This window comes from Pseudoalteromonas sp. S3260, assembly GCF_005886925.1.
Taxonomy (GTDB): domain Bacteria; phylum Pseudomonadota; class Gammaproteobacteria; order Enterobacterales; family Alteromonadaceae; genus Pseudoalteromonas; species Pseudoalteromonas tetraodonis.
This window is the reverse complement of record NZ_PNCV01000044.1, coordinates 1-57,671: the sequence shown is the minus strand read 5'-3', so window position 1 is coordinate 57,671 and position 57,671 is coordinate 1. Positions and strand designations below refer to the sequence as shown.

Genomic DNA, 57,671 nt, shown 5'->3' with positions numbered 1-57,671 from the left:
GAAAGTTGAACACTATGTGAACCACTGCTTTCTGACTTATAACGATGTTTTATACGCAATAACGCATCTTGTAAGCGAGGTGATAATTGCTCTAGTCCGGCATTATCGTTATCAGCAATAAAGCTTTTCCACATTAACGGGTAAGTCGTTACCGGGGCTAAAATAACACCTGCATCGGCGAGTTGCTGGATATCCGCTCTTAACCCAAAATCATCAGGTTTAACCCAGGGTTCAGCATAAACAGGGGCACTCATTGCACAAAAAAGCGAAGAGAGTATAAAAAATTTGTTTCGCAAAGCTCAGATCCTTGTGATTGAAATTGCCGGTAAGTTTAGCAATCTACGCTCTTTATTGCAGTAATTAAATCAAGCCATTAAAGAGAGTGTAATTATAAAATTCATTATGAAACAGATTAAAACACAGGGGCTCTATCGTAAAAAAGATGTCGTTGATATACTAGTGACAAAGAAGAAACTGAGATAGTAATGAGCAACAAACGACTTTTATTTATTCCTGTATCATCGCCAGAAGGTATTGGTGAATATATGCGCTCATTACAGCTGGCTCAAACCTTAAAAGCTGAATATGACAAGCAGTTAGATATTCATTTTATTTTAAATAAACATACGGCTTATGCTAAAAGCTGCCCGTTTTCTACCTTACTTTTAAACCAATCGGCAACTAAAGAAAATATGGCTGTTTGTCAGTATTGAACACTATAAACCAGATGTTGTGCTGTTTGATTGCGCAGGGCGCGCTGAGCAAATGAAAGCGGCAAAAAAAGTGGGTGCTAAAGTTGTTTTTATTTCGCAGCATGCAAAAAAGCGGGCAAAAGGTTTAAAGCTTAATAGGACTGGTCTTATTGATACACATTGGGTGGTCCAGCCTGGTTACTGTATTGAGTCTCTTTCGTGGTATGAAAAGCTAAAATTGAGCATGTTGCCTTTGGCCTATCCTGCTAATGTTGGGCCATTTACAGTTTTTGCATCAGCGCAACAAAAATGCGATGCGCTAAACCGTTATCACTTGAAAGAGAAAAAATTCTTTATTGTTAACGCGGGCTCTGGTGGTCATACAGTTAATGGCGTGAATTGCGCAGATATATATTTTCAAGCAGGGCTTGTTATTGCTAAACAAACAGGCTTGAAAGGTGTGGTGGTATTTGGCCCTAACTACACTAAGCTGTTACCTAAAACCGATGAGTTAATTTGTTTGCCAAGCCAAGAGGGAACTGAATTTTTAGCCTTACTCAGTCAGGCTAAAATTGCATTATTGAGCGCGGGTGATACTTTACTACAAGCTATTGCTTTGCAAACCCCAACCATTGCTTGTGCTATTTCAAAAGATCAGAGTGCACGGCTAACTCACTGTACAAGCACTGAAGTGGTTTATGATGCACAATTTGACATTGTTGATATCAGTGAAAAAATGCAAAAGGTACTTACTGAGCCGCATTATAAAAATATTCTTGATAATTATTCGACTCTAAAAACAATCCACAGTTTTGATGTCATAACCCATGGGGTAAAGGCTATGCTGTTTAATAATAAGCTGTAGCAACTTTACCGATAGTTTTCTTTCAAGTAGTTCAAAACTCGAAGTAAGTTTTAATAAATATTATTAGCCTGCAAGCTCTTGGCTATAGTCATTACTTAAACTTTGCCAATCGTTTTCTTGCCAATGAAAGCTGCTATTGCGGCTTTGCTCTTTTAAAAATGAGCGCTGTAGGCGAGACATGTTGCTTTGTTGCCATTTTTTAGCGGGTGTTTTTATTTCGCCGCGGTCAAAATCGATAATAAAAACGTTGCCACTGTCATCAAATAAAATATTATTAATATTTAAATCAGCGTGATACACCCCTTTATTATGAAATAACGCAATTGTGCTAGCTATTTTTTTTATTTCAATATCATTCAATGCGCGTTCAATCAGTATATCTAATACGCTTTTAGCGCCGCTAACCGCTTCAGTAATAATATCACCTCGGTAAATAAAACCATGGCGGCTCACTTTAGCGGCAATAGGTTTTGGTACATTTAAACCTAGCTCTATTAATTGTGTCATCAAGCTAAACTCTTTATAAACACGGGTATGCTCAAGCCCCCAGTACAAATACTGATCACTGAGTAGCTTTCCTATCAGGCCGCCACGCCAATAATGGCGCAACACAGCCGTTAAATCTGCGTGTTTAAAAAACCATGCGGTTGCACGTCCCTTTTTAGCGCCAACAATTTTTTGCTGTTGCTGCCAAAAGTCGGGGCTAAACCAATCTAACTCTATCTGGCTGCTATATTGAGGATGGCTCAAAATGACATGGTTATTTTTGACGTGTTGATTAAACATAGCTCATAGGGTTCGCGTTAATATGTGCACATATTAACGTGTTTTAACGCTAAGGATAAGTACTTGCAATGACGCGATTATAATTTAAGATCAGGTTTTATTATTTTACCTCCAAGGAAACGTGTGACTTCAGCGCCTACTTACACTTCAATTTGTATTTTACGTCTTTCTGCTATTGGTGATGTATGCCATGCAGTAAGTGCGGTACAAGCTATTCAAAAAGCACACCCAAATGCCAAAATTACATGGGTTATAGGTAAGGTCGAGGCGATGCTGTTAGCTGACTTACCAGGCGTTGAGCTTGTTGTATTTGATAAAAAACAAGGTAAAGCGGCACTGAAACAGTTAAAGCAAACCTTTAAAGGGCAGTGTTTTGACGTACTGCTTAATATGCAAGTGGCTTTAAGAGCAGGTTTTGTTGCTCGCTGTATTCCTGCCAAAGTTAAAATTGGTTTTGACTGGGCTCGTTCAAAAGAGCTACACAGTTTATTTATTAATAAACGCATTAAAGCCCAATCTCAGGCGCATGTTTTAGAGGGATTTAAAGGCTTTGCCCAAGCGATTGGTGTTGATGATTATGTCCCTGTATGGAATATGCCCTTTACCAACAAAGATCAAGCTAAAGCTGATGAGCTGTTAGGTGACGATTATTTATCAAATAAGCTATTTGTTATTTCGCCAGCAGCAAGTAAAGCACAGCGTAACTGGTTAGCCGATCGCTATGCTGCGCTTGCGGATTATGCACATACACAGGGGTTTAAAATAGTATTAACTGGTGGACCGACTGAACTGGAAATTAATTTAGCAAATAACATCATTAAACACTCTGATTCACCCATTCTGAACTTGGTGGGTAAAACAAAACTCAAAGAATTATTGTGCTTACTTAAACGGGCAAGCTTAGTACTTGCGCCCGATACAGGCCCAGCTCATATGGCGGTGACTGTGGGCACACCGGTTATTGGCTTATATGCGCATTCAAACCCAGCGCGAACGGGGCCTTATTTATACCAAGACTACGTGGTTGAGGTTTACCATCAAAACTTAGTAAAGCAAACAGGTAAAATCGCCGAGCAATTGCCTTGGGGTACTCGTGTTAAAGGCGATGATTTAATGAGTCAAATAACCACCGATGCAGTAAAACAAATGTTTGATCATGTTGTTAAAAAAGAGTCGCTGTTATGAATCAAGAAAACACTAACAAGGCGCTTTTTTTAGATCGTGATGGCGTAGTAAATGTTGATCATGGTTATGTGTTTAAAAGCGAAGAGTTTGAATTTATAGACGGTGTGTTTTCAACATGCAAAGCGTTTTATGATGCGGGCTATAAAATAATTATAGTGACTAATCAGTCAGGCATTGGCCGTGGTTATTATTCTGAGAGCGAATTTTTAGCGCTTAGCGAGTGGATGAAAGCGCAGTTTAGCGCTCATCAAATTGAAATTACGGACGTTTATTTTTGTCCTCATCATCCTAAAAACGCATTACCAGATTATTTAAAAGAGTGCGATTGCAGAAAACCAGCGCCTGGCATGTTACTTCAAGGAATAGAAGATCATCATATCAACCCTGCACTTAGTGTGATGGTGGGTGACAAATTAGGTGACATGCACGCTGCCATTAGCGCTAATGTACGTACCAAAGTACTGGTACGTTCAGGGCAAAAATTTGATGACAAAGCTGTAAATTTTGCTGACTATGTTTGTGACTCAATCAACGACCTTCCGGCTTTATTTGCTGATCTAACGTAGTACACATCTCAAGCCTGTAAACTGGCAGCTTTTCCTGCCAGTTAGGCAATTTGCGACGAATGACAAACAGTGCAATTTGGCGCTTAAACTTTTACAATACCCGCATTATAAATAGCAGCAACACGTCTGCTGTTTAACCCGTTCAACCAAATGGAGATCACAGATGAGAGCATCTGCTTTTTTTAGCCAATTACAACAGCAAATCGAAGACGTTAAAGCGGAAGGTTTGTACAAGAATGAACGTGTTATCACTTCGCAGCAGCAAGCTCAAATTGAAGTGGCATCAGGCGAAAAAGTTATTAATTTTTGTGCTAACAACTACTTAGGTTTAGCTAACAGTCCAGAGCTTATTAAAGCAGCGCAACAAGGCTTAGATGACCATGGGTTTGGTGTGGCGTCTGTGCGTTTCATTTGTGGTACACAAGATATTCATAAAACGCTCGAGAAAAAAATCAGTCAATTTTTAGAAACTGAAGACACCATTTTGTACTCATCATGTTTTGATGCCAATACGGGGTTGTTTGAAACCATATTAGGTGCAGACGATGCGATTATTTCTGATTCATTAAACCATGCTTCTATTATTGATGGCGTACGTTTATGTAAAGCAAAACGTTTCCGTTATGCAAATAACGATATGGCTGATTTAGAAAAGCAATTAATTGCAGCCGATGAAGCCGGTGCTAAAACTAAATTAATTGCAACCGATGGCGTATTCTCAATGGATGGCGTTATTTGTAACTTAGAAGCCGTATGCGACTTAGCTGATAAATACGATGCACTTGTTATGGTTGATGACTCACATGCCGTTGGTTTTGTTGGCGAAAACGGTAAAGGTACGCCTGAGTACTGTAATGTACTCGACCGTGTCGATATTATTACTGGCACCTTAGGCAAAGCGCTTGGTGGAGCTTCTGGTGGTTATACCTCAGGCAAAAAAGAAATTGTTGAGTGGCTTCGTCAGCGTTCACGTCCATACTTATTCTCAAATTCATTAGCGCCTTCAATTGTAACAGCGTCAATCAAAGTGTTAGAAATGCTTGAAAATGGCGGTGAGCTTCGCGCTAAGCTATGGTCAAACGCTAAATACTTCCGCGAGCAGATGGAAGCGGTAGGTTTTACCTGTGCAGGTAAAGATCATGCGATTATTCCTGTGATGCTAGGAGACGCCAAAGTAGCGTCACTTATGGCTGATAAGTTATTGGCTGAAGGGATTTATGTAACCGGCTTTTCATTCCCTGTTGTACCAAAAGGGCAGGCGCGTATTCGTACCCAAATCTCTGCAGCGCACAGCAAAGAACAGCTTGATACAGCCATTGCAGCATTTACCCGTATTGGTAAAGAGATTGGTGTTATTTAATTTTCTTGTTAAATCGCGACTGAAGTCGCGATTTTTTAATTGAGTGTGAATTATGAAAGCATTATCAAAGTTAAAAGCAGAGCCAGGCATTTGGATGACAGATGCACCAAAGCCTGAAGTGGGTCATAACGATCTGTTAATTAAGATTCGTAAAACGGCTATTTGTGGCACCGATGTGCATATTTATAAGTGGGATGAGTGGGCACAAAACACCATACCGACGCCTATGGTGGTTGGCCACGAATACGTGGGTGAAGTAATTGACATGGGCCAAGAGGTGCGCGGTTTCGAAGTTGGCGACCGTGTATCAGGTGAAGGTCATATAACCTGTGGCCATTGTCGTAACTGTCGTGCTGGGCGCGTTCACTTATGTCGCAATACAACAGGGGTTGGTGTAAACCGCGAAGGCGCATTTGCAGAGTACTTAGTGATTCCTGCATTTAATGCGTTTAAAATCCCAGATAATATTAGCGATGAACTTGCCTCTATTTTTGACCCATTTGGCAATGCAGTACATACCGCATTATCGTTCGATTTAGTCGGTGAGGATGTCTTGATCACCGGTGCTGGCCCAATTGGTATTATGGCAGCAGCAGTGGCTAAGCATGTGGGTGCACGCCATGTGGTTATTACTGATGTAAATGAATACCGCCTAGACTTAGCACGTAAAATGGGCGCAACGCGTGCTGTAAACGTCGCGAATGAAAAGCTTGAAGATGTAGCTAAAGAGCTGGGCATGACTGAAGGCTTTGATATTGGCCTAGAGATGTCAGGTGTACCAAGTGCATTTAATGCCATGCTAAATAACATGAATCATGGCGGCAAAATTGCCATGTTGGGAATTCCACCTTCAGATATGGCGGTCGATTGGAATCAAGTTATTTTTAAAGGCTTAGTGATCAAAGGTATTTACGGTCGTGAGATGTTTGAAACTTGGTACAAAATGGCTAGTTTGATTCAATCAGGGCTTGATTTAAAACCAATTATTACTCATCAGTATTCAATAGATGACTTCCAAGCTGGCTTTGATATGATGATTTCAGGCCAATCGGGTAAAGTAATTCTTAACTGGGATTAATTACCCCTTGTTAAGAGAATTAAAGGCGGCATTTGTCGCCTTTTTTGTAATTATAAGAGAGTACTATGGCATTTAAACATATATCAATCGCACAAACCCTCGAACTACTCGATAAAGAAGATGTAGTGATTGCTGATATTCGCGATCCTAATTCGTATCAAGCGGGTCATATTCCGGGTTCAGAGGCATTATCTAATGCGAATATTGCCCAATTTATGATGGAAAAAGAGTTTGACCAGCCGATTATTATTGTCTGTTATCACGGTATGAGCTCACAAGGCGCTGCCAGCTACTTAGTAGAGCAAGGCTTTGAAGATGTTTACAGTATGGATGGCGGTTTTACTGCATGGGAAGCCGCTTACAAGGATAAAGTAGCACGATGATAGAGCTAGGCAGCCTAACTAACCCTCGCGCTGCACAGGGCTTTATAGATTACTTAAAAAGCCAAGGGTTTAGCGGGCAAATTCGTACTGAGGATGGCCATACGCTTGTCATTAGTGTGGCGCCTGAGGACTTTCATGCGGTTCAACCTTTGTGGAATGAGTTTGCTAAAAACCCTAACCATGAACGTTATCAACAAGCATCATGGCAAGTAGGCAGCACGCAATCACCATTAAAATATCAAGGCCAGTCGCTTAATTTAGTCGCGCGGTTTAAAGCCTTAAGTTGGCTTAATCAGAGCGTTAGTATTCTCAGTATTATTGTTTATATTGCCTTTTTATTGGGTGCGTTTGAACCTATTTATATGGCGTTGCAGTTTAACCCTGCGTCACCACTTACCTGGTTAACACCTGCTGTTGTGCATTTTAGCGCTATGCATATTGTGTTTAACTTAATTTGGTGGGTATCACTGGGTGACAACATTGAAAAGCAATGTGGTAAGTCGAGTTTAATTGGGCTGTTTTTAGTTACCGCTTTAATAAGTAATTGGGCACAGTACTTAATGGTCGGTCCTAACTTTGGTGGGCTTAGCGGTGTTGTATATGGGTTGTTAGGCTTTTGTTGGATTTACAGCGCACTTAACCCTAAACAGCCTGCACTGGTTACAACCGCAATTGTTGGTTTTATGCTGGTATGGTTAGTACTTGGTTTTGCAGATGTATTATTTGTTGGAATGGCTAATTGGGCACACTTAGGTGGGCTCGTTAGCGGTATGGCTTTTGCCTATACCGCTCAGCTTTTTAAAACAAAAAGCGCCTAGTGATATAAATATTTAGTAAATAACAGGTCTCGGATTATTTCTTGGCCTGTTTCTTCCTTAAGTAAGCTTTTTAGTTTTTCTGCGCTCTTAAGGCGAATTTGCTCACGCCCTGTTAAAGACTTTATTTTGTTTTCAGGCTCTTTAGATAATATCTCTACTAACGCATCACGAAGTAACGGCGTGTGGTGTTCCACGATTGCAATATCTGATTTTTTATTTAGCATTAAATCAACAGTGACACGTACATAGCCCATTTGTTTACTCGATGGGCCAATGTAATTAGTAATAATGTCTGGCTCAAACCCAAAATAACCGACAGTAGACTCAGCACGTGCCGATAAGCTAGTTAAGCTGACTAGAAGAATAAAAAGGCCTGTAAATACTGTTTTTTTCATTTCAAAAGCGTTTCCGTAAACTGGTTACAAATAGTTTATACTTATTAGTAAATAAGATACAGCAAGATGCTGTTATTTGTTGTGTTTGTAAAAGTACTCTGGATTCAAGTTTGGGATAGGCAATAGCGAGAGTCAAATGCTGATTAGCTTTTTATAATAACAGGGTGTGCTTGGTATTGAGTAAATCGCGCTTTTTCAAATTCGTTGGCAATGTTATGATCTCTTTGATTTTTTTCAAGTAGAGTTATTGTGATTACTTTTCCTCTTTCTTTATCTGCTGATTGGCAGAGTACCGCTCAAGTAACTGGCTTATCTAACGCTGAGCAAGAGTGGTTATTTGAACCGCATTCTTTAACGGCTAAATTAAAAAGTCAGTCTCAGCGTTTTGCTGTAAAAGTGTTGAGTGAGCAAAAAGTAGACCTTTCGCAATCACAGCAAACGCTATTAAGTGAGCAGGTAAGTACAGTACTTAACCGTGAAGTGTTACTGTTGTGTGATGAACAACCGATTGTTTATGCTCAAAGTTGGTTGCCAGTAACAAGCAATAATACAAACAATCAGCTGCACAATATGGGAGAACGCCCGTTAGGTGATGTTATCTTTCAAGATCCTGCGTTAAGGCGCACTGATATTGAAATTGCTCGCTTTGATGATAATCACCCATTGCAATCACTGGTGAGCGAACTTAATTTACCGAATCGCTCTTTACTGGGCAGACGCAGCGTATTTTCTTTACATAACTATCAATTTTTGGTCTGTGAGGTTTTTTTACCAGGAGCTTACTTATACTCATGAAACTAGCCGCTTTGTCTGTTAATCATATTCCCTATTACATCCAGTTAATGCGAATTGATAAGCCCATAGGCACTTTATTGCTACTTTGGCCAACTTATTGGGCACTATGGATAGCAAATGAAGGGATACCAAGCCTAACAAACTTCATTGTGTTTACCCTTGGAGTAATAGTTATGCGAAGCGCAGGATGCGTTATCAATGACTTTGCCGATAGAAAAATTGATGGCTCAGTAAAGCGTACTTGTCAGCGGCCGCTAGCGACCGGAGCGGTAAGTAGTGGCGAAGCAATTAGTTTGTTTTTATTACTCGTTGTCATCGCTTTTATATTAGTATTATTGCTTAATACCAATACTATTTTGTTATCGTTTGGTGCACTTGGATTAGCGTTTTGTTATCCCTTTATGAAACGTTACACGCAACTTCCTCAAGTTGTATTGGGCGCGGCTTTTGGTTGGGCAATCCCAATGGCTTTTATGGCATCAATAAACTCTTTACCCGTGCAGGCATGGTTGCTATTTATTGCCAATATTTGCTGGACGGTGGCTTACGACACTATGTACGCCATGGTTGATAGAGACGATGATTTAAAAATAGGAGTAAAATCAACCGCTATTTTATTCGCCAGTTATGACCGCCATATTATAGCGCTACTTAACTTTAGCTTTTTTGCGTTGATGGTTTTAATTGGGTTGATGAATCAAATAGGATTTAGTTTTTGGTTGGGATTAGCTGTTGCAGCAATGTTACTTGTGTATCAACAGCGTTTGATTCATTTACGTCAACGAGATGCCTGTTTTAAAGCGTTTTTGAATAATCATTATGTGGGACTTACTGTATTTATAGGCTTATTATTTTCTTACCCCGTTTTTTCTTAACGGGGTGGGTCGATAATACCACTAATTGACGCATTTTTTCTGAACCAACCAGCAATCGAATAGCGGTTATCAAAAGCCGGAAGTACTTCATGCACAAAGCGTTCGCTTTCAAATAATACCAAAGTGCCTGCAGTGGGTTTTATAACCACTTCTATGTCTTTACTTTTTGGCTTGTAAATAACCAGCTCTCCGCCTTTCTTAGGAGAGTTTAAATACAATATGGTGGTAAAAACACGGTTTGAACGACCTTTGAACGCATCTACATGTTTTTTGTAAAAATCACCCTGCGTGTATTTTGCATAGTGACATTCATAATCAAACAAGCCCATGAAAAAGTTACGATTAAGGGTAGTGCGAACTGCTTCCATTACTTGCTGGTAGCCAAGTTGTGCATTTGAGCTGCCATCAAACCAGTAGGTTTTATCTTTACGAACGGAATCATCAATTTGTAAATTGTTTAATCGTCCAATACCGGCAAGGCTAAAGTGAGGATTTATTCTATAGCAATCAGCCATCAACTCGGATATTAAGTCACTATCAATGGCGTTTTCAATAATGGCATAGCCATGCGTTTCAATGTGCTCTAGGTAAATTTCAGCAGCTGTAAAGTTATTCATTAACGCTAGTCATAATATAAGGGAGCGTTAGTGTAGTGAAAAAAAACTTTAATGCCACTAATTTATAGTTGTTATAAAACGCATGGAGTCATTTTTTATGCTCTTGAAACTTTCTTAATTAGCGAGAGTAGGTGGTCAACATGCTCACCTGCCTCTATCTGCTGGCTTGTTTGCACCACAAGTTGTTCATGGCTAATATCGTTATTCGTTTTAAGCTGGATTAAGTTATGGTTTTCTGCCACAGAGCTGGTGTGTTCAATACCTGCAATAGCAAAATGATCTGACTTTTCAAGTCCAGCCATTACCTGCTCAATACTACCTACTTTAATAGTTGAAACTTTATTTAACGAGTCTATTACTTCATTAAGCATTGATTGCACTTGTTTTGACTGCGAAAAACAACTGAACATTGGATAGCTTTCGAGCTCTTTTTTACTAATATCGCTTTTATTTGCTAAAGGGTGTTGTTTTGAACAAAATAAAATAAGTTGATCAGGTAATTGTATATCGCTACCAATGCTATTGACTATTTGCGAGCATACACTAATGTCAATTTCCCCTTGAAGCAGTTTTCTATGAAGCTCAGTTTTATTTTGCAGCTGCATTTCAATTTTAATATGCGGGTACTGACTCAAAAATTCGCCGCAGGTGATTGGTACTATGCTGCTGGTTGTTGTGGTGTAGCCAATCACTAATTTTTTTTCTTCTGTGCCATTAATTGATTGAAAAGCGCGATGCTTTATTTGTTCTAGCTCATTGAGCGTATTTTTAGCAAAGTCGAGGAAAAGTTCGCCTGCTTGAGTTAACTTAACCGAGCGAGTAGAGCGGGTAACTAGTTCGTAGCCAAGCTCCGTTTCAAGAGTTTGAATGCTACGGGTTAATGCAGATGTGCTAATTTGGGTTTGTTCAGCAGCTTGCCTAAAATGACGAAGTAGGCCAAGTGCTACAAACTGTTCTAATTGTTCAAATCTCACTATATAGTCCTTTTTTATAGGTAAGCTAGGGGAATTACAGATTTAATACTGACTTTATATCCCTACAGATCAGTTGAAATAAGGTTTTTAACCACTTATTAAGATTAACTTTCTTTTAATCGTATTTAAAGAGAATAGTTGCAAAATGTTGTTATACCTTTGGGTAATGTTAAGTAACTGTTGGGTTTTATCATTAGCCTAATTTGTGCAATTTTATAACAACATTACTAAAGTCTCGTTTGGTTAATTGCTGTTTTTACTTTTGGGATTAGGCTCAATAAAGTTTTTACTAACTCGGTTACTTAAAGGCTTATTTTCAATGTTTTGTAATTCAATTTCTATGGCATCACAAGAAATATGAATTTCAAATAATGAAGTAAGCAAAGATAAGCTTAAGCAGCTTAAACTAACACCAAATAAAATAATGCCCGTGGTATTAAATTCTATAAATAATGCAAACATAGATAACGTACATAATAAAAAAGAGGCCACTCCGTATACTTGCATGGTCCTTATTAGTTTTATTCGCTTTCTAAGATTAGTTATTTGCGCCACTACAACAGGACGAATAGACTCACCTTCACGGGCATTCAATTCTCGTATTAGTTGCGCAAGCACTAAAAATCGGTTTGTATAGGCGAGTAACAACAATGAGATTGCTGGAAAAAGTAAACCTGGAGTAGTTAGCGTCATAATGTGTCCTTAAATCATATTATTTGCTTTAGGTTACGCAGGCAAATAGTACACATAAAGTAAATGAGGTGAATATTGCAAAATATTAATAATAGCGATTCAAATATAACATCATTTGATTGGGTTACGCTTTATAACGCAGAAAATAGTTTAGAGGCCAATATAATAAAAGGATTGATTGTGAATGCGGGAATTGAGTGTCAAATTAAAGGCGAAATGCTGCAAGGTGCAATGGGCGAGATCCCGTTTGAGCAAACACAAGTAAGTGTGCAGGTTTATGCGATAAAAGAGCGCCATGCACGCGAAATATTGGTAAACTATCAGCAAGTAAAACAATCCGCTCCAGATTGGGTGTGCCCTAACTGTAATGAGCATAATGGATCAACATTTGATTTTTGTTGGTCATGTGGGACTTTAAAGAATGACAAAAGCGAATAATTTTCAGCGTATTAGAGAGTTAAATTACCTGCAAAAAGCGGTATTGGCCAGTGCGTTAATAGAGCGTATGTTGCCTAATTATGGACTATTTAGTGAGGCTACCGGTTTTGGCGATGAGGTTATTTTACGTAATGCTTTAAATGTATGTTGGGAAAAAATACTCCTTCCTAAAAGTAAGATTGATTTAGAAAAGCAAGTCGAAAAAATTGAACCTAATGTACCTGAACTTGCTGATTTTGATATGTTTGGCACTTACCCTGCCATTGACGCTGCAACTTCATTATTGAGCTTAATGCATGGCCTTTTAGCACAAGACGAGCAAGAATTTGTTAATGTGAGTAAAATATCGCAGGCAACTGTGGCTCGCTTTATTGAGTATCAAATGACAGTTGAAGGGGGTGTTGCTGATAATAAAGCAGTGCGTGAACACCCACTAATGCAATACGAAATAGAGGTATTAGGTGAACTAATTGATTTTGTAGAAGCTATGGGGCGTATTACTGCTGAAAATGTAAAAGCATTGAAAAAGCATGTCCTTGCTGATGGCCAAACTAACATTGGTTTAGCACTGTAAGTTATTTGTTTTAAACACCTTGTTAGGTGGCAGGAGAATTAACAATGCGAATTTTAGGCATTGAATCATCATGCGATGAAACTGGTATTGCTATTTATGATGACGAAAAAGGGCTGCTAGCCCATCAATTATATAGCCAAGTAAAAGTACATGCTGATTACGGTGGTGTAGTACCTGAACTTGCCTCGCGCGATCACGTACGTAAAACATTGCCGCTTATTGATGCGGCATTTGCGCAAGCGGGTTGTGGGCCTGAAGATTTAGATGGTATTGCTTATACGGCAGGGCCAGGTTTAGTAGGGGCTTTGTTAGTAGGTACCTCAATTGGTCGCTCTTTAGCATATGGCTGGGATATCCCAGCGGTGGCAGTGCACCATATGGAAGGGCATTTATTAGCGCCAATGCTTGAGGAAAACGTCCCCGAGTTCCCATTTATTGCCTTACTGGTTTCTGGCGGTCATACCATGATGGTAAAAGTTGCGGGCATTGGTCAATACGAAGTATTGGGTGAGTCGGTAGATGATGCTGCTGGTGAAGCATTTGATAAAACAGCCAAGTTACTTGGGCTTGATTATCCAGGTGGCCCTCGTTTGGCTAAAATGGCTGAACAAGGTGTTGCAAAGCGATTTGTTTTTCCGCGTCCAATGACAGACAAACCTGGCTTAGATTTTAGCTTTAGTGGCCTAAAAACCGCCGCTTCGATTGCTATTCGTGAAAACGACAGTGATGAGCAAACTAAAGCAGATATTGCCCATGCATTTCAAACAGCCGTTATAGATACTTTAGTGATTAAGTGTAAGCGCGCATTAAAACAAACGGGTATTAAACGTTTAGTAATAGCCGGTGGTGTAAGTGCTAATACGCAACTACGTTTGCAACTAGAGCGTGTGATGCAAGGTATGAAGGGCGAAGTGTTTTACCCTCGTACTGAGTTTTGTACTGACAATGGTGCAATGATAGCGTATGCCGGTATGCAGCGTTTAAAAGCGGGGCAGTTTGCTACGCTTGATATGAAAACTAAACCGCGCTGGCCAATCGATAGCCTAGAAGCAATATAGTTGACCAGAACCTAGGTTAGTTATTACTTCTTATCATTTGTAGGGGCTTGTTTAGTCCCTACTTTTGGTTCTTCCCCTTTAAATAAACGCACAATATTAGTGCGATGCCTAATAATGATCAGTAGCGTAATAAAGGTCACGGGTAAGGTATATAACGGCTTTATCCACCATGTATATAAAGGCGCTAGCGTAACGGCCACTAACGCGGCAAGTGATGAGTAACGAGTAATCGCGACAATCAGCAACCAAGTACCAATCAATAACCCTCCTAAAGAAAGCCCTATCGGCAGTAACGAGCCAAATGCTGTTGCGACCGCTTTACCCCCTTTAAAACTAAAAAATAATGGGTACATGTGCCCTAAACATGCTGCCACTGCAATTAAACCAAGCTCTAGCGGCTCAAGTTTTAAAAAGTAAGCGCCCCAAACAGGGATAGTGCCCTTTAAAATATCAAATATTAAAACTAAGCATGCGGGGAGAGCGCCGCCTAAACGGTAGACATTGGTTGCTCCTGGGTTATTGGAGCCATGCGTGCGTGGATCGGGGAGTTTGAATAGCCGCGACACTAAAATGGCCGATGAAATCGAGCCGAGCAAATAGGCTAATACAAACATTAAAATGACTAACACGCGCTTCCTTATTTTTTAATCATTACTTTTAAGCTATTATTGGCGTCAAAATTTACGGGCTTCTTAAATTACTCGCAATTTTGTAACTATTCTATTGTAGAAGTAATTTTAGTATATTTAAACACTGATTAAAGTATATACAGTATTAATTTGATTGATACAATATGTAATTAACTCAGTGACTTGTTACAGTCATTTGGAGTATCAATGGACAAGGTATTTATATCACAATTGCATGTCGAAACGATTATCGGGGTGTATGATTTTGAAAAGAAAAGTAAACAAAGCCTGTACTTTGATATTGAGATGCTAAGCGACATTAAGCCCGCAGCACAAAACGACGATATTAACTTGGCACTGGATTACGCTAAGGTAAGTGAGCGTGTTATCGAACACAGTACGGCTAAACCGGTAGAGCTTTTAGAAACACTGGTGGAGCAATTAGCGCAAATCATTTTAACCGAATTTAATACCCCAAAAGTGACAATAAAAGTAAGTAAGCCCGCTGCAGTTGCACAAGCGCAAACCGTCGGTGTAGAAATAACCCGCAATAAGGCTACGGCTTAAATGGCGCAAATATTTATTAGCTTAGGGTCGAATATTAATAAAGCAGAGCATATCAGGCGTGCTTTAGTGGCGTTAAATAAACATTTTAAAAATACACAACATTCTTCGGTGTTTGAAAGTGAAGCGGTGGGTTTTGCCGGTAATAACTTTTACAACTCCGTACTTGCTGCCACTACCGATATGGCGCTTGAAGATGTGTGTGCGTTATTAAAACAAATAGAGCGCGATAATGGTCGCAAAGCAAATGATAAAAAATTTAGCCCGCGCACCTTGGATCTCGATTTACTCTTTTACGATGATGTCATTTGCGAGAGCCCAGCTCAACTACCACGTGACGAAATTACCAAAAATGCCTTTGTATTACAGCCTTTAGCAGAGGTGGCTCCTGATTTTTATCACCCTGTAGCAAAAAAAACGATTGCCCAAATATGGAATGCATATAACAACCCTCAACAAAAACTATGGAAGGTGGAGTTTTCTAACCCATGAGTATTATAGAAATAATTGTTTTAGCCCTAATTCAGGGATTTACTGAATTTTTACCTATATCGAGTTCTGCACACTTAATTTTACCGTCGCAAATTTTAGGCTGGGAAGATCAAGGCTTGGCATTTGATGTTGCCGTTCATGTAGGAACGTTAATTGCTGTTGTTATTTATTTTCGTATAGAAGTGGCCGATATACTCGGTGCTTGGTTTAAATCGTTTGGTGCACAAGGTACAACAGATGACAGCAAACTAGGCTGGTGGATCATTTTAGGTACTGTGCCAGCAGCTATTTTAGGGCTATTGCTAAAAGATTTTGTTGAACTGTATTTGCGCAGTGCATGGGTGATTGCGACCACAACAATCGTATTTGGTCTATTGCTTTGGTACGCAGATGCCAAAGGTAAGCAAATAAAAACAATCTATCAGCTAAACTGGAAAACGGCCCTCATTATTGGCTTTGCACAGGCCGTTGCAATGATCCCTGGCACTTCTCGCTCAGGTATTACCATGACCGCGGGTTTAATGCTGGGTATGAATAAGCAAAGTGCAGCCCGTTTTTCGTTTTTGCTGGCTATTCCGATTATTTCAATGATGGGCCTTTATTACACAGCAGAGCTAGCGCTTGGCGATCATATTGTTGATTGGACTGCTTTATTGTTGGGTGTAGTGCTGTCGTTTTTATCAGCTTATGCTTGTATTTTTATGTTTTTAAAAGTGATTGAGCGAATGGGAATGCTACCATTTGTTATTTATCGTTTATTATTAGGTGTCGGTTTAATATTCTTTTTAATGCTATAAGCTATTAATCTTCAGGAAAGCCTCCCACTTTGGGAGGCTTTTTTATTTGCGCCAAGGGTTAATGGTAACTTAAGCTAAATTTTGGCATTATAGCGCCATTAAATTTTGCCCTAGAGCAAACTCCGCGCAGGATGAAAGGATAGTAAATGCATATACATATTTTGGGTATTTGTGGCACATTTATGGGTGGTATTGCCGCTATAGCAAAATCATTGGGTCACCACGTTACTGGGTCAGATCAAAACGTTTACCCACCAATGAGTACTCAGCTACAAGAACTGGGTATTGAACTAACACAGGGCTATGACGTATCTCAACTAGAGCCAGCTCCAGATATCGTTGTTATTGGTAATGCTATGAGCCGTGGTAACCCGTGTGTTGAATATGTACTCGATAAGAGCCTGCCTTATACTTCAGGACCTGAGTGGCTAAAACGTAACTTATTACAAGATTCATGGGTGCTGGCTGTGGCGGGAACTCATGGTAAAACAACCACCGCCAGTATGTTGGCGTGGATACTTGAATATGCGGGTTTAAAACCGGGCTTTTTAATTGGCGGAATTGTACAAAACTTTGGTCTTTCTGCGCGAGTTGGGCAAACGCCATTTTTTGTTATAGAAGCCGATGAGTACGACACGGCCTTTTTTGATAAACGCAGTAAGTTTGTTCATTATTTACCTCGAACACTTATTTTAAATAATCTTGAATTTGATCATGCTGATATTTTTGAAGATTTAAACGCAATTAAAAAACAATTTCACCATTTGATACGTACACTACCGCAAAGCGGCAAAGTGCTTTGGCCAAAAAATGATGAAGCACTGAGCGATGTGATTGCAAAAGGGCTGTGGAGCGAGAGCGAAACATTAGGCGATGATTGGGATTATCAGTTACTTAAAGCGGATGGTTCTCAATTTAATGTGTTATTAAACACGCAGTTGCAAGGTGTAGTTAACTGGCAGGCAATTGGTGAGCATAACGTTAAAAATGCCATTATGGCTATTGCAGCAGCACGCCATGTGGGAATTGCAATAGAACACAGTATTGAAGCTTTGAGTGAATTTATAAGCCCCAAAAGGCGAATGGAGCTTAAAGCAGATATTAATCATATTAAAGTGTATGACGATTTTGCCCATCACCCAACGGCAATACAAACAACACTTGCGGGGCTGCGTGCTAAAGTGGGCGATGAAAAAATTATTGCAATTTTAGAGCCGCGCTCTAACACCATGAAAATGGGAGTGCATCAATTTACACTTCTCGATTCACTTCGCGATGCAGATGATGTGCTGTTATTTGAACCAGAAAATTTAAACTGGTCACTTAAAGAGCAAGCTGACAAAGCGGGTATGCAATGCTTTGATTCTACAACCGCTATTATTGATACAGTACTTGAGAATATTGAGCCAAATCAACATGTTTTAATTATGAGTAATGGTGGTTTTAATGGTCTTCATCAGCAACTTGTTGATGGTTTGGCCGATAAATACAGCGGAGAATAATGTGCAATTTAAAGATACAATTACCTTAGCATTTAGTGGCGCATCAGGCGCTCCATATGGGTTAAGGCTGTTGGAAGTGTTACTTGAGCAACAATTTCAAGTGTATGTGCTTATTTCAAGTGCCGCGCGCGTAGTTTTTGATACCGAGTCCAATATAAAGTTATCAGGGAATGAAGACAAAGCCACAGAGCAATTAAGCCTGTTATATAACGCAAAACCTGGGCAGTTAAAGGTATTTGGTAAAGATAATTGGTTTAGTCCGGTGGCTTCGGGCTCAGCAGCGCCGAAAAAAATGATAGTATGTCCATGTAGTGCCGGGTCTGTGTCTGCGATTGCAGTCGGCGCATCAGATAATTTATTAGAGCGCGCCGCCGATGTGGTAATAAAGGAGCGAGGCCAGCTTATTTTAGTGCCACGCGAAACGCCATTTAGCGAAATTCATTTAGAAAACATGCTTAAATTATCGCGTTTAGGTGTAACAATTATGCCTGCAGCACCTGGGTTTTATCATCAACCGCAAAGCATAGAAGACTTGGTTGACTTTATGGTGGCGCGAATTTTAGATCATTTAAATATTGAACATAATCTCACAAAGCGTTGGGGTTATGGTGAGGGTAAGAAATGAATAAGCAAAATATTGCTTTAAATATTGAAGGCCTTACCAAGGTTTACAAAAATGGGGTAGAGGCAGTAAAAGGGGTTGATTTACAAGTTCACGAAGGTGACTTTTTTGCATTACTTGGCCCGAATGGGGCGGGTAAATCAACCACTATTGGGGTAATTTCTTCACTGGTTAATAAGACCAAAGGCAAAGTTGAAGTATTTGGTCACGATATTGATACCGACCTTGAGGCGGCTAAAGCGAATTTAGGCCTAGTACCACAAGAGTTTAACTTTAGTCAGTTTGAAACGCTGAGCCAAATACTCGTTAATCAAGCAGGTTACTACGGTGTACCGCGCGGCGAAGCACATAAACGTGCAGATAAATACTTAGCGCAGCTTGGATTAATCGAGAAAAAAGATAAGCAAGCGCGTACCTTATCTGGTGGTATGAAACGCCGTTTAATGATTGCACGTGCCTTAATGCATGAGCCCAAATTACTTATTTTAGATGAGCCGACAGCGGGGGTTGATATAGAGCTTCGCCGTTCAATGTGGGACTTTTTAAGGCAAATTAACGAACAAGGTGTGACCATTATTTTAACAACCCACTACCTTGAAGAAGCTGAACTGCTTTGTAAAAACATCGCCATTATTGATACCGGGCGAATTGTTGAAAACACCACGATTAAAGCCCTGCTTGCTAAATTAGACAAAGAAACCTTTGTATTGGATTTAAAACAACCGTCTAAACCCGTAACGCTAGATGGATACAAATTTACTATGGGGGATGACCACACCATTGAAGTTGAAGTGGCTAAATCTCAAGGATTAAACGCGGTGTTTACAGCATTGACTGAACAAGGTAATACCGTGCTGAGCATGCGAAACAAAGCGAATCGATTAGAAGAATTATTTGTAGGTTTATTAGAGCAAGGGCGGGGCGAATAAATGTTTAAATATGGCGTAGCCTTAAAAAGTATTTGGATTAAAGAGTGCATTCGCTTTTTGCGTATTTGGGTGCAAACCTTAGTACCGCCAGCGATCACGATGAGTTTATATTTTGTTATTTTTGGTAACCTAATTGGCTCGCGTATTGGTGACATGGGCGGTTTTAGCTATATGGAGTTTATTGTCCCTGGCCTTATTATGATGTCAGTTATAACTAACTCTTATTCAAATGTTGCTTCTAGCTTTTACTCAACTAAGTTTCAAAAAAGTATTGAAGAGTTATTAGTTGCACCTGTGCCTAATTACATCATTGTACTGGGTTATATGGGCGGAGGTATGACCCGTGGCATTATGGTTGGTTTTATCGTAACGTGCGTTTCTTTATTTTTTGTAGATATACAAATACATAATATTTTTGTGATTATAGTCACTGTTATTCTCACCTCGGCGGTGTTTGCCTTGGGTGGATTAATTAACGCTATTTATGCAAACAGCTTTGATGACATAAGTATTATTCCGACCTTTATTTTAACGCCGTTGACCTATTTAGGCGGGGTGTTTTATTCAATCACTTTACTGCCTGATTTTTGGCAAATGGTGTCGCAAATAAACCCAATTATTTATATGGTTAACGCATTTAGATATGGGTTTTTAGGTGTTTCGGATGTAGATTTATCGGTCGCAATTGGTGTGTTGTTGGTGTTTATCAGCGTCCTATTTACTTTAGCACTGACGCTAATTAAAAAAGGTGTGGGGCTAAGACACTAATGAGCGATGCAAATTCACGTAGTATTGTATCTAATCAAGCGGGACTTCATGAAAAGCTTGATGAAATAGTTAATAAACACTTACAGGCTGAGTTTAAAAAGCCAATTGCAACGCATACGCAAACCGCATTTGATGAAGTTAATGTTAAAGTGCAAGCCTTTAATGGGCCGCTTATTTTAGACTCCTGTTGTGGGGTCGGAGAGAGCACCGCTAATTTAGCAAAACGTCATCCTGAAGCGTTAGTCATAGGCATTGATAAGTCATCTCATCGACTTGATAAGCATGATGTTGAATATAAACAAAGTGAAAGTGGTCAATACATTTTAGTGCAAGCTGACTTAAATGACTTTTGGCGTTTAGCGGTGGCTGCTAATTGGCAGCCTACGCATCACTATTTGCTTTACCCTAACCCTTGGCCTAAGTCTAAACACATACAAAGGCGCTGGCATGGGGCGGCTATATTCCCGTTTATTGTAAAGTTAGGCGGTTTACTTGAGGTGCGCAGTAATTGGGATATTTATGTTAAAGAGTTTGCCAGAGCGCTTGAATTAGCGGGGCATCCATGTGAAACCGGATTGTTCGAGTCAGACGAAGCAATTACGCCTTTTGAACGTAAGTACTGGGCCAGTGGCCAGCAAAGCCACCGGCTTGTTATAAATCTTAGATAGCTACTTGCTGTTTAAAGTGGGTCACATGTGGCGTTGGTTTACCAAGGTAACTACCTTGCATCAGCGTCACATTTAGTTTATTAAGTAGCTCGGCAACCGTGTTATTTTCTACCGCTTCAACAACCAATTCAAGCTCAAGCTGCTGGGCTATATTAGCAATATAGGCGATAAATAGTGACGTATTTTCATCATTTACCAGTTGCTTGGTGATCGCACCATCGAGTTTTATACCATCAACCTCCACTTTTAAAGTATTAAGAGTATTAATAAACTCATTACCCCAACAATGCATCACTATTTTTGCCCCTTTACTTTTCACCATCGCAATAAATGATTTTATTTCATAGTAGTGTGTAATGACCTGCGACTCTAATATTGAAATAGTAATGTTTTCAGGGTTGGGGTAGCGATGAAGCTCATATGCTATGTGATCATAAATAGTGGGATCTGCAATATTTTCAGCGCACACAGTTAACCCCCAGCTGATTGCTGATTTGCGAAAGCGCGAAATGCATTGAGTAAATAAGGTACGTGTTAACATCCCATCCATACGCAGTCTATTTAGTGCATTTGCAAAGGTATCAGGGGTTAAAATCTCCCCTTGTGAAGTGACTATTCTCGGTGAGCAATCATACCTAATAACTTCATCGGTATGAGTATTTATAACCGGCTGAAAGTAAGGAACAACGCGATGGGCATCAAACGCTTCACGAATTTCTTTTGCTATTTCTACATTGTATAAATACAGAGATTTAGCGTCGTTAATCGCTTCTGAGTAGTTAACTATGGGTTGATCGCCTTGCCTTGATTGCAGCAAAGCAATGTGGGCATTCTTAAGCAGTAATGACTTATTCCCTCTTGCCACTCCAGCGTTGAGCGTAATATAAATAAATGGGTCTGTAATAAAAGGTGTATTTTTATTGTGGGATTGAATAATGCTGTAAAGCTCATCAAAAGGTGTTTCTTTACTGGTTAAAATGGCCAGCTTGTTGGTCGCAATACGATAAATACGTGATTGCAGACGGTTTTGCTGCTTAAAGTGAGTGAGTAGTTTTTTCATCACTTTATCGGCTGTTTTTGTGCCAAAAAAGCGACTGATACTATCAATTTCGTTAACCAAAATAATCGCGATTTGTAGATGATGCTCATTACTTTTTTTTAGCTGCTTTTCCAAGGCAATATGATTTTCAAACCCCGTAGCATGATCCCTCATTAGTGAGCGGCGTACCCCAAAACAATAAAGAGTATAAACCAATAACAATATGAACATTACGCAACTAAAATGAAGCAGGGCTTGATTCAAACGTGTTATTAAAGCCGTATTGATTTTATCGACGCTAATATCAGCTGCAGTTAAATAGGTTCTGCCATTTTTTGCTATATGAGGAATATACACCGTTTTAGAATGACCACGATGCGCCGTTGACACTTCAAAAATAGGGGCCGTTGATAAAAATGTCGCCATATTAATTGGCGTCGCTTCAGGGTAAAGATCTAAATACTGGGTAACTTTACCGTTATTTTGATCATCTTGGGTGTAACTGGAGGCAGTAAAATAAATATTTTCATCAATTAATATCATTGAATATAAATAATCTATATTTAAATCATTGGCTAAAGCAGAAAGCTGTTCGGCCTTATTTTGATAGCTTGCAAAGCTGATTTCTTGCGATGTTTTGTCGTGGTAATCACTACCTAAAATATACTTTACGCTGGTGGCTGCATTTATTAAGCGATTGTCAATGCTGCGCATTACATCATTTTGAATGACAGAGTAAGTGTAGTAACTATAAATGATTAAGCTGACCAAAAAAAAGACGGTCCCAAGCGCCAACCGTGTTAATTTTAGATTTCCTTTGAGCATGTATTATCCTTATTTTTGTTGATTTTATTATACTTAAAAATTATAAATGCCCAATATTTTAATTACCCTTTGTACTAAATTTAAAAAATAGTGAAATGTTATCTATTTAGTATTGTCTTTTATGGCTTAAAACGAGACATTTTTGTCATATTGCAGTAAAGTTAGCGCAATTTTTTAGAAATGCCGTTGCTTAAAAAACACCTTCTATTAGCGTGTTTTACAAACTAACAGGTGTTTTAGTCACACACTAGGTATGAAGATGGATCAAAAGCGTTGTGCCGTCGCCTCTAAAGAAAGCCTTAAACGGATATTCACCGTTCCAGAGGCGCCAGACTCAACTTTGAGCAAAATAGAGCTTGAAATTTCGAGTAATTTAGCAGGTTTCTTAAACGAAAATATCGCGGCAATTGAAAAACCACTACATGAAATAGAAAAAGATTTTCAATCGGCGGTAATCCCTGAAGAACCGACGTTTGTGTCTTGCTATGCTCAAGATATTATGGAGCAGCTGGTTGCTCATTCTGTTCATACCGCAGCGCCAAGCTTTATTGGCCATATGACATCGGCTCTGCCTCATTTTTTACTACCGTTATCGAAATTAATGGTTGGGTTAAATCAAAACCTAGTAAAAATCGAAACCTCGAAAGCGTTTACCCCATTAGAACGTCAAGTTTTAGGGATGATGCATCATTTAGCTTATAGCCAAAGTGATGGTTTTTATTCTAAATGGATGCACAGTGCAAAAACTTCGTTAGGGGCATTTTGCTCTGGCGGCACCGTGGCAAATATTACTGCACTTTGGATAGCTCGAAACCGCTTATTAAAAGCGGATGGCAATTTTAAAGGCATTGCTGCACAAGGTTTAGTTGCAGGAATGCTTCACTATGGTTACAAAGGGCTGGCAGTTTTAATTTCTGAACGAGGTCATTATTCGCTTGGTAAATCGGTTGATTTATTAGGTATTGGTCGTGAAAATTTAATTGGTATTAAAACTTCTGCCGATAATAAAGTCGATGTTAGTGCAATGCGAGAAAAAGCGTTAGAGCTTGAAGCACAAGGCATTAAAGTGATGGCAATTATTGGAGTCGCAGGAACCACTGAAACCGGTAATATTGACCCACTTGAAGATATGGCTAATTTAGCACAAGAGATTAATTGTCATTTTCATGTTGATGCAGCGTGGGGCGGAGCAACTTTACTGTCTAATACCCATAGGCATTTATTAAAAGGTATTGAGCATGCAGATTCAATCACCATTGATGCGCATAAGCAAATGTATGTGCCGATGGGGGCCGGTTTAGTCTTATTTAAAGACCCTGCTGCAACTGATGCCATCGAGCATCATGCTGAATATATTTTACGTAAAGGCTCTAAAGATTTAGGCAGCCATACGCTTGAGGGAAGTCGCCCTGGGATGGCGATGTTAGTGCATGCTTGCTTACGTGTTATTGGTCGTAAAGGCTATGAAATGCTTATCGATCGCAGTATTAAAAAGGCGCGTTATTTTGCTGATTTAATAAAAGCCGATGAAGATTTTGAGTTAATATCAGAGCCAGAACTTTGCTTACTGACCTATCGCTATGTACCAAAACAAATTAAACATGCGATAGCCCAAGCTGATGCACAAACCCGTTTAGACATTTTTGCCGCGCTTAATCGTTTTACTGCCAGCATGCAAAAACGCCAACGTGAATCGGGTCGCTCATTTGTATCGCGTACGCGTTTAACGCCAGTTCAATATGATAACCAACCAACCGTGGTATTTAGAGTGGTACTTGCGAACCCGCTTACCTCAGGTGCAATATTAAAAGAGATATTAGAAGAGCAGAAAGAACTAGCTCAAACCGACCCTGTATTTAAAAAGTATTTACGAAAATATATGTAACTAACCTGAACTCTGGTTAAGAGGTTTATTAACATATTGAATCAAAAATGATATTTATGTTTATTTTCTCTAGCCAGAGATTTTCAGTGAAAACAAGGCGAACTTACGCGTCAATAGCTAGCCTATTGCAAGTAAATTCAACGCAGTTAGCGCTAAAAATAGCTGCTTGAGATAGATTTATTATTCAGAGTTCAGGTTAAATATAAATGCTATAAAAAAGACGCTTAATAGCGTCTTTTTTGTTACTGATTAAAAGCAACTCGCCTTTATGAGGTTGCTGATAATTTGTTGCGAAGGCTTTATTTTTTCCATCGCTAAATATTCATCGGGCTGATGCGCTTGGTTAATTGAACCCGGTCCCATGACGATGGTTTCACAACCCAGTTGTTGTATAAATGGTGCCTCAGTACAGTAATTAACAGCCACTGCTTTTTGCCCTGCTATATTTTCGGCTAGTTTAACTAACGCGCTGTCTGTGCTTCCTGTAAATGCTGGAATTGGCTCATGTAAATCAATCACACTGACCGAATTAGGGTATTGCTGATTTATATCGTAGGTTGCATCAAGTACCAGTGCTTGAAGCTCTTGCACGCTTAAACCGGGGAGAGGGCGCATATCAATGTGCATTTCACAGCAACCGCAAATCCGATTTGCATTATCGCCCCCATGAATATTACCTAAATTGAGCGTTGGGTGAGGAATTTCAAAGTGATTTATTGAATATTTATTCTTAAGCTGTTCTTTTAAGATTAGCAATTTTGTAATCACTTTATGCATCACTTCGATGGCGTTAAGACCCCGTTCGGGATCTGAGCTATGTCCTGAACGGCCGACAACTCTTATTGCTGTACTCATATGACCTTTATGAGTAAATACCGGAGTCATATCAGTAGGTTCACCAATAATACAGCGACTTGGCTTTAAATTTGGGTGCTTACAGATTTGTTGTGCGCCAGCCATAGTGGTTTCTTCGTCTGCGGTGGCTAATATTAAAATTGGTTGTGTTTGTTGCTTTTCATCAAGCTCGCTAATAGCCTGCAGTACAAAAGCAAAAAAACCTTTCATATCAATACTACCTAAGCCATATAGTTTATTATCTTGCTCAGTTAATTTAAATGGGTTGTGATTCCAACGACTATCATCAAATGGCACTGTATCAGTGTGGCCTGCTAGCATTAAACCGCCGTCGCCTTGACCGCGTTTTGCTAATAAGTTGTAGCGACCTTTGTTGCCTTCTAACTCTATTATTTCACAGTTAAAACCTAAGCTTTCACACCATTGCGCTAGCAATTCAATGACACTTTTATTACTCATGCATAAATGATCTTCAATGGCACTGATAGAGGGGGCAGCAATCAATTGCTGGTACATCGAAATAAATGACGGCAGAGACATAAAAAATTCCAAAATAAGTATTCATTTTAATTGCATAACAATATAAAAGTATTTATGATGAATATCAATTCACTTTTTAAGCATAAATATATTAAAGTTACGCCATGAAAATAATACGACGATAGTTATCACTCATAAATTTAATCTGTTTGGCTGGGTTAGACCCTAGTGTAAACAAACAACATGGAATGTGGTCACTAATTTTAGATAAAGAGTAAATAATGAACGTAGTAATTATAGGTGCCAGCGGTTACAGCGGCGCAGAACTGGCTAGCTTAGTAGCAAAACATCCAACGCTTTCTCTAACTGGTTGTTATGTATCAGCGCATAGTTTAGATAAACATAAATTGCTTAGTGAATTGTATCCTGAGCATTTAGGGTTACTTGATTTACCTCTGCAGCCACTAAATGAACATGCACTTGCTGATATCACTCATTCAGCAGATTACGTTTGTCTGTGCACCGATCATAAAGTAAGTGTGGATTTAGCGCCTCAGTTTTTAGCGTTGGGCAAAAAGGTATTTGACCTTTCCGGTGGCTATCGTCTTGCAAGCAATGATGATTACCTTACTTATTATGGTTTTGAACACCAGCATCCAGAGCTCCTCAATGAAGCTGCATATGGCCTTGCAGAGTGGAATAGTGAGGCCATTGCAAAGGCGCAGTTAGTTGCTGTAGCTGGCTGCTACCCAACTGCCGCATTAAACGCATTAAAGCCTCTTCAGCAAGCTGGATTGCTAAGTGATGAGCGGATTATTATTAATGCTGTATCGGGAGTAACTGGAGCAGGTCGTAAAGCAAGTATTGGCACACATTTTTGCGAAGTATCGCTTGCTGCTTATGGTTTGTTTAACCATCGTCATGGGCCTGAAATACAACAGCACCTAGGTCATGAGGTGTTATTTACTCCTCATTTAGGTAATTTCCCGCGCGGTATTTTAGAAACTATTTATGTGCAATTAAAGCCGGGTGTGACCAGTGAGCAAGTAGCTAAAGCGTATCAAGTCTTAGCGGATGAGCCATTAATTCGTTTGCTTGGCAGCAAAATCCCTTCGATTAAAGGGGTGGCCAAACAACCTTATGTAGATATTGCGTGGCAGCAGCAAGGCTCACAGTTAATAGTAATGGCAGCAATTGACAACTTATTAAAAGGGGCAGCTGGTCAGGCTCTGCAATGTATTAATTTGTCAATGGGTTTGCCTCACACTACAGGCTTAGTAGGAGCGTTTAAATGAGCAGTAAAACGTGGGTTATTAAACTCGGTGGCGCAGTACTCAATACTGAAAATGCCGCTAAAGCGCTTTTTGAGGTTCTTAATGAGCAACATGATGCACAATTTGTCATTGTGCATGGCGGTGGCTCATTAGTTGATAGCTGGTTAAAAGAGGCTGGTTTTGCCAGTGCTAAACACCAAGGTTTACGTATTAGCCCTAAAGAACAGATGCCTTATATTGTTGGAGCCCTTGCGGGTGCGGCAAACAAACAACTCATGGCGCAAGCAATTAGTGTTGGTCATAAGCCGGTGGGGTTAAGTTTATATGAAGCAGGGATCACCGCCTCGCAAAAATTAAAAGCATTGGGTCAAGTAGGTCAATGTCACAACAATGCTGATTCTATTATTAATGATTTACTCAGTGCTGGCCGGTTACCAATCATCAGTTCTATCGGCTTTGATGAGCAGGGCTTGTTATACAACGTTAATGCCGATGAAGCAGCCGCCGCAATGGCAAGTAATTTAAATGCAGAACTTATTTTTATGACGGACGTAGAGGCGGTACTTGATGCCAATAAGCAGCCTTTACATCAACTTGACACAAAACACATTGATACTTTAATTGCAGAGGGAGTAATTGTGGGCGGGATGGAGGTCAAAGTTAAGACCAGTCTTCACGCTGCCCAACATTTACGACGCGGTGTGTACATTTCCAGCTGGCAAAAGCCAGAAAACTTAACTGCTTTGCTGCAAGGCGAGCATGTCGGAACTAAAGTAACACCATAGGTTGAACATGTTTAAAGATTTTTTAACGGGTCTAGAATTAGACCAACAAGGCGCACTAAATTTATTAAAATTAGCGCAAGATATTAAAGAAAGCCCTGCAAAGTATAGCCAAGTGCTAGCTGGTAAGTCAGTGGTTACTTTGTTTGAAAAGCAAAGTTTACGTACTCGCCTTTCATTTGATATTGGTATAAACCGTTTAGGGGGCCATGCGGTATACCTTGACCAACAAAATGGTGCAATGGGCGCCCGCGAATCAATAAAAGATTTTGCCTTAAATATTTCGACTTGGGCAGACGGGATTGTTGCGCGGGTTAATCAGCACAGTACGTTAACGACACTCGGTGAGTATTCATCCGTTCCTGTGATTAACAGTTTGTGTGATTTATATCACCCATGCCAAGCATTAGCTGATTTTTTAACGCTACAAGAAGTACATGGTGATGTTAGCCAGTTAAAGCTTGCCTACCTAGGTGAGGGCAATAATGTAACGCACTCATTAATGCTATTAGCCGCTACTTTAGGAACAGACTTTGTCGCTGTAACACCAAAAGGCAGCTCACCTGATTCGCAAGTACTTAAAAAAGCAGAGCAAATAGCAGCGATGAATGGCGCTTCTGTAATGGTAAGTGACAGGGTTGAGGCTGCAGTAGGCGCTAATGTTGTTTACGCCGATACCTGGGTATCAATGGGGGATACAACTCCTCTTGAGCAAGTAAAAGAAAAATACATGCCTTATCAATTAAACCAGGCATTGTTAGAAAAAACCGGTGCAACTACGGTATTACATTGCCAACCGGCACACCGTGAGTTTGAAATTACTTCTGAGGTAATGGATGGCCCTGCATCAAAAATTATACAGCAAGCAGAAAACCGCATGCATGCGCAAAATGCGCTATTAGTTACATTGTTAAATCCAAATTTTGTTAAGGAACACCTATGAGTTCAATTAAAAAAGTCGTTTTAGCCTATTCTGGTGGTCTTGATACATCGGCTATCGTGCCATGGTTAAAAGAGAACTACGGCTGTGAAGTTATTGCCTTTGTTGCCGATGTTGGCCAAGGAGCTGAAGAACTTGAAGGCGTAGAAGCTAAAGCTATAGCGTCTGGTGCATCTGAGTGTTACGTGGTTGATTTAAAAGATGAGATGGTAAGCGATTATATTTACCCAACGCTTAAAACGGGTTCTATATATGAAGGGACTTATTTACTTGGTACTTCTATGGCGCGTCCAATCATTGCTAAAGCGCAAGTTGAAATTGCACGTAAAGTAGGTGCCGATGCACTTTCTCATGGCTGTACGGGTAAAGGTAACGACCAAGTACGTTTTGAGTCATGTTTTGCCGCACTCGCACCTGATTTAAAAGTGATTGCGCCATGGCGTGAGTGGGATTTATCAAGCCGTGAATCATTGCTTGATTACCTAGCTGAACGTGACATTCCATGTTCTGCGTCAGCAACTAAAATTTACAGTCGTGATGCTAACGCATGGCATATCTCTCACGAAGGCGGTGAACTTGAAGACCCTTGGTGTGAGCCAAGTGAGCAAGTATGGACATGGACTAATTCACCAGAGCAAGCGCCCGATAAAGCTGAGCATGTCACTTTATCAGTTGTAGAAGGTGAAGTGGTTGCTGTAAACGGCGAACAATTAAAGCCTTACGACTGTTTAGTTAAACTAAACGACATAGCTGCCCCGCATGGTGTTGGTCGTGTTGATATTGTAGAAAACCGTTTAGTGGGCATGAAATCACGCGGTTGTTACGAAACACCAGGCGGTACAGTGATCATGGCTGCGCTTCAAGCAATTGATGAGCTCGTTCTTGATAAGTCAAGCCGTAAATGGAAAGAGGTACTCGGTGGTGAATTTTCGCATTTAGTTTACGACGGTCGTTGGTTTACGCCGCTTAAAGATTCTATTTTAGCCGGTGCAGAAGCGCTTTCTACGTTAGCAACAGGTGAAGTGGTACTTAAACTTTATAAAGGGCAAGTAACAGCGGTTCAGAAAAAATCACCTAACAGTTTATACAGCGAAGATTTTGCTACTTTCGGTGAAGACGATGTTTATGACCAATCGCACGCAGAAGGCTTTATTCGTTTATTCTCACTATCAAGCAGAATTTCAGCATTAGCTAAAAAGTAATTTTTTATGCCCCTTGAAATTAAGGGGCTATTATCGGGTTTGGAGAGATTTCATGGCATTATGGGGCGGGCGTTTTTCTACGGGTCCAGATGAAGCGTTTAAACAATTTAACGATTCACTTCCCTTCGATTATCAATTAGCAGAGCAAGATATAATTGGCTCTGTTGCATGGGCTGGTGCACTTAAACAAGTAAGTGTGTTATCTAGTGATGAGCACAAAAAGCTGGTATCGGCACTTTATGAGTTACTTGAAGAGGTAAAAGCAGATCCACACGCTGTTGCCACCTCAGGTGCTGAGGATATTCACTCGCATGTTGAAGCAGCGCTAATTGAAAAAGTGGGTGATTTAGCTAAAAAATTACACACAGGCCGAAGCCGTAACGACCAAGTTGCTACCGACTTTAGATTATGGTGTCGCGATACTGCCGATCATATCTTAAAAGCGATTGCGCAACTTAAAGCAGAGTTTATTGGCTTAGCTGAACGTGAGCTTGGCACAATATTACCAGGTTATACCCACTTACAACGTGCACAACCGGTGTTATTTAGCCATTGGTGTATGGCTTATGTAGAAATGTTAGAGCGTGATGAAAGCCGATTACAGGATGCCCAAGCAAGAATGAACTACTGCCCACTCGGCAGTGGCGCTCTTGCAGGCACTGCATACCCGATTGACCGCCATGCACTTGCACAAGGGCTAGGATTTACTGGCGCGACTAAAAACAGCCTTGATGGTGTATCTGATCGTGACTTTGTGGTTGAGCTATTAAGCTGCGCGTCTATCTCTATGATCCACTTATCGCGTATGTCTGAAGACTTAATTTTTTATAACTCAGGAGAAGCTGGGTTTATCGAACTGGCTGATAATGTTACATCGGGCTCATCTTTGATGCCGCAGAAAAAGAACCCAGATGCATTAGAGCTAATTCGTGGTAAAACTGGCCGGGTGTTTGGTGCGTTTAGCGCAATGATGATGACTCTAAAAGCACTACCGCTTGCCTACAATAAAGACATGCAAGAAGACAAAGAAGGCATTTTTGATGCCATGCCAACATGGCTTGCTTGTATTCATATGGCACAAGCGTGTATTAAAGGTATAAAAGTTAAAGCAGATAAAACCCTTGCAGCGGCAAAAGGTGGCCACGCGAATGCAACCGAACTTGCTGATTATTTAGTGGCTAAAGGTGTACCGTTCAGAGAAGGGCATCATATTGTTGGGGTGTTGGTACAATTAGCTATTAGTGAAGGTAAAACGTTAGAGGAGCTTTCACTAGAGCAGTATAAATCAGTAAATCCAGTGTTTGAAGATGACGTGTATCCGGTACTTGAAATTGATGCCTGTATTAAAGCACGCCAAGCGCTTGGCGGTACATCATTAGAGCAAGTAAGTAAAGCGGTGAAAGACGCGAAAAAAAAACAGCAAATAACGGTTCGTGATGCCAACTTAGATGACGTAGAAGCAATTGCTAAACTCGTACAGCACTGGGCAACAGTCGGCGAAAATTTACCGCGAGCTAAAAGTGATATGGTGCACTCAATTAATGAGTTTGCTGTAACCGAGATAGACGGTCAGGTATCGGGTTGTGCTTCACTTTATATTTACGACACAGGATTAGCTGAAATACGTTCATTAGGCATTGATCCTAAAAGCGCAGTAACGGGGCAGGGACGAGAACTGGTTGAACACTTATTAGTGAAAGCTAAAAAGTTGGCACTCAACCGTGTCATTGTTCTGACTCGTGTACCTGACTTTTTCGAAAATCAGCGGTTTAGTTTCTGTAACAAAGAGAGCTTACCTGAAAAAGTCATGAAAGATTGTGAGTTATGTTTACGTAAAGAAAACTGTGATGAAGTCGCAATGGAATATATGTTAAAGCCAAGTAATAGCATGGAGATCCCTTGTAAAAACGTGGCTTGAGCAATCCCTAGGATAAAAAACGCACGGTGACCCCGATGCGTTTTTTTTTGAGTAAAATAAAATAATTTTTAAATTAACATGCTATTAATTTAAAGTTGGCATATCGGTTGCACTTATAGTTCTGTAGTGTGTTGTTGAGTCAATTAACCAACGAAGGCAATACGTTACAGCAGTTATTTAGTAACTGCTCCAGATGGTGTGATTTAAATTTACGCCAATAATAAAAATTTAATACTCAAAAGGATTAATCACATGCAAATTTCAGCGAACAGCCAAGTACAAATGCAAGCATACAATAAAACGCAACAATTAAAGCCAGCAATGGAACAAACTGCTAGCCCTAAAACCCTACAATCTGATACAGTAAGTATCTCTCAAGAGGCGATGGCTGCCGCAAGTGGCGCGGATCTTCAGCGAGGCGGTGGCATTGTCGTTCCTATTAAACCAAAGTGATAATTAAGGTTTTTGATGTTTTTAACTGAGTTTTTTGGGTTGTTCTCCCTATCAGCCTTTGTGATGTGGGGTTTTTTAATGGCTTTTTTCTTTAATGTGTTTGTATACACTTTAGAAGTTAAAAGAGGTACGACCCTATTGCTCAGTTCATTTGTTATGATGATATCTTATACACTCTCCGATTATTTTCTTACATGGCTTTCTTTAAAAAATACATTGTACCTAGACTGGGCAATATATGATGTAGTAACGCTAGTAGCACTTTCGGTCGTTTGCTTTTTTATTAAAAAGACAACTCCATCATTTTTATACTTGGCTACAGGTTTATCAATAAATTCACTCTTCTTTTTTTCTATGTATTTGGATATTTACATTTATGGAAACACTGAACCTTGGATTTTCTGGGATATTTATACGTTTACGATAAATGTAGTTGATTTAATTATGATTGTCGCTTTAATAGTAGACCGTGACTTTCTTGGCTTACACACCCTTAAAAATAAACTCATTTCATTATTCAAAACGTCTGAGCTTAACCAAATCCAATAAATGTATTATGTAGACTTATTTTTAGCAGATTATATTGATGCATTTATACAATGGGGCTTTTTAATGGCTTTGTTGTACACATTTGTATCGAGTATAAATACAGCTAATAAATTACTGGTCTATTTAGCTTCAATAATGTTCTTTTCTTACCTTATTGGTGACTTCCTTTTAGTTTTCAAAAACGTTTACCTTAACTGGATTTTTTTTGATTTCGCTACAGTTTGTATTATTTTTATAATAACAAAAGCTTCAAGCTTTGAAAGCGATGTGGCTAAAAACTATATTGTTAGTGGCTTATTGATTAATGCTTGTTTAACGTATGCTATTTACATAGATCTTTATATAAACTGGAACTCAGATCCTTGGTGGTTGTGGAGCCTGTACTCTATGGGGGTTAATGTTGTTGATTTACTAATGATTATTGCTATTTTTATCAATAAAGACTTTTTAGGGCTAATGAAACTTAAAGGTCGTTTATTTAGATCACGCACTGAGTTTAAAAGCCTATAATGACGGATCTATTATGGCTGCTTGTTAAAGTTGGCGAGAATTTAGGTAATTTTATATTGTGGTTATTTTTAATCGCTTTTCTATTTAACCTTTCTTCGAGCATTAATAAACAAGATAAAAGTTTACTGCATATTTCATTAATAATGATGATATCTTATTTTCTAAGTGCATTTTTAAGTCTCGAAACTTCTACGTATAAAGATTATTTCATATTTGATCTCACAACTATTTTGATACTTTTTTTGTGGCGAAAAATAACGTTGCAAAATACACCTATTGCTTTTTATTACTTAATTCTGGGGTTGGGTGTTAATACCTGTTTATTTTTGGGGATGCATTATGATGTTCAAGTTAAAGGAAACATTGATTATTGGTGGTTTTGGGCTGCATATGGGTTTGGCGTTATTCTATTTGATCTTATAATGGCATTGGCACTATTTATCAATAAAGATTTTTTGGGCTTAGTGAGGCTTAAGAGCGTTCTGTTTCCAGCAAGAGCGAAGCTACCTAGCGTAATGTAACGATACGCTAGGTGTTGTGTTTAATGCTTAGTTTTCCCAAGCCTTGATTGCAGCGCCTTCATTACTATGGTGTCAACAAACTCACTCACATCCCCGTTATGGCGTGCTACTTCTTTTACTAGTGTTGATGATATAAAAGTATTGCGCTCGGCGGGCGTTAAAAATACGCTTTCTAAATCAGGGTTTAAACGGCGGTTCATATTCGCGAGCTGAAACTCGTAATCAAAATCAGAAACCGCTCTTATGCCTCTGATCAGTACATTAGCATTATGGTCACGGGCTAAATCGGCGAGTAGCCCTGAAAAGCCAATGACTTTTACATTATCTAAATGGCTTAAAATCTCATTTGCTAAATCAACGCGCTCTTCTAAAGTAAAACACGGTTTTTTACTTGGGTTATGAGCAATAGCCACAATAACGGTATCAAACATTTTAGCCGCACGCTGAATTAAATCAGTGTGGCCGTTGGTAAGAGGGTCAAATGTGCCTGGGTAGATTGCGGTCACTTTCATAATATTTACTGTGTTATTATTTTTAGCCGTAGTGTAGCAGTGTTTAGTGTGCAAAGCAGCCTTGTGAGTAAATTGTATATAACTGCAGCTGCGCAGTGTTACAAATGCAATGATTTGTTTATACTAGGCGGATTATTTTAATGCAGCATCGTATTTTCGAAAATTGAGTAATGAGTATATGAATACCAAGGATAAAATAATTCAAACTAGTATTTCATTGTTTAATGAACATGGTGAAAGAGCAATATCTACTAATCATATCGCATCGAGTTTAGGTATGAGTCCGGGTAATCTGTACTACCACTTTAAAAATAAAGAAGACATTATTCGCCATATATTTGCACTTTATCGTGACCATTTAAGTACTCATTTTAAGCCGGTCGATCAAGGCGACGATGCTTTTGAACACCTAGGTCCTTATTTAGATTCGCTATTTGAATTGATGTGGCGTTATCATTTTTTTTACGACAACCTTGGCGATATTCTCGCTCGCGATAGTCATTTAAAACAGGGTTACATTGATTTTCAACAGGAGTTACTTGAGCAGGTGCGTAACATCATTTTGGCTTTACGCGACAGCGAAATTATTGCCATTGATGAACAAGATGCTATCGAACTTGCTCATACGTTAAAATTAACGGTCAGCTTTTGGACACCCTATATGAAAGCAAGAAGGCTTAGTGGTGTGCTGGTTGAGCAAGATATTTACCCTGGTATTGTAAAAGTACTGACTTTATTTAAAGCCTACAGCACCGAAAAAAGCGCAAATAAAATTAATCAGTTAAGAGACAAGTACGCACTTTTAGCAAATGCTGCTCCCCAGAATCCTTAAGCCCGTTAAGTTGGTTAGTTCCTAGGCGCTAAATTTTTTGCTATAATCCGCCGCGCCCAATACCTGGGTGCGCGAATTCCCGCAGTCTAAGAGTTAAACTATGCTTAAATTTATCGTCAAACTTCACCCTGAAATAGCCATTAAAAGCCGTTCAGTCCGTAAACGCTTTACTAAAGTGTTAGAAAATAACATTAAAATTGTATTGCGCCGTGTTGACGAAAAAGTACAGGTACGTAATAACTGGGATAACATTTCAGTTGTAACAAAACTTGAAGATGATCAAACTCGCCTTGATTTTATAGACAGCTTACAACGTATTCCTGGCATCGTGCAGTTTATTGAAGTGACTGAAACAGACTTTAAAACGATTGATGACATTTATCAAAAAACTATTGAGCTAGTTGGTCACACTATTATTGGTAAAACCTTTTGTGTCCGTGCTAAGCGCATAGGTCAACATGATTTTACTTCAACTGAGCTAGAGCGTTACGTTGGTGGCGGGCTTAATCAACATGTTGAAGGGGCTCGAGTAAAGCTAAGTCGCCCAGAAGTAACGATTCGTTTAGAAATTAAAGACGAAAAAGCCTACATAGTAACGCAAACGCATTTAGGAATGGCGGGCTTTCCACTGCCAACACAAGACGATGTATTATCGCTTATGTCTGGTGGGTTTGATTCTGGCGTTGCCAGTTATCAAATGATCCGTAAAGGTGCTCGCACGCACTTTTTATTCTTTAATTTAGGTGGCGCTGCTCATGAAATTGGGGTTAAACAAGCGAGTTACTATCTATGGAAACAATATAGTTCTACTCACAAAGTTAAGTTTATTACTGTTGATTTTGAGCCAGTGGTTGCTGAAATCTTAGAAAACGTTGAGAACAGCCAAATGGGCGTTGTCCTTAAACGTATGATGATGCGAGCGGGTAGTGCCGTTGCTGAAAAACTAAATATTCAAGCATTGGTTACGGGTGAAAGTATAGGTCAGGTGTCTAGTCAAACCTTAGCTAACTTAAGTGTGATTGACCGCGTAACCGAGACGCTGATTTTACGCCCACTTATCCAACATGATAAGCAAGAAATCATCAATATAGCGCGCCAAATAGGCACTGCAGAAATGGCAGAGACGATGCCTGAATACTGTGGTGTGATCTCTAAAAAGCCGACGGTTAAGGCAAAAATTGAAGTAATTAAAGCAGAAGAAGAGAAATTTGATTTTGATGTTTTAGATACCGTAATCGATAACGCCCGTGTTATGGATGTGCGCGATATCGATGTTGAAGCTAAGCAAGAGCTTAAAGAAGCAGAATCGGTAACACAACTACCTGAAGGTGCCGTGGTTGTTGATATTCGCTCGCCTGAAGAAGAAGATGCGGCACCGCTTGAAATTGACGGTATTGACGTTATCCACTTACCGTTTTTCCGCTTAGCAACAAAGTTTGGCGATTTACCAAAAGACAAGGATTATTATTTATACTGTCAAAGAGGGGTTATGAGCCAATTACAGGCGCTTATCCTCCATGAAGCAGGTTTTACAAGGGTTAAAGTTTATCGTCCTTGAGGCATAATAGATGCGCGGATTTAATCCGCGCTTTTTTTTGCTAAAATTTCAACAAGTAAGGCATCGTTATAAGGTGTTGCAATATGGTGCAGTTTTCCTTGCTCACTTATATAGCCACAAATTGCCATGATCTCAGTTTGCCTATTATGCAAAACGTCTTGATGCATCGAAGAGTAATTTTCGGCAGTTAAACTCATTACTTTGTAAGCCCGCTCTATGGCATCTATAAGCTTAATATTGAGTTTTAGCGCGGTTGCAATGTGGCACGCCTCAGCTAATAAATTAATAATTGCACTACTGTACTGCGGTGCACGTAACTGACCATTTTTTATATTGTGGTGAGCGGTTAATGGATTTATTGCAATATTAACCAGTAGCTTTTCAAACCGTAGTTGTTCAATATTGTTACTGACAATTAACTGCGGAATAGTGTGTAATTGCGCACTAAGCTGTTGAATATTTTGAATAGCTAGTTGATTACAGCCCCCTAATACACTTTGCCCGTTTCCGGTATGTTGCACAATATTAGGGTTTGACTTAAATCCAGCCATGCTGGTGGTTAAAAAGTACAACGACTGCTGCTTTGTTAGCTGCTCATTTAATTGTTCAACATTACCCATGCCATTATGACTCAGTATAATATGGGTATTATTGCCTAGATAAGGTTTTACTTGAGCATAGGCTTGTTGCACTGCAAACGCTTTTACCGTGAATAAAACAATATCAAATTCAGGAGTTTGAGATAACTGCTCTTGTGAGATAAAAGTGGCGTTAATTTTTTCAGACGCAGCGTTACTGTGGCTGTAAAAGCGAGTATTAACTGTGCCTTTTCGAGTAAGTATATATATAGCGTGATGCTTGGCCAAAAAATGGCTAAATAACAAGCCAATAGCGCCATCACCTACAACAAGTATGTTAGCCATAATGCTTCTTTTTACGCAGTGTTAACAGGGCTTTAGCTAAAAAGTAGCTCGCTGCACCAATAAAATCGGCAACAAAATCGGCCAGTGATGCTTGTCTGTAAGGAAGGCTATCTTGCATGATTTCTATTGCTGCACCGTAACCAGCGAGTAATAGTATTTGTGCATATAATGGGAGTTTAAACGCTTTATCCATAATAATGGCAAGTAAAAAGAAGATACCAAAATGCGCTACTTTATCAACATGCGGAAATAAGTTTGCCGCGCCCTTTACCTCTTTAGCAAATAAGAAGGTAAACGCAACAATACTAATTAAAAAAATTGCTTGGTAAACACGCCTTGTCACGAAAATTCCTAAAATCGTATAAAAAAGAAGCCTCAGTATATCAAACTAATTTAGTATCGCACCTGAACAAAATGCAGAAAAATGTAAAGATTTATCATTTTAACGTTATAATTGCGGCATAAAATTAAGATTAGATAGTTAGGAGAACGCTATGCCTTCATTTGATATTGTATCTGAAGTAGAAATGAACGAAGCAAAAAATGCGGTTGATAACGCCAACCGTGAACTAGAAACGCGATTTGATTTTAGAGGCGTTGATGCATCAATAGAGCTAAACGATAAAACAATTAAATTAAAAGCTGAAGCAGATGCTCAGGTAATGCAGTTATTTGATATTTTAGCGAGTAAAATCTCTAAACGTGGGATGGATGTTGCAAGCTTAGAGCTACAAGATATTTCTCGTGCGGGCAAAAATGTTTTTCGTAACGTTGCACTTAAACAGGGTATCGAAAAAGACATGGCTAAAAAAGTAGTAAAAGCCATCAAAGACTCTAAAGTAAAAGTACAAGCGGCCATTCAAGGTGAAGAAGTTCGCGTAACAGGTAAAAAGCGTGATGACTTACAAGCGGCTATGCAAGTTGTACGCACTGCTGATTTAGGTCAACCATTTCAGTTTAAAAACTTCCGCGATTAATTTATTGCCTCGAGCTCGGCACTATAGGCGCTGAGCTCAAAGCAACATGTATTTAGCCAAACACGTTATATTGTTTGGTTTTTTATTTTTGGATCTATGATAATTATCGAACCCCGAACCCTGAATCTTTGGGTTTTTAGATGTTTAGACGTCCATTGACTTTTTTTAGTAAACAGATAACAATAGCAGCCTATTTTCAAGGTGCTTGCTAAACACTTCAATGGTGTGATTTTTTTGGTAGGATAATCGGGAAGTTGGTGCGTTTTCATTGATGAAGTCAATCCCAACACTGCCCCCGCAACGGTAAAGTTATGCTGTATTAAATTATGGTAACTGAGTCCGGAGACCGGCCTTGATTTAATCTTACTTACTAACATCTTTGCGGTGGGCAAAGATAGGGGACATGATGTTAAATAAAACTGCATTGGGTGTGGCAATTTCGGCTGCACTCTCTATTTCTGTATCTGCTGCAGAACAAACCATTGAAAAAATAACCGTTACTGCGAATAAATTTGAACAACCTATAAATGATGTATTAGCGAGCGTAAATGTTATAAACCGCAGTGATATTGAAGCCAGTAATGTTCGCGATTTACCAACCTTATTAAGCTCACAAGTTGGTTTTCAAGTAAACCCTAATGGCGGTTTTGGTCAAAATGCCGGTGTTTCACTGCGCGGTACGGGATCGGGTGATACGCTAATTTTAATTGATGGTGTTCGTACTGGCTCTGCAACGCTTGGTCAAAAAGCATTGAGTAATGTGCCTTTAAATAGTATTGAGCGTATCGAAATTATTAAAGGCTCACGCGCTGCTGTTTATGGCTCTGATGCACTTGCTGGTGTTATTAACATTATTACGCGTGAGTCAGATAACCTTTCTGTTAGTGCAACATTAGGTTCAGACGCTTACCAAGATTATCAAATGGCAGGCTCTGTAAAGTCAGGCGATATGAGGAGTGCATTTAATGCAGGTTTTGAAAAAACAGATGGTTTTGATGTATTGCAAGGTGTAGCGCCAGATGAAGATGGTTATGAGAACAAAAACCTCGGTTTTAAAGTAAATTATAATGATGCACAGTACGGTGATTTTAAGTTATTAGGTCAATACAGCGAAGGCTTTGCTGATTACGATAGTCGCTTTAGTCCTGCCGATAGCACGATTGAACGCAATGACTTTGAAAATTATCAATTGTCTGCTGGTTGGAATAAAAACTATAAAAATCAGTCTCACGGTGTTGATATTGCACTTGTAACTGATGACTCAGATAACACTTATGTTAATTTTTCCACTGGTCTGCCAGTCACAAGTACGTTTATAACTCAGCGTACTCAAATTGATTACAATGGCCAATATCGTTTAGATGATACTTTAAATATTAGTGGCGGTATTAACTGGTATAAAGACGATGTGTCGCGCAGCTCTCAAGTATTTATTGAAGATAGTCGTGACGTGCTTGCAGTATTTGTAGGTGCCTATTACGATACAGATAAGGTACTTGCTAATCTAACTGTTCGCCAAGATGATGATGAACAGTTTGGTGATGAAACAACGTATACCGCGGCAGCGGGATATCATTTATCGAGTAATGCAACATTCCGTTTAAGCCAGAGCACAGGGTTTAAAGCGCCTACCTTTAACGATTTATATTACCCTGATTTTGGTAACCCTAATTTACAACCAGAAAAGTCCGTTAACCGTGAGCTTGGCTTAAATGTAGACTTTGATATTGCGCAAGTTGATGTCGCTATTTTTAGAAACGACATTGAGGATAAAATTGATTATGATGCAAACTTTGCATTAGCTAATATTGACGAGGCTCGCTTTGAAGGGGTTGAATTTAGTCTTTCTCAGCAGGTTTTTGGTTTTGATAGTCACCTTAATTTTGCATATTTAAGTGCGCAGAACAAAGAAACAGGCGCAGAGTTGCGTAATGTTGCTAAGCGTACATTTAATTGGGAGCTTAAAAAACAGTTTGGTGACTTTGATGCGCGTATCGATATGCAGTATCGCAGCGATCGTCAAGGTGCACAAACCCACTTAGGCTCTTACACACTATGGAATTTAGCGGGTAATTATCAAGTTAATCAAAATATTGAAGTATCGCTTCGCGTAGAAAACCTGTTCGATAAACAGTACAACGCCGTTGATTCACATCTAAGTTCTACAACAGCTCAAGCGTATTACTATAATACACCAGAACGTCGCTTGTTTGCTGGTATAAGCTATGAGTTTTAATTACTGAATTAGCACATATAATAAATGCCCGAATTTAAATCGGGCTTTTTAATGTGTTATTCCGATAAAAACTCGCTAAATTCGGTTTCAAACTTATGTAATTTGGGTGCAATTAAAATACTGCAATAGCCCTGCTCAGGATTTTCATTGAAATAGTCCTGATGGTAGTGCTCTGCGGGGTAAAAAGTGGTTGCTGGGCTCACCTCAGTGACTATAGGTTCGCTAACATGACTTTGCAGCTCTGCAATAACGGCCTGTGTTTGCAATTGTTGTTGCTGATCATGGTAATACACAACGCTGCGGTATTGAGTACCTATATCGTTACCTTGGCGATTTAACTGGGTGGCATCATGCAAGGTAAAAAACATTGCGAGTAAGGTTTCAAAGCTTATCACACTAGAATCAAATTCAACCTTAACCACTTCGGCATGTCCGCTGTTGCCTGTGCAAATGGCTTTGTAGGTTGGGTTATCAGTGTGCCCGCCCGTGTAACCAGAACAAACACTGAGCACCCCTCTAACACGCCTAAATGCTGCGTCAATACACCAAAAACAGCCGCCGCCTAGTGTTGCTACCTGTGTGGTCGAACTCATAAGTACTTCCTCAATTGTTAGGGATATGTGCACTGAATAAAGCGCCGTAACAGCTAGTTACGACGCTCTAAGTGACTTAGATCTCTTTAAGCGGTTTTTCAGCGGCTTGCTTATCAAGTTTTTGTTGTAAAAACTCAGGTGATTGTGTGTTTCGCGCTAGTGCGTAATAAGCGGCTGGCACCACAAACAGAGTTAGTATGGTTGCAACCGTTACGCCAGTAAATACTACCACACCAATTACCATTCTACTTTCCGAGCCTGGACCGGAAGCCAACACCAAAGGTACGGCACTCATAACCGTTGTTAGGGAAGTCATAATAATAGGGCGCAAACGCTGTGTAGCCGCTTGTAAAATGGCTTCACTAAATTCTACGCCTTTATCACGTAACTGGTTTGTAAATTCAACAATCAGAATACCGTTTTTAGCACTTAACCCTATGAGCATAACAATACCTATTTGGCTGTATATATTAAGCGTTAACCCCATACTCCACAGCCCAAACATGGCACCCATTAAACCAAGTGGCACAGTTAACATAATAACAAATGGATGCATAAAACTTTCAAACTGAGCTGCCAGTACTAAAAAGGTCACGGTTAATGCCAGCACAAACACATAGGTCATGGCTGAGGCTCCTTCATAAAACAATTGCGACTCACCTTTATAGTCAATGGCACCATCAATGTCGTTTTCCTCTGTGGCAACCTTGTTTAAAAAGTTTAGAGCTTGTTCTAGCGTGTAACCATCAGCGAGGTTGGCACTTAAAGTAATTGCACGCATTCGGTTATAGCGGTTTAAACGCGAGGCGGTGGCTTCTTCTTTTAAGCTAATAAGGCTGTCGAGTGGCACCAATTCATTGCTGCGAGATTTAAGGTAAATATTTGAAATATCAGTAGGGTTTGCAAAGTCTTCTTTAGTTCCCTTTAAAATTACATCATATTCTTCACCGCGGTCAATAAAAGTGGTTACACGGCGTTGGCCAAGCATGGTTTCAAGTGTACGTCCCACATCCGAGACTGATACGCCTAAATCAGCGGCTTTATTTTTATCAATACTGACTAAAAATTGTGGGAAGGTTTCTTTATAATCATGATCAATGCGCACTAACCCAGGGTTTTTCTCTGCACGTTTAATAATTCTATCGCGCCAATCAGCTAGCTGAGCATAATCATTACCTTGCAAAACAAATTCAATAGGGCGAGATGAACCACCACCGCCAATACCACGGCGCATAATAGCAAATGCACGGACGTCGGTGACCTCTTGCATTTTGCCGCTTATTTCATCCATGACTTCCCATGTTGAGCGTTTGCGCTTATCCCAATCAGCCATGCCAACAATAGCCACGCCGCCACTGCCACCCCAACCTGGGACTCGAACAAGCACTCGACTTAGTTCGCCAGATTCAGAATAAGGCATCAAGCGCTCTTCAATTTTTGCCATATTGGCGGCATTATTTTCATAACTTGCCCCTTCAGGGCCATTCATAAGCACAAAGAAGGTGCCACGATCTTCTTTAGGGGTAAGTTCAGAGGGTATTTGTAAAAATAATGAATAACTAACAAACCCAGCCAAAACTAAGCTCAGCATTAAGCCCCATTTACGGGTCATGTTTGACGCTAAAGCGTTACGGTATCCATTTTCTAATTTAGTAAAAAAACGGTCCATAACTTGGCTAAACTTACTTTCTTTTTCAGAGGCCTTTAACACTTTTGAACACAGCGCCGGAGAGAGTGTTAATGCAGTAATGCTGGAGAAAAACACGGCAGCACTTACCGCCATAGCAAACTCTGTAAATAGTGCGCCAATTCGTCCTTCCATAAACACTAATGGTACAAACACGGATATAAGCACTAAGGTGGTGGCTATAATTGCAAAGCCCACCTCACGTGCGCCGCGATAAGCTGCCAATAAAGGCGGTTCACCAAGTTCAATACGGCGGTGAATATTCTCTAGCATTACAATGGCATCATCGACCACTAAGCCTATTGCTAATACTAGTGCCAGTAGAGTTAATAAGTTAATTGAATAACCCATTGCTAATAAAAACATAAAACTACCGACTAAGGCGACCGGTACGGTGACCGCAGGAATAAGAGTGGCGCGAATATTACCTAAAAATATAAAGATAATAAGCACGACTAACCCCATAGAAATTGCTAAAGTTTTATAAACCTCATTAATTGATTCTTTGATAAATACTGAAGAGTCGTAACTGTCTTCTATAGTAGTGCCTTCAGGTAAATTACGTTTTATTTTTTCCAGTTCACTGCGGGCGTTATCAACTACTGTAAGGGTATTTGCTTTGGCTTGTTTAACAATACCCATACCAATCATATTACGGCCATTTCCTCGGAATAAACTTTCATCATCGGCGGCTTCTAATTTTACGTCAGCCACTTCGCCTAGACGTACTAAATAACCATCTTCACCTCGCTTAATGACAAGGTTTTGAAAATCACGTTGGTTTTTATAGCTGCGTGCAGTGCGCACAGTAAAATCACGGTCTACCGATTCAATTTCACCGGCCGGAAGTTCTACATTTTCACTACGCAGTGTTTGCTCTATATCACTAGAGGTAATGCCACGAGCTGCCATCGCTTGGCGGTTAAGCCATACTTTCATAGCATACTTTCGCTCTCCCCCAATACGCACATTTGATACACCATCAACAACGGCCAAACGGTCGACAATAAAACGCTGTGCATAATCAGAAAGCTGCAATGAATCCATGGTTTCACTGTTAAGTACAAACCACGCGATAGGGCTTTCGTCACTATTTGATTTTGATACTTCAGGAGGGCGTACTTGCTCTGGTAGGCTGTCTAATGCCCGTGCAACACGTTCACGTACATCGTTAGAGGCATCGTCTATGTCGCGGTTAATACTAAACTCAATGGTAATGTTTGAGCGGCCATTACGACTCGATGAGTTAATACTTTTAATACCCTCAATCCCCGAAATACGGTTTTCGATAACTTGGGTTATTTTTGTTTCAATAATTTCAGCAGATGCACCGGTATATTCAGTACTAATATTTACAATCGGTGTTTCAATATCTGGATACTCTCGCAAAGGCAACATGCTAAAAGCAACTAAGCCAAATGTGAGTAACAGTAAGTTAATAACAATCGCAAAAACGGGGCGTTTGACGCTAGTATCGGTAATTTTCACGTGTTACCCCTTAACGCTTACTTTACTACCTGAGCGAATTTTAATTATTCCCTCGGTAACAATTTGCTCGCCATTACTTAACCCTTTGTCTATCGCAACCCAGCCATTATTTCTACTTGCAACATGTACTTCTTTACGGTTTGCTATGCCATCTTCAATTTGAAAAACGTAATGCTTATCTTGCAAAGGAATAATGGCCTTTTCAGGCACCATCAGCGCTTGGTTACTGCTTAGCTCTAGTGCAGTTTTAAGCAACATACCTGGGCGAAGTAAACCTGATTTATTAGCAATACTGGCTGTTACTTCTACACTGCGAGTGATTGAGTCGATACGTGAGCTTATATGGGTTACTTTACCGCTGAAGGTTTGATCAGGGTAAGCATCGTTTTGAGTGCGAACAATCATTCCGTTTTTCAATTGAGCTAAATACTTTTCAGGCACTTTAAAATCAACTTTTATAATACTAATGTCATCGAGGGTTGTGATCACGGTACTGTTATTAATATACGCACCCACCGATATTTCGCGTTTCCCAAGTAACCCAGAAAAAGGCGCGGTGATGGCCATTTCATTGAGTTTGGTTTTAGCACTTTCAAGTTGTGCTTCGCTGGCATCAACGCGAGCGAGTTGTTCTTCAAGCAATGACTTGGCCGTCGCTTGCGAGCGAGAAAGCTCGGTCAGTCTGGCTAATTGACGTTTTTCTTCTTGTAAATTAATGCTAAGTTCTTTTACTGCAAATTGTTCTTGTTGGTTTTGCAGTTGTACTAATTTTTGTCCTTTGCTGACCAAATCGCCATCTTCAAAGTAAATGCTAGTGACATAATCGTTTTGGGCGCTTTTAATGTAGATAGCCTGATTAGCACGAGCACTGCCAATGGCTTCAATCATAATTGCGTTTTCTTGCGATCTTACCGTGTGGGCAGAGACTTGCGTTGTCATTGCCGAGTAATTGGCTTGCTCGCCCTGTGATGCGGGAAAATACAAATAAACGCTAAAAATTATTAGTAACGAAATAATAAATGGAAATAAGGCTTTACCTGATTGTTTAGAGTGCATTGTTTTCATACCTGAAAATAGATTATAAGTATTGTACGAAATCAGGACAAAAAAAGGCGGTTATGTATCTCATTAATTTGTGCGTTAAGCGTAAAAATAACTGATACTTAGTCATTGCGCATATTTAACAGTAATAATGGGAGTTAATTGATGAGCTTTAAAACATCATGCAAACGCTGTTTAACGCTGAGAAAGTTAGCATTGTGGGCTATTATTATGTTTATATTTTATATGGCGTTTTTTCAGTATGGCTAATATAAATAAACAAATACTAAAATACCGAGCGCAAGGCGCTAAAAATGGAATTGAAATATTAGTGGTCGGCAGCATTGGCTTGATTGTTATCATGCTGTTTAATTTATTACGCCCAGGCGAAATAAGTATTATCGAAATTTTTTTAGTAAGTTTATGTATTGCTGCAATTTTAATTGGCTTTTTTAAAACACAAGAACCTTTTTATAGTATTATTTTAACTGAGCAGCAATTAATATATCAGCATAAGTATGGACAATGGCATTTACACCCAGAGAATTTGCACCATTGTGGTATACCTAAGGTTGATAATGGCATTGATTACCTTGAGCTTAATGCGATTGGTATTAAGTTAAATGATATAGATTCATTCTTGTCTGCTTTAGCTCCAAGAATTGCGGGTAAATTGTTGATAGAGCAGCGACATTTCTTTATGCAAGTTGTTCAGAAAAATTGCAAAAATGGGCATTGCCCATCAGAATGGTTAGTTGAAGATAATAAATATAGGTCAAAAAAAGGAATTGACTATAATGGGCTCATAGCGATGTTTGCTAATAGGGCTAAACATCTTCAGCTTTTAACAGGGTATGACTTACTGTTACCAGCGAGTGTAATAGAAAGTGATATTTGGGAATTTAGCGCAAATTTAAATAAATGGAAGCGCGATCCCTCTCAGTTTATAAAGTCGCAGTGTGAATAATAATATAAGCACTCACTGCGGGATTAGGAATAACGATGAGCCAAGACAGATCTTTCATTAAAAGTGGTCGAAACACCATAATACATAAAAACAGAAAACTAGATTTAGTGATTGTTAATGGTGAGACTCACCCTAAAATTAAAGTAACAGGTAATGGTCTTGAGCCATTTAAAGAAGAACTGCCAAAAAACCGCCGAGATGCAAAAGAGCGTTACCTCGACGTTGTTTATATTACTAGTGCTGATGTATTTAGCGAAGAAAAACAATTGTTGTTTATTCAATCCTTAGATGGCCGCGAATATAAAGTAGATTACAGTAAAGTTGGCACTAAATTATTTGTTCGTATTCATCAAGATAGCTATTTATAATTTATAATGGCATTTTTTTTGCTTAATAGTTTTATTAGATAATTTTAAGACAAAAAGGTGCTGAGTATGAGAGCAATTTCGTTAATACCACTTATGTCATGCTTGCTTTTGGCTGCATGCGGAGGGGGAGGTGGTGCTGATAACAGTGATATAAAAACATCAGTATTTGCAGGTAACGATCTTCAAGTTGTAGAAAAATCAGAGTTTACTATTTCTGCAAAAGGCTCTCCTGCAGATGGTACATTTACTTGGCAGCGTGTAAGTGGCCCTATTATAGATGTGTTTCCGCTTGAAGGGGCTGAACAAACCATTACTGCACCAGATGTAAAGTCTGACAGTGAACTGGTATTAAGAGTTAGCTATCAAACGTCAGATGGCAGTTTAGTGAATGACGACTTGAGTGTTTTCATTGCCTCTAATAATCAGCTTCCTCTTGCTGTTGTTACTCAAGTTGCTCCTGCAAACTTGCCCTCAGTTTATAAGGATACTGTAACCCTTAGTGGTTTAACTTCCACAGACCCCGATGAAAATGGCGAAATTAGCAGTTATTTGTGGCAATTATTGTCAGGGCCGGATTTAACAATTGATAGCTATACCAATCCAACGCTTAGTTTTCCTCATCCATTATTAGAAAATAACACCAACTTAAAATGGCAGCTCACCGTAACAGATGATGAGGGCGGAGTATCTGCATCACAATTTGATATGACCCTTAATAAAACAGCTCAAGTGATTATTGCCGATGCAGGCGCTAATCAAACAGTAGAAGAGTTTGATAAAGTTATTTTAGATGCCACTGCAAGCGAAGCGGCAACTCAATCTTATCAATGTATGTGGCAACAACTTACCGGTAATGCAGAAACCCTGATTGAACCGAAGTCATGTACTGCCAGCTTTTTTGCCTCTGATATTGATTTAAATGCAACGCTTAGCTTTGAAGTACAAGTTATGGACTTAAAAGGGCGCACCGACACAGATACCGTATTTATTGATGTAACACCCAAAGCGCTTGGGTTAATAAATGATACAGGGGTAGGAGAGTGTTATAACAATACTCAGCGAATTAATTGTAATAATGATGAATTTCCAGCTCAAGATGCTGATCTTGGGCGCGATAGTTTTGCCAATCGTTTAGGTAAAGTGGGTAAAGGGAATCTGGCTTTTGATTACACCAAACTTAATGAGTTTGCCGATGAGCTTCTCGATGATGCGCAAAACTTTAGCTGTATTCGTGATAATACTACCGGCCTTGTTTGGGAAGTGAAAAGCCCTTATTCCGGTGTGTTACCAAATACTTCGTTGCGTGATGGACAAAACCGTTATATTTGGCAAGGTACAGTAAATAGCGGCGATGTAAATGGTAGCGCTAATACCACATGCCCGAGCGATACTGATTGTGGATTACAAACCTATATTGATGAAGTTAATGCGCTTGATTTTTGTGGCGGCAGTAACTGGCGTTTACCCACTTATACTGAACTTTTAGGTTTAATTGATTACGGTAAACAAGGGCAAAACGTATTGATAGATACTGCATTTTTCCCTAATACACCATCGACTAACAGTGTAGGGCATTTACGCTACTGGACTTCGCAAACGGCTGTTGATGGTGCCAGTTTATCTCAGGCTTACACTATCGATATGATGGATGGCAATGATTTAGCCTATCCAAAAGATAATGCCGCTTATGTGCGCTTAGTTAGAAATCGTTAAGGTGATTATTATGAAATTAATTAAAGTCTCTATGTTATTAGCCTTAGGATTAAGTCAGTCACTTGCAGCGCAGCAGTGTTATCAGGAAGTCGCGACTAGCGATGATACCGACCGATTTGTGATTAATATTGATGGCACTGTATCAGATACTAAAACAGGGCTAATGTGGCAGCGCTGTAACTATGGTCAAGTTTATAATAGCGAAACAACTAGCTGCGATGGCGATACTCAACCATTAAATTGGCAAGCTTCACTTAAAGGCGCACTTAATGACACCACGGCAAATTATAACGACTGGCAAGTGCCGAGTATTAAAGAGTTAGCTAGTATAGTAGATCACCGTTGTACCGATCCAAGTATTAATGCGGGTATTTTTTTAGCAACGCAGTCGCAAAATTATTGGTCTAATACCTCGGGTATTAGCAATATAAATTCGGCATGGGTTTATCAGTTTGCAAGTGGTTTAAATAGCTTACATGCTAAAACAAGTAACGTATATTTACGCCTAGTACGCTATGAGAAGTAGTTAATTAATATATTAGCGAATCTAAAAATACTCTTTTATTTACGGTTAGCTTTTTTATTTACACTATTTTAATAATAAAGCCTGGTTGTAGTTGTCACCCAGGCTATTTTTTTGCCATTATAGGCCGTGAATTAACGACCAAGGACTATAAAGGTGTATTTAAGCTATTTTGGTTTACAAGAAAAGCCATTCTCAATTTCGCCTAATCCCCACTACTTATTTTTAAGTGAACGCCACAAAGAAGCATTAGCACACCTTACCTATGGACTAGGTGAAGACGGTGGCTTTGTGCTGTTAACTGGTGAAGTGGGGACGGGTAAAACCACCATAACACGTAGTATGTTAGAGCGACTGCCTGAAAATACCCAAGTAGCCATGATCCATAATCCTGCGTTATCAGAACTTGAACTGTTAGCCAGTATTTGCGATGAATTACAAATAACTTACGACGCCAAAAATGCCACGCTGAAAAGTCTAACGGATGTGATTAAAAAGCACCTTGAGTTTAATAATAAAGCGGGGGGGCATACTATTTTAATTATTGATGAAGCACAGCTACTTGCCCCCGATGTGCTTGAACAACTTCGCTTATTAACCAATATCGAAACCGACCATAAAAAGTTATTACAAATAGTATTAGTTGGGCAGCCTGAGTTACAGCTACTTTTAAAGCGTAATGAGTTAAGGCAACTGGCACAGCGTATTACTGCTAGGTATCACTTGTTAGCGCTAACACCAGGGCAAACCATTGCTTATATTCAACATCGGCTACATATTGCAGGTTGTGACAAGAAAATATTTTCAATGGAAGCGATGCAAATGGTGCATCAGCTCACAGGCGGCGTGCCACGATTAATGAATCTGGTGTGTGAACGCGCATTAGTAGGGGCATTTTCTAAACAACAAGAAATTGTTGGCAGTGATATTGTTAAGCAAGCGGCGAGTGAATCTTTACCTATCGACTTTATTGCCACAAATAATAAGGTGAGTAAAACAGGTTCGATTTGGCCCTATAGCGCTGCTGCGTTAATGCTTTTTGGTGCAGGAATTGGCCTGTCATTTATTCTTTAGTTAGGTGATTCATGTCTTATTTATTAGATGCGTTAAAGCAGTCAAAGCACGATACCATGAGCGCAGAGCAATATGACTTGCAAGCGCAACAATTAAAACAACAACATCAGTTGATGACCTATCGTCGAATTAGTTTTTTACTCGCCGGAAGTTTATTGGCGACGGGTATATTGACCAGTGGCTTTTTTGTCGGTAAGTGGCTGCAACAAGAAAATGTAGCCGTAAAAAATGAGGTTGTTCAAAATGACCTTAGTCAAAAAGACTCAGCAGTAGTAGAAAAACCAACAAGCCCAGAGGAAGTACAAAAAACGGTTGCTCAAGCAGTAACAACCCCTCAAGCGCCCCTTGTTACAACTGCGCCTAACAATTCTGTGCCACTGGCAGGGCAATTGGTTTATGTACAAACCCCAACGGGTGTACAGCAAATGTTGCTTACGCCACAAGGGCAATATTTACCTATGAGCGTTAATCAAGCGTCTCAAGGGCAAACGCAAAATTTCTCGGCGCAGAATAACGTTTCATCTAGTTTTCAATCACCGAGCAGCCAACCGCAAAGTGTACCAACTCAGCCAACGAAAAGAACACTCAGTGCCGATGAGTTGAGTAAATACAAAGTGTTAGGTAAACCACTTAATCAAAATGTGCCTGCTCAGCCAGAATCAACCGCTGAACTAGATACGGTTCCAGACACGCTTAAAAATGCGTTTGCGCAAGCCGTTAATGACACAGAAACAACAGCCGACTACGAAGTAACTCAAGGCTCTCGTCATTCATCACGGGTACAACCCGTTGAGCTACTGCCGGATGGCCTACAAAGTATGTTGCCAAGCATTAAATATCAGGCACATATTTATTCGTCGACAGCAGATAAGCGCTGGATAAAACTCAATGGCAGAGAGCTATATGAAGGGGAGTCTATTGGTGCATTGAGGGTGCTAGAAATAGCACCGGATCAGAGCGTACTTGATTTTGATGGCTATGAGTTTAGCTTAAAAGCTCTGCAAGATTGGCCACAGTAGTGGCCAATTAACTAAAGATAGAGTGCTTATAAAAACCCTCTAAATCTATATTATATTCTTTGGGTTTCACTGCTGATTCAAGCGTGTCTTGTGTTCTTTTGCTTGATAAGTCAATATCTTGAACTTCAGTGTAACGCCCATGTTTAGCATTAAAAAACGTTTTTACGACTGGTTTTAATGGTGTTGCAGGATTACTTTGGGTCACCAGCCCCACTTTTTGGCTGGAAAGTTTTACCAGCGTGCCCACTGGGTGAATACCAATGCATTGAATAAACTTATTAAGTAGCACGCCATCAAAGCTATCAGGGCAACCTTGTTTTAATATTTTAAACGCCTTAATTGGCTCCATACCCGCTTTATAAACGCGTTCAGCGGTTAATGCATCATATACATCAACAATAGAGGCCATACGAACATATTGGCTTATTTCATCGCCCTTTTTACCAAAGGGGTAGCCTTTACCATCTAAGCGCTCATGGTGCATACCTGCGATATCAACAGCAATCCCCGTTAATCCTGCGTCTTCTAGTATTTCTTTGCTAAAGCGCGCATGATTTTGCATCACTTTAAATTCTTCGTCACTGTAGCGACCTGGTTTGTTGAGAATCGCGTCAGGTATTTTTATTTTTCCCATATCATGCAATAGGGCACCTGTTGCAAGTTCTTCAATGATTGGTTTTTCAATATTGAGATGTTTTGCAAAAATACTCATTAAAATAGACACATTTATCGAGTGCTCTAATAAATAGGCATCTTTTTGGCGCATTTGCGTAATGCACGCCAGCGCATCTTGATTTCTAAATACGGAGTCAATAAACCCGCTAGCCAGCTCCCTAAAAGGAGCAACATCAACAGTGCGGCCAGATTCTATATCGCCAAATGCTTTGGTTTGTAAGTTTTTTGCTTCATCATAAAGCTTTTTAGCTTTACTCATTTCTTGCTCAGCGCTGTGGGTTATTAACCATGGATCGCGCTTTTTGATTTCGTGCTTAGTAGCAGGCGTTGGTTGTGTTTCAGATTCTTCAGAGGTGAGCACTTTATCAGGATCGATTTCAACCTCTAAAATGCCAGATTTTATTAATTTATCAATTCCACTTTGAGTTTTAACCCAGCCTTGGTTTTTTATTCTAATATTGCCAGTTTGCTTAACAACTTTTTGTACAAACATACCAGGTTTTAGCTGTGTAGTAGGAATGGTTTTCAAAGTGAACTCTAATTAACAAATATGATTAGAGAAAGTAACAAATAAATTCACATTTAGAAATAAAAAAAGGCATCAAATTGATGCCTTTTTAATTAAATGATGACTATTTTCTATTCATCATCTTCAACAAGCGTCATCAACGAGGTGTTACCGCCTGATGCCGTTGTATCGATACTGATTGTTTTTTCAGTAATTAAGCGCTTAATTAGCGTGTCGTAATACTCTGAGCTGATCACTGGTAGTATTGCGCCTTTACGTTGTGCAAGCTGTTGGCTGAAGTAGCCTAAGCGAGAAGAACGTGCAGCAACTACCGCACCCGCTAGGTGAGGGTGTGCCAATATAGCTTGTAACTGGTTTGGTTTAGCTACTTGGAAAACACCTTCAGCAACGCCGGTTGCAATAAACTTATCTCTAAAGGCAACCGCTTCGTCGTAAAATATTTCAGATGCAACAGTAATTACCGTATTACCAGCCGCTAGTGCGGTAATAATAGACAGTGCCCAAAAGTTAAATGAGGTGCTTTTATCTGCGTAACAAACCACACAACCCCGAGCTTCAAGGTGAAGTGTATTCGACTCACCTGTTGGCCCTGGCAATGTTGTATATTTACGCATGTGCTTTTCTAAGCGGTTTAACTGAGCGCGAGCATCGGCAAGTGTTAACGCTAAATCGTCCGCGAGGTCGTCAATAATTTCAACCGTCGCTACTTTCGCTAATAACTGACGTACCGCAGAAACACGATCATTCAGTGGCGTTGCACGCCAGATTTTTTCATCGCGCATAGAGTTAACCATCAGCTTTTCTACTTGCTCATTTGCGCCACTGTAGTGGTGTAAATCAAGCTCATCTGGCGTTAGGTTAGTCATTTGTACGTTATCTGGTGATGCTTTTTCTTTTATTAGGCGTTGTAGGTAGTTTGGTCCACCGGCTTTAGGGCCAGTACCAGAGAGTCCACGGCCACCAAACGGTTGCACGCCAACAATGGCACCAATCATATTACGGTTGATGTATACGTTACCTGCACGCGACATTTTCGCTAAATGTTCACAACGTTCTTCAATGCGAGAATGAATACCCATTGTTAAGCCGTAACCCGTGTTGTTGATTTGGTCGACAACACTATCAAGCTCACTCGATTTAAAGCGGATAACATGCACACACGGGCCAAATACTTCACGTTTCAATACCGATAAGTCTTTAATTTCGTATAAACGTGGTGCAAAGAAAAATGCGCCATTTTCGCTGTTATCAGGAATTTTACACTCATAGTGAAGTGTTGCATTACCCTTGAGGTATTCAACATGGTCGTTGAGTGTTTTAAGCGCTTTTTCATCTATTACTGGGCCTACGTCTGTAGAGAGTAATGATGGGTCGCCAATATGCAACTCAGCAAGTGCGCCTTTAAGCATATCGATAATGCCATCAGCTACGTCTTCTTGAATAAAGAGTACGCGTAATGCTGAACAACGTTGACCTGCACTTTGGAAACCAGAACTGATAACATCATCAACAACTTGCTCAGGAAGCGCTGTTGAGTCAACAATCATACAGTTTTGGCCGCCAGTCTCTGCAATTAAAGGCACCTGAATATCGTTACGTGCTGCTAATGTTTGCGAGATAAGCGTGCCCGTTTCAGTTGAACCTGTAAACATAACAGCTTGAATACGCTCATCAGGAACAATGGTTTTACCTACTTCGCTACCGCGAGCAATGACAGGCTGTACAACGTGCTCAGGTAAACCAACTGATAGCATTAATTCAATGGCACGTAGTGCGATTAAGCTGGTTTGCTCTGCTGGTTTTGCAATAACCGTGTTACCAGTAACTATGGCCGCTGCAACTTGACCCAAGAAAATAGCGAGCGGGAAGTTCCATGGGCTAATACATAAAATAACACCACGGGCTTCAAAGCGCTCATCTTGCGCAAGCTCTTCAGCACGGGCTGCGTAGTAACGACAAAAATCAACGGCTTCACGTACTTCATCAATACCATCTTGTGCTACTTTACCTGCTTCTTTAATACAGATAGCAACAAGCTCATCGTGATGGCGCTCTAAAATATCAGCAACGCGACGTAATAAATTGGCGCGCTCTTTTACCGGTGTTTGTGACCATGATTCAAATGCGGTTTCAGCGTTGGCTAGCAACACTTTCATTTCATCGCTATTTTGTAATTTTATATGGCCAATAATTTCTTTATGGTTTGCAGGGTTTTTAACTGCCAACGCGCCCTCTGGTACTTGGCTTTCATCAATTAAATGCTCTTCAAACCAAGTGTCTAAATTTTCTTTAAACGGGGTGATCACGTTAATATCAGTTAAGTCCATACCTTTTGAATTGGCACGTTCTTCACCGTATAAATCAATTGGCATTTTTATCTGTGTGTTGTATTTATTACGTAAACCTTGCAGTGTTTCAACAGGATCTGGCAATAATGCTTCAACCGGTTGTGTGGTATCTACAATGGCATTTACAAATGACGAGTTAGCGCCGTTTTCTAGTAAACGACGCACAAGATAAGCAAGCAGGTCTTCGTGTTGGCCGACCGGTGCGTATACGCGGCACTGAATTTTTTCTTCATCAACGATTTGGTCAAATAAAGATTCACCCATACCGTGAAGACGTTGGAATTCAAAACCTTGGTTATCACCTTTGGCTACTTCTAAAATAGTCGCTGCGGTGTAGGCGTTGTGTGTTGCAAATTGCGGGTAAAGTACATCACGTGCTTCAAGCATTTTAATCGCACACGCTTTATATGATACATCCGTGGTTGCTTTACGGGTAAACACCGGGAAATAATCTAAACCATCTTGTTGTGTGGTTTTGATTTCTGTATCCCAGTATGCGCCTTTTACTAAACGCACCATCATTTTTCGACCCACACGAGTTGCTAGGTCGGTTAGCCATTCAATAACAAAAATAGCGCGTTTTTGATAAGCCTGAACCGCTAAACCAAAACCTTGCCAATCGCCTAAATCGTCATCGCTAAATACTGCCTCAATAACATCAAGAGAAATATCTAAACGGTCAGCTTCTTCAGCATCAACAGTAAAGCCGATATCGTATTTTTTAGCGGCAAGGGCTAGCTCTTTTAGTTTTGGAACGATTTCTTCCATTACACGCTCTCTATGAGTGAACTCATATCGAGGGTGAATAGCCGATAACTTTACAGAAATACCTGGGCTTTTTATTGGGCCACGGCCATTTGCGGCTTTACCGATAGCATGAATCGCATTCATGTAGCTATCAAAGTAACGCTTGGCGTCTTTCATTGTGCGAGCACCTTCGCCTAGCATATCGTAAGAATATACATAGCCTTTTTGCTCTTTTTCAGCAGCACGCTCAATCGCTTCGTTAATGGTACGACCCATTACGAACTGTTTGCCCATTATCTTCATAGCAAAGTTAACAGACTTACGTATAACTGGCTCGCCTAAACGACCAATGGTTTTTTTGAGTATGCCAAACTGTTGCTCTTTAGTCTTATCGTTATAGTTAACCATTTTACCGGTTACTAATAATCCCCAAGACGAGGCATTAACGAATAAAGAGTCACTACTACCTAAGTGAGAGCTCCAATCGCCGTTTGCTAATTTATCACGTATTAATGTTTCTTGAGTTGCTTTATCAGGAACACGAAGCAGCGCTTCGGCTAAACACATTAATACCACACCTTCTTCACTAGATAGTGAAAATTCATTTAATAGCGCATCAACACCGCTTTGACCATCTTGGTCTTTACGAATGTTTAAAACTATTTGGCGAGCTCTTTCCCATGCACGGCTTCGTGCTTTAACACCGACTTCTGCAAGTGGTAAAATGTGATCAATAACCGCATTTTCATCTATACGGTAGAAGTCACGGATCTTTTGTCTGATCGGACAAGTCGTTGTTAAATCGCCATTGAATAACATAAGCAACCCTCAGGAGTGTTAAGACTTAGGGTAATTATTAATTACCGCTAAATGTTGTTGGTGTAAAGCGTGCATTCTAATTAAAATCCAGCAGAATATGCTGGTTAATTTTGCCGTTTTACGATAATTTACAGGGCATATTATTAACTTATCCATATAAAATACTGATATGACTAATCCGAATAGATTACGCCTGCTTGATCGTATCGATATATCAATTTTAGACGTTTTGCAGCGCAATGGTAGAATTTCAAATGTTAACCTCGCAAAACAAGTGAATTTAAGTCCTAGTCCTTGTTTAGATAGAGTTAAACGTCTGGAGCAAGAAGGCTACATAGAGGGATATTTTGCAAAATTAAGCGAGGAAAAGCTCAATCAAAGCCTAGTGGCGCATGTGCAGGTATCGTTAGTCACCTCAAATACAGCGGTATTTAAAGTGTTTCGCGAACACATTCTTAAAATTAAGCAGGTTGTTGAATGTGATATGGTAGCGGGTGGTTACGACTATTTATTAAAAATTCGCGTCTCTAATATGGACGAATACAGAGAAGTATTAGGTGATTTGGTCGATATTCCAGGGGTGGGTACACACCACACTTACATGGTAATAGAAAAAATCAAACAGGATCCTGGACTGCGTTTAGATATGTAACCTTTGAGTACATTATTGCAGGCATAAAAAAAGC

56 protein-coding genes, 2 pseudogenes and 1 riboswitch (1 of these 59 running past the window's edge) are annotated in these 57,671 nt (G+C 39.8%); of the genes and pseudogenes, 41 read left to right on the top strand and 17 right to left on the bottom strand.

Features of this window, described 5'->3' with window-relative positions; all coding sequences use genetic code 11:
• Positions 1-296: pseudogene (locus CWC14_RS09315) on the bottom strand (capsule assembly Wzi family protein); it reaches 1,252 nt to the left of the window's first position.
• A 189-nt stretch (positions 297-485) separates the two neighbouring features.
• Between CWC14_RS09315 and CWC14_RS09310 the strand changes: the two are divergent.
• A pseudogene (locus tag CWC14_RS09310) lies at positions 486-1,557 on the top strand (glycosyltransferase family 1 protein).
• Between the two features lie 63 nt (positions 1,558-1,620).
• Here the strand turns inward: CWC14_RS09310 and CWC14_RS09305 are convergent.
• A complete protein-coding gene (locus tag CWC14_RS09305) occupies positions 1,621-2,343 on the bottom strand; it encodes a 3-deoxy-D-manno-octulosonic acid kinase (protein WP_138562537.1) in 723 nt (240 codons plus the stop codon).
• Between the two features lie 123 nt (positions 2,344-2,466).
• Between CWC14_RS09305 and CWC14_RS09300 the strand changes: the two genes are divergently transcribed.
• The 6 genes from CWC14_RS09300 (at position 2,467) to glpG (ending at position 7,733) form a co-directional block, all read left to right on the top strand.
• The gene (locus CWC14_RS09300; RefSeq protein ID WP_008115590.1) at positions 2,467-3,528 is read left to right on the top strand and encodes a glycosyltransferase family 9 protein; all 1,062 of its coding nucleotides are present in this window, start codon (positions 2,467-2,469) and stop codon (positions 3,526-3,528) included.
• Positions 3,525-4,094 carry a D-glycero-beta-D-manno-heptose 1,7-bisphosphate 7-phosphatase gene (gene gmhB / locus CWC14_RS09295; protein WP_024601849.1) on the top strand — a complete coding sequence of 190 codons (570 nt, stop codon included), beginning with the start codon at positions 3,525-3,527 and terminating at the stop codon, positions 4,092-4,094. The genes CWC14_RS09300 and gmhB overlap by 4 nt, the downstream gene beginning before the upstream one ends.
• A gap of 163 nt (positions 4,095-4,257) precedes the next feature.
• Positions 4,258-5,454 carry a glycine C-acetyltransferase gene (locus CWC14_RS09290; protein WP_138562535.1) on the top strand — a complete coding sequence of 399 codons (1,197 nt, stop codon included), beginning with the start codon at positions 4,258-4,260 and terminating at the stop codon, positions 5,452-5,454.
• 52 nt (positions 5,455-5,506) lie between these two features.
• A complete protein-coding gene (tdh, locus tag CWC14_RS09285; RefSeq protein WP_010390995.1) occupies positions 5,507-6,532 on the top strand; it encodes an L-threonine 3-dehydrogenase in 1,026 nt (341 codons plus the stop codon).
• A 65-nt stretch (positions 6,533-6,597) separates the two neighbouring features.
• Positions 6,598-6,915: a thiosulfate sulfurtransferase GlpE gene (gene glpE, locus CWC14_RS09280; protein ID WP_033104018.1), complete on the top strand. Its 318-nt coding sequence runs from the start codon at positions 6,598-6,600 to the stop codon at positions 6,913-6,915.
• Positions 6,912-7,733: a rhomboid family intramembrane serine protease GlpG gene (gene glpG, locus CWC14_RS09275; RefSeq protein WP_138562533.1), complete on the top strand. Its 822-nt coding sequence runs from the start codon at positions 6,912-6,914 to the stop codon at positions 7,731-7,733. The genes glpE and glpG overlap by 4 nt, the downstream gene beginning before the upstream one ends.
• On the opposite strand, the gene CWC14_RS09270 is transcribed toward glpG, so the two are convergent.
• Positions 7,730-8,128, bottom strand: a complete 399-nt coding sequence (locus tag CWC14_RS09270; RefSeq protein ID WP_138562531.1) for a flagellar basal body-associated protein FliL — start codon at positions 8,126-8,128, stop codon at positions 7,730-7,732. The two genes, glpG and CWC14_RS09270, sit on opposite strands and share 4 nt — an antisense overlap.
• 249 nt (positions 8,129-8,377) lie before the next feature.
• Here CWC14_RS09270 and CWC14_RS09265 point away from each other — a divergent pair, with 249 nt between their 5' ends.
• Entirely contained in the window at positions 8,378-8,923 is a 546-nt protein-coding gene (locus CWC14_RS09265) for a chorismate--pyruvate lyase family protein (protein ID WP_138562529.1), read from the top strand.
• Complete coding sequence (gene ubiA, locus CWC14_RS09260) at positions 8,920-9,798, top strand: 4-hydroxybenzoate octaprenyltransferase (RefSeq protein ID WP_008468194.1); 879 nt, start codon at positions 8,920-8,922, stop codon at positions 9,796-9,798. The genes CWC14_RS09265 and ubiA overlap by 4 nt, the downstream gene beginning before the upstream one ends.
• On the opposite strand, the gene CWC14_RS09255 is transcribed toward ubiA, so the two are convergent.
• From CWC14_RS09255 to CWC14_RS09245, 3 genes are all read right to left on the bottom strand, one after another.
• Positions 9,795-10,415, bottom strand: coding sequence for a 2OG-Fe(II) oxygenase (locus CWC14_RS09255; RefSeq protein WP_138562527.1), 621 nt, complete (start codon positions 10,413-10,415; stop codon positions 9,795-9,797). The two genes, ubiA and CWC14_RS09255, sit on opposite strands and share 4 nt — an antisense overlap.
• A gap of 95 nt (positions 10,416-10,510) precedes the next feature.
• Positions 10,511-11,389 carry a LysR family transcriptional regulator gene (locus CWC14_RS09250; protein ID WP_008468191.1) on the bottom strand — a complete coding sequence of 293 codons (879 nt, stop codon included), beginning with the start codon at positions 11,387-11,389 and terminating at the stop codon, positions 10,511-10,513.
• Positions 11,390-11,632: 243 nt separating this feature from the next.
• A complete protein-coding gene (locus CWC14_RS09245) occupies positions 11,633-12,082 on the bottom strand; it encodes a DUF2721 domain-containing protein (RefSeq protein ID WP_008466063.1) in 450 nt (149 codons plus the stop codon).
• A 75-nt stretch (positions 12,083-12,157) separates the two neighbouring features.
• Between CWC14_RS09245 and CWC14_RS09240 the strand changes: the two genes are divergently transcribed.
• The 3 genes from CWC14_RS09240 to tsaD are packed head-to-tail and all read left to right on the top strand — an operon-like array spanning position 12,158 to position 14,152.
• Entirely contained in the window at positions 12,158-12,520 is a 363-nt protein-coding gene (locus CWC14_RS09240; protein ID WP_138562525.1) for a putative signal transducing protein, read from the top strand.
• Positions 12,504-13,094: a YjaG family protein gene (locus CWC14_RS09235; RefSeq protein ID WP_010391011.1), complete on the top strand. Its 591-nt coding sequence runs from the start codon at positions 12,504-12,506 to the stop codon at positions 13,092-13,094. The genes CWC14_RS09240 and CWC14_RS09235 overlap by 17 nt, the downstream gene beginning before the upstream one ends.
• Positions 13,095-13,138: 44 nt before the next feature.
• Positions 13,139-14,152 (top strand): tRNA (adenosine(37)-N6)-threonylcarbamoyltransferase complex transferase subunit TsaD, encoded by a 1,014-nt coding sequence (gene tsaD, locus CWC14_RS09230; protein WP_008466060.1) that lies wholly within the window; start codon positions 13,139-13,141, stop codon positions 14,150-14,152.
• Between the two features lie 23 nt (positions 14,153-14,175).
• Here tsaD and plsY read toward each other — a convergent pair whose 3' ends face one another.
• Positions 14,176-14,781: a glycerol-3-phosphate 1-O-acyltransferase PlsY gene (gene plsY / locus CWC14_RS09225; protein ID WP_138562523.1), complete on the bottom strand. Its 606-nt coding sequence runs from the start codon at positions 14,779-14,781 to the stop codon at positions 14,176-14,178.
• A gap of 207 nt (positions 14,782-14,988) precedes the next feature.
• On the opposite strand from plsY, the gene folB reads away from it, so the two are divergent.
• The 8 genes from folB (at position 14,989) to trmB (ending at position 21,123) form a co-directional block, all read left to right on the top strand.
• Entirely contained in the window at positions 14,989-15,348 is a 360-nt protein-coding gene (gene folB, locus CWC14_RS09220; RefSeq protein WP_076922995.1) for a dihydroneopterin aldolase, read from the top strand.
• Positions 15,349-15,837, top strand: coding sequence for a 2-amino-4-hydroxy-6-hydroxymethyldihydropteridine diphosphokinase (folK, locus tag CWC14_RS09215; protein WP_008466048.1), 489 nt, complete (start codon positions 15,349-15,351; stop codon positions 15,835-15,837). It begins immediately after the preceding gene.
• Entirely contained in the window at positions 15,834-16,634 is an 801-nt protein-coding gene (locus tag CWC14_RS09210; protein ID WP_076922996.1) for an undecaprenyl-diphosphate phosphatase, read from the top strand. The genes folK and CWC14_RS09210 overlap by 4 nt, the downstream gene beginning before the upstream one ends.
• Positions 16,635-16,780: 146 nt before the next feature.
• On the top strand, positions 16,781-18,136 hold the full coding sequence (mpl, locus tag CWC14_RS09205; protein WP_138562521.1) for a UDP-N-acetylmuramate:L-alanyl-gamma-D-glutamyl-meso-diaminopimelate ligase: 1,356 nt from the start codon (positions 16,781-16,783) through the stop codon (positions 18,134-18,136).
• 1 nt (position 18,137) lies between these two features.
• On the top strand, positions 18,138-18,761 hold the full coding sequence (locus tag CWC14_RS09200; protein ID WP_138562519.1) for a flavin prenyltransferase UbiX: 624 nt from the start codon (positions 18,138-18,140) through the stop codon (positions 18,759-18,761).
• Positions 18,758-19,687: an ABC transporter ATP-binding protein gene (locus tag CWC14_RS09195; protein WP_013464297.1), complete on the top strand. Its 930-nt coding sequence runs from the start codon at positions 18,758-18,760 to the stop codon at positions 19,685-19,687. The genes CWC14_RS09200 and CWC14_RS09195 overlap by 4 nt, the downstream gene beginning before the upstream one ends.
• A complete protein-coding gene (locus CWC14_RS09190) occupies positions 19,688-20,455 on the top strand; it encodes an ABC transporter permease (RefSeq protein WP_138562517.1) in 768 nt (255 codons plus the stop codon).
• The gene (trmB, locus tag CWC14_RS09185; RefSeq protein WP_138562515.1) at positions 20,455-21,123 is read left to right on the top strand and encodes a tRNA (guanine(46)-N(7))-methyltransferase TrmB; all 669 of its coding nucleotides are present in this window, start codon (positions 20,455-20,457) and stop codon (positions 21,121-21,123) included. The genes CWC14_RS09190 and trmB overlap by 1 nt, the downstream gene beginning before the upstream one ends.
• Here the strand turns inward: trmB and CWC14_RS09180 are convergent.
• On the bottom strand, positions 21,116-22,987 hold the full coding sequence (locus tag CWC14_RS09180; protein ID WP_138562513.1) for a GGDEF domain-containing protein: 1,872 nt from the start codon (positions 22,985-22,987) through the stop codon (positions 21,116-21,118). The genes trmB and CWC14_RS09180 overlap by 8 nt on opposite strands.
• A gap of 259 nt (positions 22,988-23,246) precedes the next feature.
• Here CWC14_RS09180 and panP point away from each other — a divergent pair, with 259 nt between their 5' ends.
• Positions 23,247-24,872, top strand: coding sequence for a pyridoxal-dependent aspartate 1-decarboxylase PanP (panP, locus tag CWC14_RS09175; protein ID WP_138562511.1), 1,626 nt, complete (start codon positions 23,247-23,249; stop codon positions 24,870-24,872).
• A 249-nt stretch (positions 24,873-25,121) separates the two neighbouring features.
• Here the strand turns inward: panP and argE are convergent, their stop codons facing one another.
• Positions 25,122-26,267 (bottom strand): acetylornithine deacetylase, encoded by a 1,146-nt coding sequence (gene argE / locus CWC14_RS09170; protein ID WP_138562509.1) that lies wholly within the window; start codon positions 26,265-26,267, stop codon positions 25,122-25,124.
• A gap of 221 nt (positions 26,268-26,488) precedes the next feature.
• On the opposite strand from argE, the gene argC reads away from it, so the two are divergent.
• The 9 genes from argC to CWC14_RS09125 all read left to right on the top strand — a co-directional run bounded on the left by argC (position 26,489) and on the right by CWC14_RS09125 (position 34,356).
• A complete protein-coding gene (gene argC, locus CWC14_RS09165) occupies positions 26,489-27,502 on the top strand; it encodes an N-acetyl-gamma-glutamyl-phosphate reductase (RefSeq protein ID WP_138562507.1) in 1,014 nt (337 codons plus the stop codon).
• Complete coding sequence (gene argB, locus CWC14_RS09160) at positions 27,499-28,266, top strand: acetylglutamate kinase (protein ID WP_138562505.1); 768 nt, start codon at positions 27,499-27,501, stop codon at positions 28,264-28,266. Before argC ends, argB begins: the two co-directional genes overlap by 4 nt.
• A gap of 7 nt (positions 28,267-28,273) precedes the next feature.
• On the top strand, positions 28,274-29,206 hold the full coding sequence (locus CWC14_RS09155) for an ornithine carbamoyltransferase (RefSeq protein ID WP_008112653.1): 933 nt from the start codon (positions 28,274-28,276) through the stop codon (positions 29,204-29,206).
• Entirely contained in the window at positions 29,203-30,405 is a 1,203-nt protein-coding gene (locus CWC14_RS09150; RefSeq protein ID WP_036956760.1) for an argininosuccinate synthase, read from the top strand. The genes CWC14_RS09155 and CWC14_RS09150 overlap by 4 nt, the downstream gene beginning before the upstream one ends.
• A gap of 52 nt (positions 30,406-30,457) precedes the next feature.
• Positions 30,458-32,323: an argininosuccinate lyase gene (gene argH, locus CWC14_RS09145; RefSeq protein ID WP_138562503.1), complete on the top strand. Its 1,866-nt coding sequence runs from the start codon at positions 30,458-30,460 to the stop codon at positions 32,321-32,323.
• A gap of 252 nt (positions 32,324-32,575) precedes the next feature.
• Positions 32,576-32,776: a hypothetical protein gene (locus CWC14_RS09140; RefSeq protein ID WP_138562501.1), complete on the top strand. Its 201-nt coding sequence runs from the start codon at positions 32,576-32,578 to the stop codon at positions 32,774-32,776.
• Between the two features lie 15 nt (positions 32,777-32,791).
• Positions 32,792-33,325, top strand: a complete 534-nt coding sequence (locus tag CWC14_RS09135) for a hypothetical protein (protein ID WP_138562499.1) — start codon at positions 32,792-32,794, stop codon at positions 33,323-33,325.
• A 267-nt stretch (positions 33,326-33,592) separates the two neighbouring features.
• Positions 33,593-33,835, top strand: a complete 243-nt coding sequence (locus CWC14_RS19760) for a hypothetical protein (RefSeq protein ID WP_249928731.1) — start codon at positions 33,593-33,595, stop codon at positions 33,833-33,835.
• On the top strand, positions 33,835-34,356 hold the full coding sequence (locus tag CWC14_RS09125) for a hypothetical protein (RefSeq protein ID WP_138562497.1): 522 nt from the start codon (positions 33,835-33,837) through the stop codon (positions 34,354-34,356). The genes CWC14_RS19760 and CWC14_RS09125 overlap by 1 nt, the downstream gene beginning before the upstream one ends.
• Before the next feature lie 20 nt (positions 34,357-34,376).
• Here the strand turns inward: CWC14_RS09125 and coaD are convergent, their stop codons facing one another.
• A complete protein-coding gene (coaD, locus tag CWC14_RS09120; protein WP_024601870.1) occupies positions 34,377-34,868 on the bottom strand; it encodes a pantetheine-phosphate adenylyltransferase in 492 nt (163 codons plus the stop codon).
• 178 nt (positions 34,869-35,046) lie between these two features.
• On the opposite strand from coaD, the gene CWC14_RS09115 reads away from it, so the two are divergent.
• Complete coding sequence (locus tag CWC14_RS09115; RefSeq protein ID WP_013464311.1) at positions 35,047-35,700, top strand: TetR/AcrR family transcriptional regulator; 654 nt, start codon at positions 35,047-35,049, stop codon at positions 35,698-35,700.
• 100 nt (positions 35,701-35,800) lie between these two features.
• A complete protein-coding gene (thiI, locus tag CWC14_RS09110) occupies positions 35,801-37,258 on the top strand; it encodes a tRNA uracil 4-sulfurtransferase ThiI (RefSeq protein WP_138562495.1) in 1,458 nt (485 codons plus the stop codon).
• 20 nt (positions 37,259-37,278) lie between these two features.
• Here thiI and CWC14_RS09105 read toward each other — a convergent pair whose 3' ends face one another.
• Both CWC14_RS09105 and CWC14_RS09100 read right to left on the bottom strand, forming a co-directional pair.
• Positions 37,279-38,181, bottom strand: a complete 903-nt coding sequence (locus CWC14_RS09105) for a ketopantoate reductase family protein (protein WP_138562493.1) — start codon at positions 38,179-38,181, stop codon at positions 37,279-37,281.
• Positions 38,174-38,524, bottom strand: a complete 351-nt coding sequence (locus CWC14_RS09100) for a VanZ family protein (protein WP_008466003.1) — start codon at positions 38,522-38,524, stop codon at positions 38,174-38,176. Before CWC14_RS09100 ends, CWC14_RS09105 begins: the two co-directional genes overlap by 8 nt.
• 151 nt (positions 38,525-38,675) lie before the next feature.
• Between CWC14_RS09100 and CWC14_RS09095 the strand changes: the two genes are divergently transcribed.
• Positions 38,676-39,158, top strand: coding sequence for a YajQ family cyclic di-GMP-binding protein (locus CWC14_RS09095; protein WP_013464315.1), 483 nt, complete (start codon positions 38,676-38,678; stop codon positions 39,156-39,158).
• Positions 39,159-39,361: 203 nt separating this feature from the next.
• Positions 39,362-39,527: riboswitch (cobalamin riboswitch) on the top strand.
• A gap of 37 nt (positions 39,528-39,564) precedes the next feature.
• Positions 39,565-41,394: a TonB-dependent receptor domain-containing protein gene (locus CWC14_RS09090; RefSeq protein ID WP_138562553.1), complete on the top strand. Its 1,830-nt coding sequence runs from the start codon at positions 39,565-39,567 to the stop codon at positions 41,392-41,394.
• A gap of 56 nt (positions 41,395-41,450) precedes the next feature.
• On the opposite strand, the gene msrA is transcribed toward CWC14_RS09090, so the two are convergent.
• The 3 genes from msrA to CWC14_RS09075 form a co-directional block, all read right to left on the bottom strand.
• A complete protein-coding gene (gene msrA / locus CWC14_RS09085; RefSeq protein ID WP_076922888.1) occupies positions 41,451-41,987 on the bottom strand; it encodes a peptide-methionine (S)-S-oxide reductase MsrA in 537 nt (178 codons plus the stop codon).
• Positions 41,988-42,063: 76 nt separating this feature from the next.
• Positions 42,064-45,162 carry an efflux RND transporter permease subunit gene (locus CWC14_RS09080; protein ID WP_138562491.1) on the bottom strand — a complete coding sequence of 1,033 codons (3,099 nt, stop codon included), beginning with the start codon at positions 45,160-45,162 and terminating at the stop codon, positions 42,064-42,066.
• Between the two features lie 3 nt (positions 45,163-45,165).
• Positions 45,166-46,218: an efflux RND transporter periplasmic adaptor subunit gene (locus CWC14_RS09075; RefSeq protein WP_138562489.1), complete on the bottom strand. Its 1,053-nt coding sequence runs from the start codon at positions 46,216-46,218 to the stop codon at positions 45,166-45,168.
• A gap of 247 nt (positions 46,219-46,465) precedes the next feature.
• Between CWC14_RS09075 and CWC14_RS09070 the strand changes: the two genes are divergently transcribed.
• From CWC14_RS09070 to CWC14_RS09045, 6 genes are all read left to right on the top strand, one after another.
• Positions 46,466-47,170, top strand: a complete 705-nt coding sequence (locus CWC14_RS09070; RefSeq protein ID WP_008465989.1) for a DUF2982 domain-containing protein — start codon at positions 46,466-46,468, stop codon at positions 47,168-47,170.
• A gap of 35 nt (positions 47,171-47,205) precedes the next feature.
• Positions 47,206-47,538, top strand: a complete 333-nt coding sequence (locus CWC14_RS09065) for a hypothetical protein (RefSeq protein ID WP_008465987.1) — start codon at positions 47,206-47,208, stop codon at positions 47,536-47,538.
• 66 nt (positions 47,539-47,604) lie between these two features.
• Entirely contained in the window at positions 47,605-49,251 is a 1,647-nt protein-coding gene (locus CWC14_RS09060) for an Lcl C-terminal domain-containing protein (RefSeq protein ID WP_138562487.1), read from the top strand.
• A gap of 10 nt (positions 49,252-49,261) precedes the next feature.
• On the top strand, positions 49,262-49,777 hold the full coding sequence (locus CWC14_RS09055) for an Lcl C-terminal domain-containing protein (RefSeq protein ID WP_008465984.1): 516 nt from the start codon (positions 49,262-49,264) through the stop codon (positions 49,775-49,777).
• Between the two features lie 153 nt (positions 49,778-49,930).
• Positions 49,931-50,848: an ExeA family protein gene (locus CWC14_RS09050; protein WP_064662968.1), complete on the top strand. Its 918-nt coding sequence runs from the start codon at positions 49,931-49,933 to the stop codon at positions 50,846-50,848.
• An 11-nt stretch (positions 50,849-50,859) separates the two neighbouring features.
• Positions 50,860-51,867 carry a general secretion pathway protein GspB gene (locus CWC14_RS09045; RefSeq protein ID WP_138562485.1) on the top strand — a complete coding sequence of 336 codons (1,008 nt, stop codon included), beginning with the start codon at positions 50,860-50,862 and terminating at the stop codon, positions 51,865-51,867.
• 7 nt (positions 51,868-51,874) lie between these two features.
• Here CWC14_RS09045 and CWC14_RS09040 read toward each other — a convergent pair whose 3' ends face one another.
• Positions 51,875-53,071, bottom strand: a complete 1,197-nt coding sequence (locus tag CWC14_RS09040; protein ID WP_138562483.1) for a cyclic di-GMP phosphodiesterase — start codon at positions 53,069-53,071, stop codon at positions 51,875-51,877.
• A gap of 110 nt (positions 53,072-53,181) precedes the next feature.
• Complete coding sequence (gene putA, locus CWC14_RS09035; RefSeq protein ID WP_013464326.1) at positions 53,182-56,985, bottom strand: bifunctional proline dehydrogenase/L-glutamate gamma-semialdehyde dehydrogenase PutA; 3,804 nt, start codon at positions 56,983-56,985, stop codon at positions 53,182-53,184.
• 169 nt (positions 56,986-57,154) lie between these two features.
• On the opposite strand from putA, the gene CWC14_RS09030 reads away from it, so the two are divergent.
• Positions 57,155-57,637 (top strand): winged helix-turn-helix transcriptional regulator, encoded by a 483-nt coding sequence (locus tag CWC14_RS09030; RefSeq protein WP_016899359.1) that lies wholly within the window; start codon positions 57,155-57,157, stop codon positions 57,635-57,637.
• The last annotated feature ends 34 nt before the right edge of the window (positions 57,638-57,671 follow it).

What these genes read in the sequence shown, in the direction of transcription:
- CWC14_RS09305 (WP_138562537.1), bottom strand. Translation starts at nt 2,343, where the DNA reads ATGTTTAATCAACACGTCAAAAATAACCATGTCATTTTGAGCCATCCT.
- gmhB (WP_024601849.1), top strand. Translation starts at nt 3,525, where the DNA reads ATGAATCAAGAAAACACTAACAAGGCGCTTTTTTTAGATCGTGATGGC.
- CWC14_RS09290 (WP_138562535.1), top strand. Translation starts at nt 4,258, where the DNA reads ATGAGAGCATCTGCTTTTTTTAGCCAATTACAACAGCAAATCGAAGAC.
- tdh (WP_010390995.1), top strand. Translation starts at nt 5,507, where the DNA reads ATGAAAGCATTATCAAAGTTAAAAGCAGAGCCAGGCATTTGGATGACA.
- glpE (WP_033104018.1), top strand. Translation starts at nt 6,598, where the DNA reads ATGGCATTTAAACATATATCAATCGCACAAACCCTCGAACTACTCGAT.
- glpG (WP_138562533.1), top strand. Translation starts at nt 6,912, where the DNA reads ATGATAGAGCTAGGCAGCCTAACTAACCCTCGCGCTGCACAGGGCTTT.
- CWC14_RS09270 (WP_138562531.1), bottom strand. Translation starts at nt 8,128, where the DNA reads ATGAAAAAAACAGTATTTACAGGCCTTTTTATTCTTCTAGTCAGCTTA.
- ubiA (WP_008468194.1), top strand. Translation starts at nt 8,920, where the DNA reads ATGAAACTAGCCGCTTTGTCTGTTAATCATATTCCCTATTACATCCAG.
- CWC14_RS09255 (WP_138562527.1), bottom strand. Translation starts at nt 10,415, where the DNA reads ATGAATAACTTTACAGCTGCTGAAATTTACCTAGAGCACATTGAAACG.
- CWC14_RS09245 (WP_008466063.1), bottom strand. Translation starts at nt 12,082, where the DNA reads ATGACGCTAACTACTCCAGGTTTACTTTTTCCAGCAATCTCATTGTTG.
- CWC14_RS09235 (WP_010391011.1), top strand. Translation starts at nt 12,504, where the DNA reads ATGACAAAAGCGAATAATTTTCAGCGTATTAGAGAGTTAAATTACCTG.
- tsaD (WP_008466060.1), top strand. Translation starts at nt 13,139, where the DNA reads ATGCGAATTTTAGGCATTGAATCATCATGCGATGAAACTGGTATTGCT.
- folB (WP_076922995.1), top strand. Translation starts at nt 14,989, where the DNA reads ATGGACAAGGTATTTATATCACAATTGCATGTCGAAACGATTATCGGG.
- folK (WP_008466048.1), top strand. Translation starts at nt 15,349, where the DNA reads ATGGCGCAAATATTTATTAGCTTAGGGTCGAATATTAATAAAGCAGAG.
- CWC14_RS09210 (WP_076922996.1), top strand. Translation starts at nt 15,834, where the DNA reads ATGAGTATTATAGAAATAATTGTTTTAGCCCTAATTCAGGGATTTACT.
- mpl (WP_138562521.1), top strand. Translation starts at nt 16,781, where the DNA reads ATGCATATACATATTTTGGGTATTTGTGGCACATTTATGGGTGGTATT.
- CWC14_RS09195 (WP_013464297.1), top strand. Translation starts at nt 18,758, where the DNA reads ATGAATAAGCAAAATATTGCTTTAAATATTGAAGGCCTTACCAAGGTT.
- CWC14_RS09190 (WP_138562517.1), top strand. Translation starts at nt 19,688, where the DNA reads ATGTTTAAATATGGCGTAGCCTTAAAAAGTATTTGGATTAAAGAGTGC.
- trmB (WP_138562515.1), top strand. Translation starts at nt 20,455, where the DNA reads ATGAGCGATGCAAATTCACGTAGTATTGTATCTAATCAAGCGGGACTT.
- CWC14_RS09180 (WP_138562513.1), bottom strand. Translation starts at nt 22,987, where the DNA reads ATGCTCAAAGGAAATCTAAAATTAACACGGTTGGCGCTTGGGACCGTC.
- panP (WP_138562511.1), top strand. Translation starts at nt 23,247, where the DNA reads ATGGATCAAAAGCGTTGTGCCGTCGCCTCTAAAGAAAGCCTTAAACGG.
- argE (WP_138562509.1), bottom strand. Translation starts at nt 26,267, where the DNA reads ATGTCTCTGCCGTCATTTATTTCGATGTACCAGCAATTGATTGCTGCC.
- argC (WP_138562507.1), top strand. Translation starts at nt 26,489, where the DNA reads ATGAACGTAGTAATTATAGGTGCCAGCGGTTACAGCGGCGCAGAACTG.
- argB (WP_138562505.1), top strand. Translation starts at nt 27,499, where the DNA reads ATGAGCAGTAAAACGTGGGTTATTAAACTCGGTGGCGCAGTACTCAAT.
- CWC14_RS09155 (WP_008112653.1), top strand. Translation starts at nt 28,274, where the DNA reads ATGTTTAAAGATTTTTTAACGGGTCTAGAATTAGACCAACAAGGCGCA.
- CWC14_RS09150 (WP_036956760.1), top strand. Translation starts at nt 29,203, where the DNA reads ATGAGTTCAATTAAAAAAGTCGTTTTAGCCTATTCTGGTGGTCTTGAT.
- argH (WP_138562503.1), top strand. Translation starts at nt 30,458, where the DNA reads ATGGCATTATGGGGCGGGCGTTTTTCTACGGGTCCAGATGAAGCGTTT.
- CWC14_RS09140 (WP_138562501.1), top strand. Translation starts at nt 32,576, where the DNA reads ATGCAAATTTCAGCGAACAGCCAAGTACAAATGCAAGCATACAATAAA.
- CWC14_RS09135 (WP_138562499.1), top strand. Translation starts at nt 32,792, where the DNA reads ATGTTTTTAACTGAGTTTTTTGGGTTGTTCTCCCTATCAGCCTTTGTG.
- CWC14_RS09125 (WP_138562497.1), top strand. Translation starts at nt 33,835, where the DNA reads ATGACGGATCTATTATGGCTGCTTGTTAAAGTTGGCGAGAATTTAGGT.
- coaD (WP_024601870.1), bottom strand. Translation starts at nt 34,868, where the DNA reads ATGAAAGTGACCGCAATCTACCCAGGCACATTTGACCCTCTTACCAAC.
- CWC14_RS09115 (WP_013464311.1), top strand. Translation starts at nt 35,047, where the DNA reads ATGAATACCAAGGATAAAATAATTCAAACTAGTATTTCATTGTTTAAT.
- thiI (WP_138562495.1), top strand. Translation starts at nt 35,801, where the DNA reads ATGCTTAAATTTATCGTCAAACTTCACCCTGAAATAGCCATTAAAAGC.
- CWC14_RS09105 (WP_138562493.1), bottom strand. Translation starts at nt 38,181, where the DNA reads ATGGCTAACATACTTGTTGTAGGTGATGGCGCTATTGGCTTGTTATTT.
- CWC14_RS09095 (WP_013464315.1), top strand. Translation starts at nt 38,676, where the DNA reads ATGCCTTCATTTGATATTGTATCTGAAGTAGAAATGAACGAAGCAAAA.
- CWC14_RS09090 (WP_138562553.1), top strand. Translation starts at nt 39,565, where the DNA reads ATGTTAAATAAAACTGCATTGGGTGTGGCAATTTCGGCTGCACTCTCT.
- msrA (WP_076922888.1), bottom strand. Translation starts at nt 41,987, where the DNA reads ATGAGTTCGACCACACAGGTAGCAACACTAGGCGGCGGCTGTTTTTGG.
- CWC14_RS09075 (WP_138562489.1), bottom strand. Translation starts at nt 46,218, where the DNA reads ATGCACTCTAAACAATCAGGTAAAGCCTTATTTCCATTTATTATTTCG.
- CWC14_RS09070 (WP_008465989.1), top strand. Translation starts at nt 46,466, where the DNA reads ATGGCTAATATAAATAAACAAATACTAAAATACCGAGCGCAAGGCGCT.
- CWC14_RS09065 (WP_008465987.1), top strand. Translation starts at nt 47,206, where the DNA reads ATGAGCCAAGACAGATCTTTCATTAAAAGTGGTCGAAACACCATAATA.
- CWC14_RS09060 (WP_138562487.1), top strand. Translation starts at nt 47,605, where the DNA reads ATGAGAGCAATTTCGTTAATACCACTTATGTCATGCTTGCTTTTGGCT.
- CWC14_RS09055 (WP_008465984.1), top strand. Translation starts at nt 49,262, where the DNA reads ATGAAATTAATTAAAGTCTCTATGTTATTAGCCTTAGGATTAAGTCAG.
- CWC14_RS09045 (WP_138562485.1), top strand. Translation starts at nt 50,860, where the DNA reads ATGTCTTATTTATTAGATGCGTTAAAGCAGTCAAAGCACGATACCATG.
- putA (WP_013464326.1), bottom strand. Translation starts at nt 56,985, where the DNA reads ATGTTATTCAATGGCGATTTAACAACGACTTGTCCGATCAGACAAAAG.
- CWC14_RS09030 (WP_016899359.1), top strand. Translation starts at nt 57,155, where the DNA reads ATGACTAATCCGAATAGATTACGCCTGCTTGATCGTATCGATATATCA.